This window comes from Klebsiella sp. JN_Kp126, assembly GCF_033843325.1.
GTDB classification, from domain to species: domain Bacteria; phylum Pseudomonadota; class Gammaproteobacteria; order Enterobacterales; family Enterobacteriaceae; genus Klebsiella; species Klebsiella michiganensis.
Genome location: NZ_JAWXQV010000099.1, coordinates 1 through 49,053, shown reverse-complemented (window position 1 = coordinate 49,053; position 49,053 = coordinate 1). Strand labels below are relative to the sequence as shown.

Below are 49,053 nucleotides of genomic sequence, written 5' to 3'. Positions count from 1 at the left end.
GGATAACAAGCGCACTGCGAAGGTTAACGGCACCAAAGACGAGCAGCTGGATTCGTTAAACCTTGGCGGCATGTTTGAAGCGTGGTTCTAGAAGCCGATGGATCCAACAACGAAGAGGCTGGCGTGCGCCAGCCTCTTCGCGCGTTCAGCTATCTCAATGCACCGTCAGGCGCAGGGCCAGGTCCTGCGGGTAGGGATCAAAGTAGTTCTGCGCCTGCAGATAGCGATCCGGGTATTCGGCCAGATAGTGCTTAAGCAGCGTTAACGGCGCAAGGATAGGCAGCAGCCCGGAGCGATAGTTAAGGATCACCTCCCGCAGCTCGCCGCGCTGGCGGCTGTTTAGCTGGTTACGAAAGTAGCCCTGAATATGCATCAGCACGTTGGTGTGGTTTTTACGCGAGGCGGGCTGTTTCAGGATCGTCATCAGTTTTTCGCGGTAGATCGCAAAGAAAGCCTCCAGATCCTGCCATTCGTGGAGCGAGGCAACGAACGGGCCAATCTCGCGGTATCCCGCCTGATGGTGGGCCAGCAGCTGCAGTTTATAGCGGCTATGGAAATCCAGCAGCGCGCGGCGCGTCAGGCCATTTTTGTGCAGACAGTTAAGCTCGTGCAGGGCGAAGACCCGTTCGACAAAATTCTCACGCAGCACCGGATCGTGCAGGCGGCCATCTTCTTCCACCGGCAGCCACGGATATTTCTCCATCAGCGCGGCGGTAAACAACCCTGTGCCTTCTTTTCGCCCGCGATTGCCCTTTTCATCGTACAGCCGCACGCGCTCCATGCCGCAGCTGGGCGATTTGGCGCAGACGATAAATCCCGATAGCTCGCCCAGGGTCGAGAGGTGGGCGCTGGCGAAATCGGCCATCTTCTCCGTCACGTCGTCGTGCGGTGCATGCGTGAAGCGCATGCGGATTTCCCCTTCGGTCGTTTGCACTAGCCGCAGCGCCGGGCGCGGGACGGGGAGGCCGATAGCCATCTCCGGGCAGACGGGTTTAAACGCCACCCACTGCGCCAGCTCGTCCATCACAAAGCCCATGCGCTTATGCCCGCCGTCGAATCGTACGGCAGAACCGGTCAAACATCCGCTGATCCCAATGACAGGTTGTGTGTTCATGGCGTAGTCCTCTTTTATTGTGCGGTTCGGGTGAAGAAAAGGGTCACGGTGGCGACGGTAATGCCGAATTTCTTCATCTCGGTTTTGTTGAACAGGTGCGCGTCGTCCTGCAGGAACATCCAGTCGTCGAAGTGCAGTAGCCAGGTGCTACCGCTGGCCGTCACGTTCATGCTGTAGCGCCAGTGAAAAGCGTTGCCCGCCGCCTGGCCGGTCGCCACGCCGGCAATGTCGCCCGCGGTGCCTTCATAACGGTGGTCGCCGGCGCGGCGAATGCGCCATACCCGCTGCTGCTTTTCGCCATCATCGTAAATAAAGCGTTCGTGGAGCGTCAGCGTGTCGCCAACAACGTCGCCGTCAATGGCGACATGGAAGCGGCGCAGCTGCTTGCCGTTGCGATCCTGAACCATCCCCCAGGCTTCCGTTTTGCCCTGAAAGTAGTGGAAAATGTCCAGCGCCGGCTGCTGCTGCCGGTAGTCGGTCACTTCGGCGCTGCAGCCCGCCAGCGCCAGCATCAGCAGCGCGAGGCCAAGGGTCAGAATGCGTTTCATGATGTTCGCTCCGCGGTAAGCTGCACAACGCTGATGGTGCGGGCGTTAAACCCGGCTTCGCAGTAGCCGAAGTAGTAGAGCCACATGCGGCGGAAGCGATCGTCAAAGCCGAGCTTCTCAATATCCTGCCAGGCGTGGATAAATCTCTGCCGCCAGTGGGCCAGGGTACGGGCGTAGTCCGGCCCCATATCGAACAGATCGCGCACCACAAAATCGGTGTGCCGCGTCATCAGCTCGTTCATCGCCGTGATGCTGGGCAAAAATCCGCCGGGGAAGATGTAGCGCTGAATAAAATCCACGTTTTTGCTGTAGCTGCGATAGCGCTGATCCTGGATGGTAATTGCCTGGATCGCCATTCTGCCGCCCGGGCGCAGCCGCGCCTGGCAGGTGCGAAAAAAAGCCGGCAGATAGCGTTGCCCCACGGCTTCAATCATCTCCACCGACAGCAGCTTGTCGTACTGGCCGGTCAGATCGCGGTAATCGCAGAGCAGTACCTCGACGCGATCCTGCAGCCCGGCGCGGGCAATTCGCGCGTTGGCCCACTGGAACTGTTCCTGCGACAGGGTGGTGGTGGTGACCCGGCAGCCGTAGTGGCGGGCGGCGTATTCGGCCATCGCCCCCCAGCCGGTGCCAATCTCCAGGAGATGATCGCCGGGCGTAAGCGCCAGACGCTCGCACAGGCGCGCCATTTTGGCCCGCTGGGCCTGGGTGAGATCCTGGCCGTCGTCGGTAAACAGCGCGCTGGAGTAAAGCAGCTCGTCGTCAAGGAAGTGGGCGTAAAAGTCGTTGCCCAGATCGTAATGGGCGGCGATATTCGCCTTCGCCTGCGCGCGCGAGTTGCGGCGCGTCCAGTGGCGCAGCCGCTCGACGGGCTTGCCCAGCAGCCGGAAGCCGCGCTCCAGCCGACCCAGTACCTGGCCGTTACGCGCCAGGATCTGCAGCAGCGGCGTCAACTGCTGGCTCTCCCATTCGCCGTCCATCCAGGCCTCCGCGGCGGCGAGGCTGCCGCCGGTCAGTAAACGCCGGTAGACGCCCGAGGAGAGCACGTGCACCTCGGCGCGCAGCGCGGCGGCGGGGTCGCCAAAATGAAAAGTTTGCGCCCCTTCGCGTACGGTGAGCGCCCCTTCGCGAATGCCGCTCAACAGACGAAAGAGTAACCAGCGCGCGATACGCACGTTGCGCGGGATATCGGGTTCAAGCGCAAAGACTGGATCGGTCATGAGCGTTCACTCCTGCTGACAGGGTGGTTGTACAGCGGCACGCGCTTGAGCCACAGCCGCAGCGCCTGCCAGTAGATTGCGAGGACGGTTTTCAGCGTCATCAGCGGAATGCGCAGCAGCAGCCCGCGCAGGCTGGCCCGCGTTAAAGGCGCGCGGCTCAGGGCCAGCGTGGCGTCGAAGACTTTCGCGGCCTGATGGTTCTCGATATGCATGTGCAGCGTTTTACCGGGACTGTTAAAGCGCCAGAGGTAGACCATATCCATCGGGTTAAACGGCGAGACGTGAAAGGCTTTCGCCAGCGGACGCGCCCGTTGACCGTCTACCGCGTAGTAATGGCGCTCATTCCACGGCGTATTGCGCACTTCGGCCAGCACCCAGCGCAGGGTACCGGCGCCGTCGTAGCAGTAGTAAAAGTTGACCGGGTTAAAATGAAAGCCCAGGTAGCGCAGTTGGGTCAGCAGCATGACGCGGCCATCCGGGCGCGCGCCGGTCAGGTTTTCCAGCCGGTTCAGAACCTGCGCTTTCAGCGGCGTGCCCAGCGGATAATCCGCATCGTAAAAAGAGGCGGCAGCAAAGCGATTGCGGCGGATACCCGCTTCGCCGAGCCGATCCAGCTCATCCAGATCGAGCCAGGCCATAAAGATGCGATAGCGAAAGTGGTGCGCTTTCGGCTGAAGACGGCGGTGGCGTAATACGCCCTGATAGAGGCAGCTGTTCATGTCAGAGGTTCTCCGCCGCGATGATGCCGTTGACCACATCGAGGGCGCTGCGCACGCCATCTTCATGAAAACCGTTGTACCAGTACGCGCCGCAGAACCAGCTTCGCTGGCGGCCGTTAATCTCCTCGCGCCGCATCTGGGCGGACCAGCTTTGGGGATTAAATAGCGGGTGTTCATAGACCATACGCTTCCAGACGAAGCGCGGGTCCACCGGCGTTGGCGGATTGAGGGTGACGCAGAACAGCGGGGCGTCGGCAGACAGGCCCTGGAGAATATTCATGTTATAGGTGACGCAGGCGCTGGCCTGATCCTGTTCGCTCAGGCGATAGTTCCAGCTGGCCCAGGCGCGCTTGCGCACCGGCAGCCAGCGGGGATCGCTGTGCAGGACCACCTCGTTTCGCTGCCAGCCGATATCCCCCAGTATTTCGCGTTCGGCGAGCGTCGGGTCCGCCAGCATGGCCAGCGCTTCGGCAGAGTGGCAGGCGAAGATCGCCTGATCGAAGTGCTGCTCCCCCGATGCCAGCTGGAGCGTGACGCCATCCTGATGACGGATCACGTTCTGCACCGGCGCATTGAGGCGCAGGCGCAGGCGATCGCCGGACCGGGCAAGCAGGGCGCGCACGTATTCGCGCGAGCCGCCGGGCACCACGTACCACTGCGGGCGCTGGCGGATATCCAGCAGGCCGTGATTATCAAAGAAGCGCAGGAACAGCGCCAGCGGGAAGCGGCGCATCTCCTGCAGCGACGAAGACCAGATAGCGGCCCCCATCGGCAGGATATAGTGGCGTGCGAAAAAGGGGCTAAAACGGTGCCGCTCAAGGAAGGTCTGCAGCGTGGCGCCCGGGTCGAACGCCCCCGCCAGCGCCTGCTTCGCCAGGTGATTAAAGCGGACGATCTCCGTCAGCAACCCCCAGAAGGCCGGCTTTAGCAGATTGCGCCGTTGGGCGAAAAGCGAGCTCAGGCTGTGGCCGTTATACTCCAGCCCGCTTTGCGGATTGTGGACCGAAAAGCTCATCTGCGTTTTTTGACCGCTCAGCCCCAGCTCGTTAAGCAGGCCCATAAAGCGCGGATAGGTGCGATCGTTATACACGATGAATCCGGTATCGATGGCCCAGGTACCCTGCGGCGTGGCGATATCCACCGTGGCGGTATGCCCCCCCGGCGTGGACGCCGCTTCGAACAGGGTCACTTCGTGTTGCCCGGCAAGGCGCCAGGCACAGGTCAGCCCGGCAATGCCGCTGCCAATAATCGCGATTTTCATGGGCGCACCATCCTGCGCAATAGCCTGCGCTGAAGTCCTTCAGGAAGCCCGGCCAGCAGGCGCAGAAGCAGGCAAAAGCCCGTCGGGAAGGCGATACGATCGTGCCCTTTCGCCAGACCGCGGCGAATCGCTTTAACCGCCTGCTCTACGCTCACCTGGCCGGGCATAGAAAAATCGTTTTTACGCGTCAGCGGAGTGTCAACAAACCCAGGCGAAACGACCGTGACGGCGATCTCTCTTGGCTCCCAGTCCAGGCGCAGACTGTTGGCAAACCAGGTCAGCGCCGCTTTCGAGGCGCCATAGGCTTCGGCCCGAGGAAAGGGTAGCCAGTGCGCCATCGAGCTCACCAGCACCACGCGATTCCCGGCTGACAGCTGCGACTGAATCGCCGCCAGGCAGTTCACCGGCCCGAGAAAGTTAGTGGTGATGACCCTTTCAACCAGCCCGGCATCCACCGTTCCGTGTTCGAGATATTCGCAGGTCCCGGCGCAGAGAATGATCAGATCGGCGCGGCAGTCAGCGAGCGTCTGGCGACAGGCATCCCTGTCCGTCATATCGAAAGAGCGGACGCTGATGTGGGGACTGTGCTGCTGTAGCGCCGACAGACGCGACGGATCGCGGCCGCAGGCGATAACCCGGTGGCCGTCCGCAGCGAAGGACCTGGCGAGCCCGGCGCCAATGCCGGAGCTGGCGCCGGTGATGAGCACCGTCATCATGACCGCACCCTCCGTTTAGCGCCGCGCACCGCCCAGCCCAGCAGGGGAAGGTGTTCGTACAGCATCTCCCCGGCGTCGTAGTAGTCACGCTGGTGAATAATTCGTTCGTCTTCAACGGTGACCACCGAGCAGCCCGCAAGCTGTAGCGCCTTACCCCCGGCAAGTCTCGGATGCGACCAGTGCATGGTCCAGGCGACGGCAAAACGTTGACCTTCGCAGAGCGGGGCATCGAGGGTGAAACGGCAATGATCGACGTTGGCCAGCAGGTGCGAAAGATAACCCTGGATCGCGGACAGCCCCTGGTGTTGGCCAAAAGGATCGATCAGCACCGCATTCGTGTGGTACAGCGCGGCCAGCGCCGAAGGCGGCTGGGTATCCAGCGTGGCGTAGTACGTACTAAAACGGCTAATGATGGATGGCGAGGGACTCATAGGTCACTTCCTGAGTAAACAATATGGCATAGTTAAAACTTACACAATTAATATTATTTGTCCAAGTTTTGACTAAAATATTTTTTATTTTCATTGATTATCAGTTGGTTAATAACATGTCTTTGAAGCATGATTTTGTGGGTGTTGGAGAGAAAAGAAGAGTCAGCGGGCTTGTGCGGAAAAAGAAGAGGGGCAATTCTGAGGGACCTGCTCGTTGCGCCACGGAGCGGTGGCGCACGCAATTACAGCGCAACAATCTCCAGAGAGACAACCTGCTGCTGCCAACGTTCAACCTGTTTCTGCCGGGCTGGAGAGAGTTTACCGGTCGTCACCAGTAGCCATTTGCGATCCGGCAGGATCTCCGGCGCCAGGGTCGCGGGGGGAGAGGGAAGGATGTCGATGCGGTGGCCCTGACCGGTGCGTTTGAGCGCTTCGAGCCAGATTTCGCAGGCGTCCGTCAGGTGCCAGCCGGTGATCAGATAGTTATCGCCGGGCGCCTTTTTGTCCCCTTCGAGGCAAAAAGAGGTGTAGGCGATAATGATGCCGTCGAGGATTTCGCGCAGCGTCATGATGGCCGGTACGTTGGCGGAAACCTGGCTACGCAGCGGGCGCAGTACTTCGGTGACCAGCTCGGGGCGGGGGGATTCACGACCGGCGTCGTAAATCAGCTGGCGCAGGGATTCGATTTTCCCCTCTTTAAGCCGCTGGAGCATGCTCTCCTGCAAGGTGATCCAGTTATTCGTCCGCCGTGCGCCAGGGCGCGCCAGCAGGGGCTTTACCTGGCTGACAGGTACCCCTTTTTTTACCCAGTCGAGGATTTTAAGCGCCTGCTGGATATCGTCATCGTTATACAGGCGATGGCCGCCATCGGTACGCTGTGGTTTAAGCAGGCCGTAGCGACGCTGCCAGGCGCGGAGCGTCGTCGCGTTTATGCCGCAAAGCTGCGCAAATTCTCCGATGGAGTAGGTCATAAGGGACACCTGATAATCAACAATACTCTCAATAATATACTACGAATAGCGGCGGGTTGAGTGCATTCCACGCGTTTGCAAACCGTTAGCCTCGCCGGAAATTAGTGAAAAGAAAAAGGAGAGAACAAATAAATCGCCACCATCCCTGAGAGGCTGACGATCGTGCTGATGATGAATCGGGTTCTGAACGGCTGCTTTTGCGTTTTGTGGCGGAACAGCTGTTGGCCGGCTATCGCGCCAGCCCAGCCGCCCAGCACCCCGAACGCCAGCAATGTGGCTTCCGGTACTCTGCGCCAGGCCCTGCGCGCCGCCATTTTATCCACGCCGTAGATCGCCAGGGTCAGCGCGTTGACCAGCAGGATCCAGGTAGCAAAGGGCCAGGCGGTAAAAATGCTGCCGACCGCTGCGAAAATCAGGAGCAAATAACAACATCGATTGAGATTTATCATATGAGCCGCGGTTATTTTTAGCGTGTATCGAAGCCGCATTATACGCATTACCCGCGGCGAGAAAAATCCGCTACCCGCTTCGGATGGCGTCAGCTTATTGCGTCATTTGCCGGCTGGTGTACAACGTCATCCCGACCGCGGCAAGAAGCAGTATGCCGCTTAAGCCAAACGCGCTTTGCCACCCCAGGCGGTCAAATACCAAACCGCCCGTCGTCGAACCCAGCGCGATCGACAGCTGAATAACGGCAACCATCAGACCGCCTCCCGCTTCGGCGTCGTCGGGCAGCGTCCGCGCGATCCATGTCCACCAGCCGGTTGGCGCCGCGGTCGCCAGCATCCCCCACAGGCTTAACAGCACGGCAACGGTCCAGGCGTGGTGTCCTACCAGAAGCAACGTGCCGGCGAGGAGGGCCATCAATAAAGGGATGGTCATTAAGGTCTGATAAAACCGGGCGTTGAGGAGTGTTGAAACGCCCAGGGTGCCGATAAAACCCGCGACGCCGATAGCGAGCAAAATCAGGGACAGGCCAGAGGCGCTGACGCCGGTCACCGCTTCCAGAAACGGCCGCACGTAGGTAAATAAGGCAAACTGCCCCATAAAGAAGAGTCCGCAGGCCAGCAGACCGATCGCGACGATGGAATGTCTGAGCAGGCGAAGCACGGAGCCGCGCGGCCGGCTCGCTTTATCGCTTTCCATCGCAGGCAGGCTGAAGCATTGCCAGATGAACGCGATTATCGTCAGCGGCACGAGGCAGAAAAAGGCGCCGCGCCAGCCGACGGTGGCCCCCAGATAGCTGCCAAGCGGCGCGGCCACGACGGTCGCCAGCGCGTTGCCGCCGTTGAAAATCGCCAGCGCCCGGGGAACCTGGTGCGCGGGGACCAGCCTGATGGCGGTGGCCGCCGACATCGACCAGAATCCCCCGATAACGATGCCAATCAGGGCTCTTCCCGCCATATAGATCGCATAGCTGTGGGCCAGCGCGACAATCATTCCCGAGACCGCCATCAGAACCGTCAGCCCCAGCAGAAGGTGTTTACGATTCAGACTTCCGGCAAGGTTAGAGATAGTCAGGCTGGTCAGCACCGCCAGGGCGCCGGAAATCGCAATGCCCTGGCCTGCCAGCCCCTCGGTGATGTTTAACTCTCCGGCGATCGGCGTCAGCAGGCTGACCGGCAGAAACTCGGAAGCGATGAGGACAAAAACGCACAGCGTCATGGCAAAGACGCCGCCCCAATGGGCGTGCGGTTGAGGGTGTGGTGTACGACGACTCAGTGTGGACATGATAGGGGTATCTCTGTATTTTTCCGGCCAGATTCGGGTGCGGCCGGAGCGGTCGCTATTCATTGAATAACGACTAAAGCGTGGGTAAACGTCATGCGCGGGCGAGGGCAAGCCGCCCGCGACGATCGGGCGGCTTCCGGCCGTTATCTCAGGTTGGTTTTGAAAAACTGTTCAAATCTGGCAAACGGGATTTTACCGGCCGCATTGTCATAGAGATCGACATGGTTCGCGCCGGGGACAATCACCAGCTCTTTCTCTTTGCTGCCGATGGCCTTAAAGGCGTCTTCGGCAAAATAGCGTGAGTGGGCTTTTTCTCCGGTCACGATCAGCGTCGGGATAGTGACTTCACTGGCATAGCTCAGCAGCGGCATATTCATAAACGACAGCGGCATGGTTGCATTCCACGCGCCGGTTGAGTTCACGGAGCGGGCGTGGAAACCGCGCGGCATCCGATAATAGTCAAAAAACTCTTTCAAAACCGGGTTCGGGTTGGCCGGTAAGGTTTCCGGCAGAATACGATCGCCTGCGCTGACGTGACCTTTCTGATCGACATAAATATCATGCCCGCCCGGCGCGAAGGTGCCGCTTTCCGCATCCTTCCAGCGCTGCGCGTTCAGATACTGCAAGACGGCGCGGCGATCGGCGGTAGTATAGCGGTCTTTACCGTCGCCAACGCCGTGGCCCATCGCGCGGCTCATGTCGTACATGACGCTGGTGGCCACCGCTTTCACCCGGGTATCCATCGCGGCGTCGTTCAGCGCCATGCCGCCCCAGCCGCAGATGCCGAGCAGGCCAATTCGGTTGCGGTCCACCTCGTTTTGCAATCCTAAGAAATCCACCGCCGCGCTGAAATCCTCGGTGTTGATATCCGGAGAGGCGACGTTACGCGGATGGCCGCCGCTTTCCCCCGTATAAGAAGGATCGAAGGCGAGGGTGACAAAACCCTGTTCCGCCAGGGTCTGCGCATACAGACCGCTGGACTGCTCTTTCACCGCGCCGAAGGGGCCGCTGACTGCAATCGCCGCCAGCTTGCGCTCGCCGCGATCTTTCGGAATGTAGAGATCGCCGACCAGGGTGATCCCATAGCGGTTCTGGAAGGTCACCTTACGGTGAGTGACTTTCGCGCTTTCCGCGAAGGTTTTGTCCCATTTTTCGACCAGCGAAACGGGCGCGTTTGGATTGGTTGTCCCGGCATAGCTCATGGTGGTGACTCCACTTAGTGACGCGCATAGCAGCATGGCAGGCATGGCGGCCGTCAATTTTCTGGTAAACGCTTTCATTAATCATTCCCCTAAAACAGGTTCCAGATACAGGTTTCATACGGACAACGCTGCTGTGCTTTGTTGCAATGCGCTGATTATAGTTAGCAGTCAGAGTGCTGATTAGCGGGTGAAAAGTGCTAAGATTCATATCATATTGTTATAAATTACGGCGCAGGCGCGGGAGGAATCATGGCAAAACGGGAAAACTATAACGATCTGTACCTGTTTATGCTGGTGGTGCGGGAGGGCAGTTTTACCGCCGCGGCGCAGCGGCTTGGGTTGGCGCAATCCGGCGTCAGCCGTGCGGTACGTGAACTTGAAGAAAGGCTGGGGGTACAGCTTCTGGTGCGTACCACCCGTAAACTCTCGCTCACCCAGGCCGGCGAGCAGCTCTATCGAACCGTTGAATCCGGCTTTGATGCGTTAGATTCGGGGCTTTCCACTCTGGCGTATTATCGCAACACCCCCACCGGTACCGTCCGCATCAATGCCAGCCAGCACGCCATTGATAAAGTGCTTCTGCCAAAGCTTTCGGTGTTCAAACAACGCTATCCCGATATCCGGCTGGAACTCATCAGTGAAAGCCGGTTTGTCGATATTATCGCGGAGCGATTTGATGCCGGGGTGCGTCTGGGGCCGGAAGTCGGCGGCGGTATGGTCGCGGTGCGCATTTCACCCGATATGGAGATGGTCGTTGTCGGCACGCCCGAGCATTTTCGCCGCTACGGTTTTCCGCAAACGCCGGCGGACCTGGTGGTTCATCCCTGTATCGCGTACCAGTTTGGCGACGGGACTATTTATGCCTGGGAACTCAATCAGGACGGTAAAAAAATCACCCACCGGCCGCAGGGACAGTGGGCCTTTGCCGACAGCTATATGGAAGCGAAGGCCGCCCGGCTGGGGTTGGGGCTGGCCTATGTCCCGCAGGAACTGGTTGCCGATGACTTAGAGCGAGGCGCGCTTATCAGAGTCCTGCAGCGTTACAGCCAGCGGCTGGAAGGCTCTTTTCTCTATTATCCCCATCGTAATGTGTCGCCCGCGCTGCGGGCGGTGATAGACACGCTGAGAATCTGAGCAAGCAGGACCCAGAGTGGGGCGCGGATCGTTGACTGGGTTTAAGGCAGTAACCGCAAGCATTTATCAATCATTGTGGTTTTGCGCGGGGATGAGTGCCTTAATCCCGTTTTTCACAATAAGCTTTCTAACCACTCGGTAAACACCCGCACTTTGCGTGAGAGATGGCGGTGCGGATACAGAAGTGACAATTTGCGATCGGGGGTAGGGTTGTCAGGTAAGACTTCCACTAACAGGCCGCGATCGAGATAAGGCTGTAAAAAAACGTTCATTCCCTGGACTAATCCCAGCCCTGCCAGGCCTGCCGATAAATAGGTTTCAGAGTTATCGATGACCAGCTTGCCGGGAAGCGTCATTTCAACTGTTCCTTCTGGCGTAGAAAACGTCCACGGCATAATTTGTCGGCTGCTGCTGTTAATCCAGTTGATGGCCTGATGCTGCTGTAGATCCTCCAGCGTTTGCGGCACACCGTGGCTGGCAATATAGGACGGGCTGGCGCAGGTCGTCATTTTAATATTGCCTAACTTACGGGCGATATAGTCCCCGTCGTCCAGTTCCCCCACCCGCAGTAAGCAATCAAGACCATCGCGCAGCATATCCCGGCGGAGGTCTGAGCTACTGAGGATGATTTCGACGCCAGGGTGCTGGCGATAAAAATCAGGCAGATGGGGGACGACCAATAACGTCGCAAAAGCGACGGGCATATCCACGTGAAGCTGGCCGTGTAATATGCTATCGCTCCCAAACGACTCCAGCAGCGCATCTGCCTGGGCCAGTAAAGGTTTACTCTGCCGATAAAACGCTTCGCCGTCAGGCGTCAGGTTGATGCGCCGCGTTGTTCGCTGCATCAAACGCGTGCCGCAGTGCTGCTCAAGCAGCTGCAATGCCTTAGTGACGGCAGGACGATGAATCTGCAGGTTCTCCGCTGCCTGAGTAAAGCTACCGGACTCGACAATTTCAATAAAAATGCGAATCGATTCAAAGAGGTTTATTTGCATAGCGGGCTTCTTTTGCCGGGATCGGGATATCACATTGTTACTGATTTTATAATAGTGATGCACTTTTTTGGCTATTTTTCTAAATAATATAACGTCCTACACTCCTTCCATCATGAAACTGAACCGCTCCATAGCGCTATTGTGAAGGATATTACTCCATGAAAAATAACCGAATCTGCCAGATCCTGAATATAGAAAAACCTGTTATTCAGGGGCCGTTATCGTGGTTGACCGATGCCCGTTTAGTCGCCGCTGTCAGCAATGCCGGCGGGCTTGGTGTGCTGGGGCCGAATGCCGGTTTAACCGCTGAGACCGCGGTGTCCACGCCTGAAGAAACCGCCGAAAAAATGCGTGAAGAGATCCGCAAAACCAAACGGCTGACCGAAAAACCTTTCGGCGTGAACCTGATCCCCGCGGCTGAAAACGATATCTGGACCCCGCCTATTTTGCAGGTGATAAAAGAAGAGGGTGTCAGGGCCGTGGTGTATACCGGCTACGGTGAAGGAGCGCTCATACCGGCGCTGTTCAACGAATTAAAAGAGGCGGGCATTGCTATCATCTATCGCGATATTAACCCGACGCCTGAAAATACCAGCCTTGCTGAAGAAGCGGGTGCCGATATCATCGTCGCGACCGGCTTTGATGAGGGAGGAACATTGCCGGGGACCGCGCTGGGAACCTTTTCTATCGTGCCGCTGATCGCCGATGCGGTGAAGCGTGTTCCGGTGATGGCCGCGGGCGGTATTACCGACAAGCGCACCGCCAGAGCGGCGCACGCGCTCGGCGCTGAAGGGATATTTGCCGGTTCGGTTTTTATCGCGACGGAAGAAAGCAGAGTGCCGCGGTCGGTCAAAAATAAAATTATTGCCGCCAGTGGCCTGGATTTACTGCTTTTCCGCACGCTGCCCCATTACTATCGCTCTCTGCCGGGCAGACTGGCCGAAAAACTGGTGGCGATGGATAAAGCCGGCGCCAGCAACGAGGCGCTCGGTGAAGCAATGGGGGGATTACGCGGCCTGCGCGTCGGCATGCTGGAAGGCAATGCCGATGAGGGCTATATCGCGCTCGGCACGGGTATCGGCAGCATCCGCAGCGTCAAAAGCGTAGCGGAAGTGGTCGACGCGTTAACCGTGAGTTAGCGCTCCTCAAGAGATGCAGGCTGTTCAGCTAAATCATCCGCTTGTTAGCGTGCCCAGCCTGGGCCCTGGATTCATTCGCGTTACCAGCTCGCCAGCTGGCGAACATCGTGGCGTGAAAATAAAGCTTGCTATCAATCGCCATCTGTGTGATCAATAGCAAGTTGATTTACTACACAGATGCGGTAATAAACGGTTTAGCGAAGCAGTTCTCATCTCAAGCGTTATCCACAGATAATCCTTCTTTAGACTCTCCTTATCGTGATTAATTAAGCTCTGTGACGCGAATAATGTTAAAGTTTTTTGAACCTGCGACAACGATGACGGTCTAAACCCGAGTAGACAGGCTCAGAAGCTGGCGCAAACGGTGATAGTGAAGGAAAGTCCTTGTATCTCCCGTTTAGCGTGAAAAGTGCATAAGAGATAGCGTTATCCCAAAGCACACGATTATTTTATTGAAATCTACCGAACATTACGTGCCCTCGGGCAAACTAAGAAATTAACAACATTAAAAAATCGCTGGTGCAATAATAGAGTTCAGTCTGAAGTGCGCTTCAGATGTTTCTATAAGAAGTAATGACAATGATGTCATTGTTATTCTCAACCATTCAGAGCAGCGTTTTTACGCTGTGACAGAAAAGCCGGGAAGGCGTTTTCTGTGAAATATGGCTAAATGTCCCTGCGGTAGAGAATGTTGTAGCAAAAAGAGGCTAACATCATGATTGACCACATTCATTTCAGATGCCCATGCTGTCATGGGTCACAGTACAGAACATCCACCTACGATGTTTCTGAAAAAAATCCGTTTGGCGCGAAATGCATTTTTTGTAAATCCGCAATGATTACATTTGATAACATCGCACCGCATATTTCCAGAAACTCGGCATCGCTGGCGTTACGGAAGTAAGAAAAGGCCCCGAAAAGGGCCTTTGATATCTGCAAATACCCTAAATAATTCGAGTTGCTTAAAGGCGGCCAGGGCGTGAGCTTCAAGAAGCATAGATAACGCCTTATCCCGGCGGCCCGTAAGGGCGAGGCTCATGGATGAACCGAGTAAACACATAAGCCGCTTGAAGTATGACGGGTATAGTAAGCATTATTACCATTTTGATCGGGCTGCCTGCGGGCAGCTTTTTAGTTTGTTTAAATTTAAATCACGCCGTACTTTTCTTCTCTTTGCCGATGTGCGTCAATGCGCAGCTACGCAATTCTTACGGAAATCTTGTTGCGTTCTATAATTCTTAAACCAGAACTAATCAGGTATTTCTATGCATATCCTACCGCCCGTCCGCCCGGAAGAGAGTATCCAGCGCTTAACGGCGCTCCTGACGCCAATTGCTGAAAAAATGGTCGTTGTGCCGCGGAAACGCATGACCTGGACGCATAAAAATCAACCGCAGTTGTTCCTTTTCCTTGACGGCGAGCTCTCCATACTCCGGGCCTCGGACGGTCTGTTGATTGTCACGGTTTACCACCCACACCTGTTTGGTATTGCCGAGATGATCCAGCCGGTACGCGGCCATCAGCTGCGTGCGGAAACCGAATCGACAATACTGCGCGTTGATGCGCAAAAAGCGATGGAAGCCTTTCGCCAGCACGGCGTTTGGGAAGACGTCGCCTCACTGTTGTCGTACCACACGGCTTATCTTTTCTATCGCGACGCGCTCGTCGTACAGCAGCGAACCTACGCCGTTATCCGCAATCATTTGCAGGAAATGGGCCAGCTACCCGAAGAGACCCGGATGCGGGTCTCTATCCTGGATTATATCCAGGAACGTACGCACTTATCTCGCAGCAGTGTATTAAACGTGTTGTCGGCGTTAAAAAGTGGTAATTATATTGCTTTTAAACGGGGAGGGTATTTGACGGGGGTGAATAAATTACCCGAGCGTTTTTAGCGCTGGCAGTTTGTCCAAAATTAAATAATAAAACGATTATCAGCGCGACGCTAATATTCTATTGTAGACCCACTTAACTTTTGACGATGACATTTATTCGACAACGGGTCGACAATGGGATGATTATGAAGAAGACGCTTATTACGTTAATTATTGCTCATACTTTTACGGCGACTGCCGCTTTTGCTGCTGCGGATACAGGGACCTGGTACGCGGGGTCTAAATTTGGCTGGTCGCACTACGGCGACTCCAGCACCGATCGGCAAGTCGATGTTGACCGTGATAACGTCGGCGGCGGTGTGTTTACCGGCTATCAGATTAACCCCTGGCTGGCGGTTGAAGGTGGATATGACTATTTAGGGAATATGGGCATCAATGGTCGCCATGGCGCAGCCGGTTCGCAAATGAAAAGTCAGGGGCTACAGCTTTCGTTGAAGGCCAGCTACAGCCTGACCAGCGACTGGGATCTGTACGGCCGGGCCGGCCTGATGGGCTACCGTGCGGAATCCGATGTGAATGGAAAAAATCGATTTGATACGGGCGTGCGTCCGGTGCTGGCTTTCGGTACCGAATATGCCTTTAATGACAGATGGTCGGGGCGCCTGGAGTACCAGTGGGTCAACAATGTGGGTAACGAAAACCAAATTGGCGTGAGCAGCGATGTGAGCTCCCTGATGGCCGGCATTAGCTACCGCTTTGGGCAATAAACGCATCGTACGGGAAGAGTCTCCTTTGAATAAAAGGGGCTCTTTATCTGCTAATGGTATACCTATGGTCATAATTACAGTATATAACTGGTAGCCACAGGACCCGATAAAGTGTGATCGTGATCAACATTGATAATCGCCAATGCCTTTAAATATGATACAGGGAAAATAAATGTAATATATTAATGGTGATTTTATGGCAATTAAGGATTTTTTTAAACAGACCACACCTGGACGCCGTCGTTATGGCGTAGCGTTATTTGTCGGGGTAGTGGCAGGGATTATGTCGGCATTTGTTAAATGGGGCGCTGAAGTTCCTTTACCGCCGCGTACTTTCTCCGGTGGCAGAGATGAATTTAACCCACCTTATCTTTTCTTACGCGACTATCTGGGCATTGACCCGACGCATACGGTTTATACTTTTTCCGAACACATCATCAATCCGGTGATGGTTACGCATATTATATTCTCATTGGTATTTGCCGTTGGCTATTGTGTCGTCGCGGAGGTCTTTCCGAAAGTTAAATTATGGCAGGGGGTATGGGCCGGGATTGTCGCAACTATCGCCGTACACTGGATTTCCTTTCCGTTACTGGGCCTGACCCCCTCTTTATTGAATATTCCTGCCGATGAATATATTTCGGAACTGGTGGGGCATATTTTTTGGTTCTGGGCCATTGAGATGATTCGTCGCGATCTTCGCAACCGCATCACCCACGAACCGGACGCTGAAGTGCCTCTTGACGCGCCGTTCAGATAATTAATCCCCACAGAGCCCGCGATCTCGCGGGTTGTGTGGGGCGGGACGTAGAGATCAGGACAGAGATGAAGGCATTATATTCAGCGCGAAGTTGAGGATCTTCTCGCCATCAAATGAGGCATAGGGCAAGCTTTCAATCACGGCAATTTCTTGTGGTAAATGCAGTGCGCTAATAAATTGTTCAACCTTATACTGGATATGCGGTGCAACCAGTACGCCATCATAGGCAGGCGCGACGCTAAAGAAATTTTCAACCCCAACGGCGCTGATTAATAAATCTAATTGCCGATCGTCAGCAATTTTTTGCATTTTGCGGGCAATAATCCCTGCCGTTTCGCCAAACAGACAGCATATTAATAGTTTTTTCACGATTTAACCCTCGGTGAGATAGCGAAGCTACACTATTCCTCCTTTACTCACGAAAATGCGCGATGTATCAATATTTGAGGTTAATTTCTGCGGATATTTTTATTATGACGGAGAGCATCACAGATGCGAAAAACGTATGCCTCTGTGATGCTGTGAATGGCAGGGATGACTCTCAGGCTACCTTTTTTTACGTGAAATCAGGAAGCGATCGCCGGCTCGCGTGAGCTTCGTTCCATTTGTACAGTACTCGATAGCAAAATTAAAAAACTCATCAGAGTCGAGCTCGAAATCCAGTTCGAGTTTAATGGCGTCGCCGGACTGCAGAAGCTGCTTTGCCTGTTCCAGATTGCTGGCTTTTACTGTTCCCATCTCTTCACCTCGTTTTAGCGCTGGTGGCGTCCGGGGGCTATCCTACAGGCTTTGTTTTACGATCGCGTGACACGGCTTATTATTTGCGCTTTCTGCCGTTCGCCAGGCGTTGCCATCGCTATGGATAAGCCGATAGCGATGGTCCGGGGTTCAATCTCAGTCGACGTTATTGAAGTAGTCCCGCGCCGCCGCCTCAACGTTCTTTGCCTCAATGCCCGTTTTCTCGGTGATTGAGGCAATAAACGGTTTGAACTTCTCCGTCATCACATGACCTCCGTCCCAATGAGCGACATAAAAACGGCACTGATAACGATAAAAGTGGAGAGTTTTGTCTCCTAACGTGTAATACATATGAATCTCCGGTTCAGTATGTCGGGTGGACAACAACAAGCGATGAGCAAAGCACGCATCAACGGATTCTATCCTCCTCCCAATTTGCGGAAATTTCCAGCATGCCGTACAAAACCATCTGGAATACGTAGGGAGAGGCATTCTCCAGCCCCGTGCTATGCAACGCCTTACGCAAAATTCAGCGCAACTTCAACGGCTTCACGCCAATCTCCGACAGGCGACTTGAAAAACTCAGATGAACTATCGATACTGTATAAAAACACAGTATTATAACGGGTGAATCTATTATGTTGTTCTATAAACCGGTTGAGTTGCGTCAGATCGTGTCGATTCCGCTGTTTAGCGACCTTGTCCCATGCGGTTTTCCCAGCCCTGCGCAGGATTATATTGAGAAGGGGATCGATCTCAATGAGCTTTGTATCAGCCATCCCGCGGCAACCTATTTTGTTATGGCGACAGGCACCTCAATGGTGGATGCCGGCATTTATGAAGGTACGCTGCTGGTGGTGGATCGCGGCCTGAAAGCGAAACATGGGGATATCATCATTGCCTCAGTCGACGGTGAATACACGGTTAAGCGTCTTTGTACGCACCCCATCATGCAGCTCTTGCCGATGAACCCGGATTTTCCGCCAATTGTGCTGCGCAACGACGGTGAAGCGCTGGAGATTTTTGGCGTTGTCACTTTCAGCATCAACAGGCTCCGCTGATGTTTGCCCTGGTCGATGTGAATTCATTTTACGCCAGCTGTGAAATAGCCTTTCGCCCTGACTTACGCGGGCATCCGGTGGTGGTGTTAAGCAATAACGATGGCTGCGTCATCGCCAGAAACCACGAGGCGAAACTGCTGGAAATTCCAATGGGCGCGCCGTATTTCAAAGTGAAATCACAGTTTGAACGTCATCAGGTAGCGGTGTTTAGCAGCAACTATGCCCTTTATGGCGATATGTCCCATCGCGTCATGACGATTCTCGAAGAACTGGCGCCCGCGGTGTATCAATATTCCATTGATGAAGCGTTCGTAAATTTGACCGGGATCCATCGTTCTGAGGAGCTTGAGGCGTTTGGTCGCCACGTGCGTAGTACATTACTCCAGAGTACCGGCTTGACGGTAGGGGTCGGGATCGGGCCGACGAAAACCCTGGCCAAGCTGGCGAATTATGCGGCCAAAAGGTGGCCAAAATTCGAGGGCGTTGTTGATCTCTCATTGCCGGCCAGGCAGAGAAAACTGCTGGAGAAGGTTGCCGTCGGTGAAATCTGGGGAGTGGGGCGACGCATTGCGAAAAAGCTCAATGATATGGGGATTACGACGGCTCTTCAGCTGGCCGAGACGCCCGCTCCGCTGATCAGAAAACATTTCAGCGTTGTAATGGAGCGCACCGTGCGGGAGCTGAGAGGCGAGCCGTGTCTTGAACTGGAAGAGTATATGCCGACTAAACAGCAAATTATCTGCTCGCGTTCCTTTAGTCAGAAGGTGATTGAATACGGGGCGATGCGCGAAGCCGTCTGCAGCCATGCGGTCCGCGCCGCCGAGAAGCTGCGCGCGGAGCACCAGTACTGCCGCTATGTTTCGGTCTTTGTGAAGACCAGTCCGTTCGCCGGTCATGAAGTTTATTACAGCAAAGACGCCGGCACGAAAATCCACATCCCGACGCAGGATAGCCGGGATATCGTCGCTGCGGCGCTAAAATGCCTGGATACTATCTGGCGGGAGGGATGCCGATATCAAAAGTGCGGCGTGATGCTGGGCGATTTCTTTAGCCAGGGGGTGGCGCAGTTAGGCCTGTTTGACGACTATCAGCCGCGAGCGAATAGCGAACAGCTGATGACGGTGCTTGATTTAGTTAACCGACGTGAAAAAGGCCAGCTCTGGTTTGCCGGGCAGGGAATCGAGCGCAGCTGGGAGATGAAACGGCATATGCTGTCGCCAGCCTACACCACCCGATTCAGCGATTTGCTGCGGGTGAAACTGTAGGCTGGTATGAAAGGGAGTGGTTATCCGGAGCGGCGCTCCGGACGACAAACCGTCAAACATATCGCGCAGCGCTTATTGCAGGCCCGCCAGTTCATCGGCGGTCAGCGCTAAAGTTTGCGTTGTTCCGCTTTCGGCAGACTGCGCTGCGGCTTCCAGTACCGCCATGACGGCGAGCGCTTCTAAGGGCGATACCGGGTTGCTGATTTTGCCGGTCAGCGCATCGCGGACGTGAATATAGTACTGCCGCTGATCGCCTCGTGGCGCGCTGATTTCACTGGCGCGCAGGTTGGCATCAAACACCACCAGGCTATCGTCGTCTTCGCCCCAGCTTTCGCTGCCCGGGACCACGCCCGCCAGCAGCTGGCTCTCCTGCTGGTCAGCGCGTTGTTTGACGACGCTACCTTTATCACCATGGACGGTAAAGCGGGATACGCCGCCCGCGACCAGCATGCTGCAGTGCAGAACCACTTTGTGCTGCGGATAGTTCAGCACCACGTGCGCCCAGTCGTTGATTTCCGCGCCTTCACGCAGGGTGGCGATATTTCCCTGCACCGACTGCGGCAGGCCGAACAGCTGCAGCGTCTGGTCGATCAGATGTGGACCTAAATCAAACCACAGGCCGCTGCCCGGTACGTTCTGCTCCCGCCAGCGGACGCGCACTTCCGGGCGGAATCGGTCGAAATGGGATTCAAAATGTTTAACTTTGCCGATGAGCCCCTGTTCGATAACCTGCTTCACGCCCAGATAATCGCTGTCCCAGCGGCGGTTATGGAATACCGACAGTACACGCTGTTTCTCTTCCGCGAGGGCAATCAGTTCACGAGCCTCCTGCATATCGAGGGTAAAGGGTTTGTCGACGACGACGTGCTTGCCGGCGTGTAAAGCCAGACGGGCAAGCGGAGCATGGGTTGCGTTAGGAGAGGCGATAACCACCAGATCGACATCCGGATGCTGGATGGCCTCTTCAGGCGATGCGATGACGGTGACGTCTGGCAGGTCACGTTTCACTTTCTCTTCATCACGCGAGGCGACAATCGCCAGATTCAGGCCGTCGACGGACTGGATCAGCGGGGCGTGAAAAGTTTTGCCGACGAAGCCGTAGCCAATCAGGGCAATATTAATGTTCTTACCGGTAGTCATAAGCATCTCCGCGTTATTAAGCATCAGCGATATGGAGCTGTATTGAGTCGTTATCCTTCAGTTCGTCCCAGGGGCGATCGAGGAAGAGCTGATGGATGTCGGCGAGTCCGGCAACCAGCCAGGGTTCGCAGTGATTCAGTTTCATATGATCGGCCACCAGCCAATGTTCCGCGCTGGCCGCCAGCATGGCGCGCTTGACTTCAGCATCCGCCTCCTGACTGGCGCTGAGGCCGAGGTCGGCGTGGAGCGCGCAGGTGCCGAGAACAGCGATATCCGCCCGATAGCGTTCCAGCAGCGAAACCGTAGCGCTACCGGCAAACAGGCGCTGCTGCATATCCCATTTCCCCCCCAGCAAAATAAGCTGAATATCCGCACGGGTGCTGAAGTGCTGGGCAATATCTAAAGAGGGGGTGATGACCGTCATTGGACCCTGTATCTGGGTGGCGACGGCCAGCACGGTGCTCCCGGCGTCAAGAAACAGCGTGGATCCGCCGGGGATCTTCTCCGCCACCATTTTACCTAAGCGCTTCTTGGTATCCGGTAGCAGGGTGTTCCTGTTCTGCCGATTCACGGCGGAGAGATTGAGCGCGATAGCGCCGCCGTGGTTTTTCTGGGCGAGCCCCTGTTTTTCGAGGTCGCTAAGATCGCGGCGCAGCGTATCTGCAGAAATCTGCAGTCTGTCTACCAGCTCACTGATCGTGATCTGGCCTTTTTCACTAAGGATCTCAATGAGATATTTTTGCCTGGCCGTTTTATGCATCGTTTGAACCCGCAAAATGCTGCAATAACTTGCATAATACAGCATTTTGCGGAAAAAGAAATCTTCACAACGCGCGGCCGCGGGGATGAGTTAATGAAGACTTTTATACGGGATGGCTCGATCAAGGGCTGAAATCACCGTTTGAATCCACGTGACGTCGAGGCGATAAGTCGGGATTGCAGAAAAAGACAAGCGATGAATAGTCTAAAATGATACCGAGAAATAACTTGAGTTAATGAGTGTGTTTATATCAAAATTCACTATCAGCAGCGATAGCGCTGGTTTTTGCTAGCGCTTCGTCGTGAGCTGGACTTGCTGGCGACGGTCCGGTTGGCAGAAATATAATTCATATGGATGGCATGACGTTTTCTCACTATTTCCGTTTGGGTTGAATGCTGAAAATATTAATCCCGGATGGGCACCTCGAAGTTAATTGGTGAGGGGAATGCCCGTCACGCCAGATAGCTATTTTACTTAAAGTTCGTTGAGTGCCCGTTCTCAGGTCAAAAAATAATGTTTATTTATATCGTGTTTTTTAAAACGACGATAGCTGTACTGTGCGTATCGTTAGCTATCTGGATAATACTTGATTTACTTTCGTCAGCAGGCTAAATCGATGTTGAATATTGTTATTAAAAATAATAACCAGTTCTTTAATTTGGGATTTCATTTTTTATTGCAAGCGCTCTTCCCGGAATACTCGTTCTCTACACAGGTCACCGCATCGCTTAACGAAGAGCTCGTGCGTGATGCAGACGTCGTCGTACTGGATTTATGCCGCGGAGAAGAGTTCGTATGTCATCCAGAGTTGTTAAATCGTAAACCGGGATTGCTGATCGGCGTGGTTGCCAGGCTAAATCATCGAGGGAGAGGCGCTTTGCCGCTCTGCTTGAAGGAGATAGTTTTTGTTGGGCGCGATGAGAAGCTCTCTCAGGTTATTGCGAAAATTAAACTTTCATGGGTTCTGACGCCTCCGTCAGCAAAAGAAAAGCTGGCGCTCCGGTGCGATAGTTGCCCGCAGAGGACGCTTTCCCCGCAGCAGAGAATCATCGCGGCGGCAATTTATCAGGGGTTAACGGTGAACACGATTGCCAGAAAGCTATCGCTTTGCAATAAAACGGTTTTTGCCCACAAGCGTCTTATTATGTCTAAATTTGATCTACGCAATGATTTAGACCTCGTACTATTGCTGCGTCATCTGGATAACGCACGCCGGGTTGCGAAAGATAATTCTTAACCTTGCAAACCGGCAAGATCGCTCTATTCTTATTTTGCTTACTAAAATGGAGGAAAAAGCAATGTGTACTAATTTGCATGACAACGCTCGTCAATACGCAGAAGAGAAAAAATGAACGGCTCCTGCTAGCCTGCCTTCCCGTCAGCCCAGCGTCTGGCGGCAGGTGATAATGCAGGCTAGACACCGTATTGCAAAGTTCATCAGCAACCCGCCGCCGGCGGGTTCTTTTTTTCAGCCCTCCCGCTTTTCGCCAGTGAATTCAGCAGCATGCCCTGATTAGCTCTTGCGTAACCGTCGCGTAAGGCTAGACTACGGAAATGTGCATGAGTTAACGGAGGTCCAGTGGACGCCATTAAGGGATCGGAACTGAACGTGCCGGATGCCGTTTTTGCATGGGTGTTCGACGGGCAGGGCGGCGTAAAGCCGTTGGTCGACAGTGACACCATTGATAAAGAGCATCCTTGTTGGCTGCATCTCAACTATACCCATGTGGATAGCGCGGAATGGCTGGCATCGACGCCGCTGCTGCCCAATAACGTGCGTGACGCGTTGGCCGGGGAGAGCACTCGTCCGCGAGTGACGAGGATTGGCGATGGGGCGTTAATCACGCTGCGCTGCATCAATGGCAGTACCGATGAGCGCCCGGACCAGCTGGTCGCGATGCGTCTTTATATGGATGAGCGCTTGATTGTCTCCACCCGGCAGCGCAAAGTCCTGGCGCTCGACGATGTACTCGGCGATTTGCGTGAGGGCAACGGTCCGGTTGACGGCGGCGGCTGGCTGGTGGAGGTCTGCGATGCGCTGACCGATCACGCCAGCGAGTTTATCGAGCAGCTTCACGACCGGATTATCGATCTGGAAGATGATTTATTGGATCAGCAGGTTCCGCCGCGCGGTTTCCTGGCGCTGTTGCGTAAACAGCTTATCGTCATGCGCCGCTATATGGCGCCGCAGCGCGATGTGTATGCCAGATTAGCCAGCGAGCGTCTGCCGTGGATGACGGACGATCATCGGCGCCGGATGCAGGACATTGCCGAACGTCTGGGGCGAGGTCTGGATGAGATTGATAGCTGCATCGCCCGCACGGCGATTATGAGCGATGAGATCGCGCAGATTATGCAGGAGTCGCTATCGCGAAGAACCTATACGATGTCGTTGATGGCCATGGTTTTTCTGCCCAGTACCTTTTTAACCGGTCTCTTTGGCGTCAACCTCGGCGGCATTCCCGGCAATAGCTGGCATATGGGTTTTGCCATTTTCTGCCTAATGTTAGTCGTTCTCATTGGGGGTGTTACATGGTGGTTGCATCGTAGTAAATGGCTGTAAAGAATCGTCTTTTGTCGCGATGATGATGGTGAAAACCCGGCAATGTTTGAGCGAAATCAATAAACCATCTACCCATTCAGGGCAATATCTCTCTCGCAGGTGAATGCAACGTCAAGCGATGGGCGTTGCGCTCCATATTGTCTTACTTCCTTTTTTGAATTACTGCATAGCACAATTGATTCGTACGACGCCGACTTTAATGAGTCGGCTTTTTTTTGCGCTCTGTTTCTCAGCTTCTACGCTTAACGGGTGTACCCGCCCACAACCGGGAGTCAATATGCGTAATGAACAGCTGAACTCAATTCCCATTCCGCCGGAACCCAACGATCCGGTACCGGTCCACGATCCCAAACCTCGCCCGCGCCCGTTACCCGACCCGCCGCCTGATGATGAGCCGATTAAATTGTCGCATCGGGAGCGGAGATCTGCGACGATACGCGCCAGCAGATTGTCCGCCCCTAAATGTAATGCGAGAAATAATTGTGACCGCTTTTTCAACTCTGAATGTTTTGCCCGCCGCCCAGCTAACTAACCTGAATGAACTGGGGTATCTTTCGATGACCCCGGTTCAGGCCGCGGCTTTGCCGGCGATTCTTGCGGGTAAAGATGTCCGCGTGCAGGCAAAAACCGGCAGCGGTAAAACGGCGGCATTCGGCCTCGGGCTACTTCAGCACGTTGACGCCTCGCTGTTCCAGACGCAGTCGCTGGTGCTGTGCCCAACCCGCGAGCTGGCGGATCAGGTCGCCGGCGAGCTGCGTCGGCTGGCGCGCTTCATGGCGAATATCAAAATTTTAACCCTCTGCGGCGGCCAGCCCTTTGGCGCCCAGCGCGATTCGCTACAGCATGCGCCGCATATTATCGTTGCTACGCCGGGGCGGTTGCTCGATCACCTGCAAAAGGGCACCGTATCGTTAGATGCCCTACAAACGCTGGTGATGGACGAAGCGGACCGCATGCTGGATATGGGCTTTAGCGATGCCATTGATGAAGTGATCCGCTTTGCGCCGGCTTCGCGCCAGACGCTGCTGTTTTCCGCTACGTGGCCGGAAGCGATAGCGGCAATCAGCGGCCGCGTACAAAACAACCCGCAGACTATTGAAATTGACGCCGTTGATGCACTGCCGGCTATCGAGCAGCAGTTTTTTGAAACCTCGCAACACGGCAAAATCGCGCTGCTGCAAAAGCTGTTGAGCCAGCATCAGCCCGCCTCCTGCGTGGTGTTCTGCAACACCAAAAAAGATTGTCAGGCCGTCTGCGACTCGCTAAACGCCGCCGGGCAAAGCGCGCTGTCGCTGCATGGCGACCTTGAACAGCGCGATCGCGACCAGACGCTGGTGCGCTTTGCTAACGGGAGCGCGCGCGTGCTGGTGGCGACCGATGTTGCTGCGCGCGGGTTAGATATCAAGTCGCTTGAGCTGGTGGTGAACTATGAACTGGCCTGGGATCCAGAGGTTCACGTACACCGTATTGGTCGTACCGCCCGCGCCGGTGAAAGCGGCCTGGCGATTAGCCTCTGTGCGCCGGAAGAGGCGCAGCGTGCAAATATCCTTGCCGAAATGCTGCAAATGAAGCTCAACTGGATGAGTGGGCCGACGAATAGCAGCGTTGTGCCACTGCAGGCAGAGATGGCCACGCTATGCATTGATGGCGGCAAAAAAGCGAAGATGCGCGCGGGCGATGTGCTGGGGGCGTTGACCGGTGATATCGGTCTTGAGGGCGCAGATATCGGTAAAATCGCCGTTCATCCGGCGCATGTCTACGTTGCCGTGCGTCAGGGCGTCGCGCATAAAGCGTTTAAGCAGCTACAAAACGGGAAAATTAAAGGTAAAGCCTGCCGGGTTCGTTTGCTGAAATAAGCGCGGAAAAGGCGTCTCAGGCGCGTGCCTGAGACGCAAAGACGTTATTTTACTTCCACAACGTTCAGGCGCAGCTCATCCAGCTGCGCGTCATCTTCATCCGGCTGCCAGCCGGCCGGCTGCATCGGAATCTCTTCACGATCGAACGCCAGATCGCCGCCGTCAACGACCGCAGAGCCGTGCTGAATGCCTTTAAAGTCGAACAGGTTGACGTCGCTGAGATGGGAAGGCACCACGTTCTGCATCGCGCTAAACATCGTTTCGATGCGCCCTGGATAGCGTTTGTCCCAGTCACGCAGCATGTCGGCAATGACCTGGCGCTGGAGGTTGGGCTGCGAGCCGCACAGGTTGCACGGAATAATCGGAAAACCTTTCGCCTGGGAGAAACGCTCAATATCTTTTTCCCGGCAGTAGGCCAGCGGGCGAATCACGATATGTTTACCGTCATCGCTCATCAGCTTCGGCGGCATCCCTTTCATCTTCCCGCCGTAGAACATATTCAGAAACAGAGTCTGCAGGATGTCGTCGCGGTGGTGGCCGAGGGCGATTTTGGTCGCGCCCAGCTCAGAAGCGGTGCGGTAAAGAATGCCGCGGCGCAGACGTGAGCAGAGCGAGCAGGTGGTTTTACCTTCCGGGATTTTTTCTTTAACAATGCCGTAGGTATTTTCTTCAACAATCTTGTATTCAACGCCCAACTGCTCAAGATATTCTGGCAGGATATGTTCGGGGAAGCCCGGCTGTTTTTGATCGAGGTTGACCGCCACCAGGGAGAAGGAAATTGGCGCGCTTTTCTGCAAGTTGCGCAAAATCTCCAGCATGGTGTAGCTGTCTTTACCGCCGGAGAGGCAAACCATGATGCGGTCGCCTTCTTCAATCATATTAAAATCAGCGATCGCCTCGCCGACGTTACGGCGCAGGCGCTTCTGCAATTTGTCGATATTGTATTTTTCTTTCTTTGTAACTTGCTGATTATCAAGCATTATAAACGTTCTCTGAAACGAAAAGGCATGTAAGGGGCAAAGTTAACTTCACGGTGCAAGCCCGGCGTCAGGCATTGATAGCCGATCGCCGTTCATTTCATCCATCCCTGTACTGTCGACTTTGAACACCATTTATTGCGTTTTCATGCCCCATCTGGTTAACAATGGTTAGCACCGGCTTACAGCAGCCAGCAGGCAAAAGTATGTCGCGTATGGTACGGATTCCGACGACGAATGCCAGCGCGTTTTACGGCGGCTTTCCATCTGCTAACGATAGTGCGGCGAGTTTTGGCCTCAATCCCCCCTCCGGGCAGAAAGACAAACGTCGTTTTCAGGCTCGCCAGCGTCACACGCCCGGTGATGGAGTGTATCTGGTAAAAGGGTGCGAGAATTTATTGTTCGCGATAATCAAAAAGCGTTGGCAAGGTACCTCGATTTTTTTTAAAGCAGGGGCCTTGTTCCTGCTTTTGCCATAATCCGCCAGGATCACGATATAATTATTTGCATCCTGATAATTACACAGCGAAGGTATTTGGCGCAGGTGAATAACAGCGGTAAAGTTTGAGTAAAATAACCTGATGCAGACTGATTCCCTACAACGCCAGAGCAGTTAGATTTTTTCCTGATAATAATCTGAATATGTGCCTACTCAATGGGGTTTTTCCTTGCAAAACGAAGCGCTTATCCAGCCCACATTCTTATTTCTCGGATTATGAATAAGGCAATTACAAAAATTGACAGTTGCCTGATGTTTTTATGAGATTTAAACTTTCACTGCAACTTATGGATTAACTTTGATTATGGGAATAAAAATGAAAAAAAGTACCGTTGCAGTAATGATGATAGCGACTCTTTCAGGATCAGCTTATGCCGAGTCAATGCAGCTAAGCCCAAATTTTTCTGCGGAAAGTTTTACTGTATCGACGTCTGCAGGGATGCTGAGTGGGAAATCACAGGAGAGAGTTTATGACGCGGATACGGGGCGAAAGGTCAGTCAACTTGACTGGAAAATAAAGAATGTCGCCATTGTGAAAGGTGATATCTCATGGGATGCCTACTCCTTTTTGACGCTGACCGCCCGCGGCTGGACGTCGTTGGCTTCAGGTTCAGGACATATGGATGACTATGACTGGATGAACGATAACCAGTCCGGTTGGACAGATCATTCATCTCATCCCAGCACCAATGTCAATTATGCCAATGAATACGATCTCAGCGTGCAGGGCTGGCTTTTCCAGGACGACAATTATAAAGCGGGCGTAATTGCGGGTTATCAGGAAACGCGTTTCAGCTGGACGGCTACCGGAGGTTCTTACAATTATGATAACGGTGCGACGACTGGCAATTTTCCGACCGGTGAGCGTGGGATAGGATACAGCCAGAGATTCTCCATGCCCTATATCGGTCTCGCGGGTCAATATCGTATCAATGACTTTGAGTTTAATGCCTTGTTTAAATTCAGTGATTGGGTCAGAGCTCATGATAACGACGAACACTATATGCGTGAGTTGACCTTTCGCGAGAAATCAACTAATTCGCGTTATTATGGTACATCGGTTGATGCCGGGTATTACATCACGCCTCATGCCAAAGTTTTTACTGAATTCACCTATAGTAAATATGAAGAGGGTAAGGGAGGCACTCAGATTATTGATACCTATAGCGGTGAATCAGCTTCAATTGGGGGAGATGCTGCCGGCATTGCAAATAAAAACTATACCATCACAGCCGGACTTCAATATCGATTCTAAATCATTACCGCCCGTGGATATAGCAAGCAAAACTCGCTAATCCCGGAGCGCGCGATAATCAGTATGGAGTGTCTCCCGCTCTGAGGGCACTCCATTATCCACGGCCATATCACCCGAATGCTTCAGAGGATGGATTGTGGCAGCACAAAGGGATCGCCCGGGAATTGCTAAAAACCGAAGGTAAATGCAAGGCGCTTATCCTCGTGTGCCGGCATTTCATTTATCTCCTCGTATGCTCTACCTGTGGCGCAAAATCCGCCACGAACAAAGATACGCTTCACGAATGCATCAGGTAACCTTCAGGTAGGGGCGCGAAAAGATGAGTTTGTCCGGGCAAAGAGAAGGCAATTGAACCGAAAGGGAAATGGGCAGGCAATGATGATGCCTGCCGCCGGCAATTATTTAGCGCAATAGACGCGCGCTTCACGCGGAGTATAAATACCCAGGGTGACAAAACCCAGCAGGCCGTTGACAAAAGTCTGCTGCACTTCAGTACGGACTACTTTGTCGGCGCCGCCGCAGACTTTGGCAGCATCAATTTGCTTCGACTGGCCAATGCCGCTGACAAAGAAGTGGTGAGTGGTGACCTGCTGAGGTTGAACGGTGACGCCAGGATTTACCGAGAAGCTCTGCTGGGCGCAACCAGAAATAGCGGCTGCGGCGAAAACTACCATAATTAACTTTTTCATTTCATCCCTATAATTGTTGTAAAACATACCCATGTTCGGGCAAAGGTTTTATACAGCAAAATGAAAAAGACACAACGTACTAATTTTTATAGTACCAGGTAAATGATTCCCCTATCTGCGATGCTGCGGGTACGGCCCAGTGCTCAGATTGCGGAAAAAAAGCCCGCACAGCGGCGGGCAGAGTAGGTTTACCGCACGACCAGCACCGAACATTCCGCATGGCGGACAACGGCGGCGGCGTTAGAGCCCAGCAGATAGGTGGTGATATCGGGACGGTGCGAAGAGATAATCACCAGATCCGCGGGGAGAGACTTCGCCATAGCAAGGATTTTATCTTTTGGCGAACCCTCGGAAACGTGTAAATGGACACGGTCTTCCGGAATAGTAAACTTTTTCACAATCTCTTTCAGCCGCGATTCCGATTCGGCTTTGAGGTCATCCATCGCCGGCAGCTCTGCGGTGTAAGCCATTCCCAGCGAAGCGTAATAGGGAAGGGAGGGAATGACGGTCAGGAAATGCACCTCGGCATCATCGATTCTGGCTTCAGCTTCAACATGCTTGATAACGCGATCGGTTAATTCTGTATCGGAAATATCGATGGGCACAAGAATCATTCTGTTCATAAAACCTCCTGTTTAAGTAACCACTTAAAGTGTAGGCCATCCAGTTGATTATTGTACATTGAGCGCAATCACACTTTCGCCATCAGGCACGGCGGCGTTCAGTAAATTTACCTTTGATCACGCCGTCGTAAAAACGGCCTTTAGAAACCACCTGGAGAAAGTCGCGGAAAATGCGCGGCGGGACGCCGAGATACTGTAGGGTTTTGTTATCGCGAAAACGAATTTCAAGAATACCGGAGGACTCATCGTAGGCGATGGAATGGATACGGGATGATTTCACGGGATGATGGTGCATGGCGGGCGTCCTCTACGGCTACGGCGGTTCCTGGTAGCAATATAACATTCATCGGTCGATTATTTTAAAGCAATTGATATATTGTTTTGCTTTGAATGAAGTCGATGGCCGGGAGGGGAAGAGAAAGCCCGCCGTTGCCAGCGGGCCCGCAGATTAGAACTGGTAAACCAGGCCTAAAGCAACCACGTCATCGGTAGAGATGCCGTTGTTGGAATAGAAGCTATCGTCTTCGTCCAGCAGGTTGATTTTGTAATCAACGTAGGTGGACATATTACGGTTGAAGTAATAAGTCGCACCAATGTCAGCATATTTAACCAGATCTTTGTCACCATCGGTTTTGCTCAAATCTTTACCTTTAGACATCAGGAAAGAGACCGCCGGACGCAGACCAAAGTCGAACTGATACTGCGCAGTTACTTCAAAGTTCTGGGTTTTATTGGCGACGCCGTTGCCGTTACCGTATGGCGTCATGTTGCGGGTTTCGGAATACATGGTTGCCAGGTAAATATTGTTGGCATCGTATTTCAGGCCGGTAGTCCAGGCTTCCGCTTTATCGCCCTGTGCGGTAGTTCGGGTCATCTGATCGTTGGTACGGTCAGAAGAGGTGTAGGCGGCGGCAGCGCTGATACCCATACCGAAATCATAAGAAGTTGACAGACCAAAACCGTCGCCGTTGGCGTTACGTACGCTGCGATCGCCGTTGTTGGTGCCTTCGCCGCTGCCGGCGTTTTCATTTTTACCCTGATACTGCAGGGCGAAGTTCAGGCCGTTAACCAGACCGAAGAAGTCATTGTTACGGTAGGTCGCTACGCCGTTAGCGCGGCCGGTCATAAAGTTATCGGCCTGGGTGTAGGAGTCGCCGCCGAACTCTGGCAGCATATCGGTCCAGCCTTCTACGTCGTACAGTACGCCGTAGTTACGGCCATAGTCGAATGAACCGTAGTTAGCGAATTTCAGACCCGCAAACGCCAGACGGGTCCAGGACTGGTTGTCGGCGCCTTCGGTATTGTTCGCCTGAACGTTATATTCCCACTGACCGTAGCCGGTCAGCTGATCGTTAATCTGAGTTTCGCCTTTGAAGCCAAGACGGACGTAGGATTGATCGCCATCTTTAGATGAATCATCGGAGAAATAATGCAGACCATCTACCTTGCCATAGAGGTCCAGTTTATTTCCGTCTTTATTATAAATCTCAGCAGAGTGAGCAGCGCCAGCAGCTAACAATGCCGGGATAACGAGGGCCAGTACTTTTCTTTTCATTTAGACAATCCTTTAACGGTTTTTGTTTTAGCTTCCTCCTGGGAAGTGAACTCATGCTAAATGAGCAAATTAAGATATGGTAAATATCAATTGTTACGATATGAGTAAAATCTAAAATAAATAATTCAACTGAAATGGTGATAATTATAATGAATGATTTTGTGAAATACATACAAAATAAAAATTATACACGGTGATTTTAATATCGTATTATCCGCCCGTTATATGCCTTTTATTGTCATCTAAGAATTTATGTTGCCCTCCGTTCCTGAGAATGGTTTTTATTGAGCGGTAAAATGACAAGCCCGAATGAATATTCGGGCTTTTTTTATGGGTGGCTAAAAAAACGTCAGTAAATTAGCTTTCGGTTGCCGGTTTTTCCACCTTACCGGCCAGCTGGGCAAGGAAGTCATAGCGTTTTTGTAAATCCGCCGTCGCATCCTTCCACAGCTGTTCCGCGACTTCCGGCTGCTGCGCGTTAAGGCGGCGGAAGCGCTGCTCGTTCAGGAGCGTTTCTGCCAGCGCGTCTGACGGCGGACGGGAGTCCAGCGCCAGCGGAAGTTTACCTTCATCGGCGCGACGCGGGTCAAAGCGATACAGCGGCCAGAATCCGGTCGCGGTCAGCTGACGCATCTGATCGTGGCTCAGCGCCAGATCGTAACCGTGTTCTTCGCAAGGGCTGTAGGCAATAATCAGCGACGGGCCCGGATACGCTTCCGCTTCCTGAATCGCTTTTACCGTCTGGTTCAGCTGCGCGCCAAGGGAAATCTGCGCGACGTAAACGTGGCCGTACATCATCATGCTGACGCCGAGGTCTTTGCGCGCCTTGCGCTTACCGTGTTCGCCAAACTTGGTGACCGCCCCCAGCGGGGTGGCTTTTGATGCCTGGCCGCCGGTGTTGGAATAGCATTGGGTATCGAGCACCAGAATATTGACGTTTTCGGTCAGGCTCAGCACGTGGTCAAGACCGCCGAAGCCGATATCGTAGGCCCAGCCATCGCCACCGATTAGCCAGATCGATTTCTCGACCAGCGCGTCGGCGTCGGTTAGCAGCTCTTTCGCGTCGGCTTCATTTGCCAGAACCTTACGCAGCTCGGCCACCTGTTCGCGGCGTACTTCAGGCGTTACTTCCGCGTGCAGCGCGTCGTTAAGCGCGGGCGGAAGTTTATCGGCGAACTGCGACAGCAGACGCATTACGCGCTGACGGTGCTGATCGACGGTGAGGCGGAAACCGAGACCAAACTCGGCGTTATCCTCGAACAGCGAGTTAGCCCACGCCGGCCCGCGGCCGTGGGCATCGGTGGTGTAGGGCGTGGAAGGCAGGTTGCCGCCGTAAATCGATGAACAACCGGTGGCGTTGGCAATCAGCATCCGGTCGCCGTAGAGCTGAGTCAGCAGCTTGATATACGGCGTTTCGCCGCAGCCGGAGCAGGCGCCGGAGTATTCGAACAGCGGGCTGATCAGCTGCGAGGTGCGGATATCGATACGCTCCAGCTTGCTGCGGTCCATTTCCGGCAGATTGAGGAAGTAGTCATAGTTCACTTTCTCTTCTTCAACATGTTCAAGGCGCGACATCATATTGATGGCCTTGATTTCCGGATTCTGCCTGTCTTTGGCCGGGCAAACCTCGACGCAGAGATTACAGCCGGTACAATCTTCAGGCGCGACCTGCAGAACGTACTTCTGGCCGCGCATATCGCGGGATTTAACGTCCAGAGAATGCAGGCTGGCCGGGGCATTTTCCATCGCGTCCGGGGAGACCACTTTCGCGCGGATTGCCGAGTGCGGGCAGGCGGCCACGCAGTGGTTACACTGGGTGCAAAGTTCTTCCTTCCAGATAGGGATCTCTTCGGCGATATTGCGTTTTTCCCAGCGGGTGGTGCCCATCGGCCAGGTACCGTCCGGCGGCAGGGCGGAGACCGGAAGCGCATCGCCGAGCCCGGCCAGCATGGCGGCGGTCACGGTTTTGACGAAATCCGGCGCGGCGTCGGAGACGACCGGCGGGCGGTTCGGGCTGTTGGCATCGACCTGCTGCAGCGGCACTTCCGCCAGCGACTCGCGGGCCAGGGCCAGCGCCTGCCAGTTGCGTTCGACCAGCTCCTGACCTTTGCTGCTGTAGCTTTTAGCAATCGCGCCCTGCAGCTCCGCCAGCGCGCTATCGCCCGGCAGGATCTGCGTCAGATGGAAAAAGGCCATCTGCATGACGGTGTTGATACGCGCTCCAAGGCTACACTCGCGGGCGATTTTTGCCGCGTTAACGATATAAAACCGCGCTTTTTTCTGATTCAGCGTGGCCTGGACTTCCTGCGGCAGACGCGACCAGACCTCTTCGGCGCCGTAAGGCGTGTTGAGCAGGAAAATACCGCCGGGCTTCAGGCGTTCAACCATCTGATACTTGTCGATAAACTGCAGCTGGTGGCAGCCGACGAAATCCGCCTGTGAAATCAGATAGGAAGAACGAATCGGCTTCTCGCTAACGCGCAGATGGGAAACCGTCAGGCCGCCGGCCTTTTTCGAATCATAGACGAAATAGCCCTGCGAGAACCAGGGCGTCGAGTTACCGATAATCTTGATATTGTTTTTGGTGGCCGAGACGCTGCCGTCGCTGCCGAGCCCGTAAAACAGGGCTTCCAGCTTCGCCTCCGACGGCAGCGTGTTTTCTACCAGCGGCAGCGAAAGATTGGTGACGTCATCGTAGATGCCGACGGTAAAGCGCGGCTTGGGTTTAGCGGCGCTCAGTTCGTTGAATATCGCCAGGACGCACTCCGGCCCGAACTCTTTTGAAGAGAGACCGTAGCGGCCGCCAATGGTACGCGGCAGGGTTTCTCGCTCGCCGCGGTTGAAGGCTTCCGCCAGCGCGGTCATCACGTCGAGATACAGCGGCTCAGCCTGGGCGCCCGGTTCCTTGGTGCGGTCAAGCACCGCTACGGCGCGGGCGCTTACCGGCAGCGCTTCCAGCAGGTGGGCTGCGGAGAAGGGGCGGTAAAGACGAACTTTCAGTACACCGACTTTTTCACCGCGGCTCAGCAGTTCATCAACCACTTCCTCACAGGTGCCGATTGCGGAGCCCATAATCACGATAACGCGCTCGGCTTGTGGATGGCCGTAGAACTCAAACGGTTTGTACTGACGCCCGGTGGCGGCGGCAAAATCGTTCATCGCCGTTTCAACGTGCGCGTAAACCGCGTCGTACCACGGGTTAGTTGCTTCACGTGACTGGAAGTAGGTATCCGGATTCGCTGAGGTGCCGCGGATTACCGGATGTTCGGGGTTCAGGGCGCGCTGGCGATGTTCATCGATTTTATCCTGCGGCAGCAGGCTGAGAAGGGTATCGTCCGCCAGCGGGGCGATTTTGTTGATTTCGTGCGAGGTGCGGAAACCATCAAAGAAATGAATAAATGGCACCCGGCTTTGCAGCGTGGCGATATGCGAAATCAGCGCAAAGTCCTGGGCTTCCTGGACGCTGCTGGCGCAGAGCATCGCGCAGCCGGTCTGACGCACGGCCATGACGTCCGAGTGATCGCCGAATATGGAGAGCGCGTGGGTTGCCACGGTGCGGGCGGCGACGTGCAGAACAAACGGCATCAGCTGGCCGGCCAGTTTGTACAGTGTCGGGATCATCAGCAGTAAACCCTGCGATGAAGTAAAAGAGGTCGAGAGGGCGCCGGTTTGCAGCGCGCCGTGTACGGCGCCGATTGCCCCGGCTTCCGACTGCATTTCGACGACGCGGGGAACATCGCCCCAGACGTTTTTCAGCCCGTTGCCCGCCCAGGCGTCCGCCTGCTCCGCCATCGTGGAGCTGGGCGTGATCGGGTAGATGGCGATAACTTCACTGGTGCGAAACGCGACTGAAGCAACCGCGCCATTACCGTCGATAGTGATCATATCAATACTCACATTGCTAAATTTTTGATAAAAAAAGTTTTTATGCCCATTGATACACGCTGAGCACTCGCTGAGCTCTTCTGCGAAACCGCTATCGGCGCGATTCCACCGGTAGCGGAAAGTTCGTATCTCACCTGCCTGGTAACGGGGTTGCGTTACCTGCATCGCTACGGGCAGGGGGACCGGGTTTGTGAATCACTGTTTAAGTATAGACCCCAGAGGAACATGATTTTTTGATCTCCAGTAGCGACAAAATCCATAGTTCAGATAAATTAATTCAAGGTATTACATAGGTGCCTACGTATGAACGACACCCTACACCAAAATCAGTGGCGTCATTTTTCCATAAGTAGCAGTGTGGCGAATTTCGCCAGTCAAAGCCTCCTGACCGACAACACTGTCTTAATTACCTGTAGGTAATTTATTCGAGTTTTGCTATATTTTAGATACCTGATGGTAAATGGCGTTAGAATCATTGCGATGGATAAATACGAAATCAGACGACAGCGCTTGCTCTATATCCGTGATAATTTATGCGGCGGTAAGGCTGTTGATGTGGCCCGAACCCTTGGACGGGAGCCTTCTTACGTCTCAAGGATGCTCTACCCCGAAGGCAAAAAGCAAAAGAAAAGGATAGCTGACGAGATGGTCGAACTTATTGAATCTTCGTTCAATCTGCCCCGTGGATGGATGGACGGTATCACCGGTAATATTGATATCGAGCGAGAACCGGTAGAGGATTCGCCGCAGATGCCATATGTCATTGAGGTTCTGGATGCCCAGGCCAGCGCAGGGCCGGGCTGCATTGTCTCCAGTGAGGTTGATGAAACGGTGAATAGCATCACCTATGACTCTGCCGGCGCGCTGCGGCTTTTTGGTAACCGGCCCGCAGAGCATATCAAGGTGATCACGGTCTCCGGCGATAGCATGTCCGGCACCATTGAGACCGGTGACTACATTTTTGTCGATGTCTCGAAAGACTACTTTGAAGGTGACGGCATTTATGTCTTTTCTTTTAAAGGCGCGGTGCTGGTGAAACGTCTTCAGTTCACGGCGGATGGGCTGCTCGTTCACTCGGATAACAGCAAATATGCGGACTGGACGATTGGCGAAAGCCATGAACAGTATCTGAAGATCATTGGTCGCGTGATTTATAGCCACAGCGTTAAACGCTTTGTTTAAAGGCGTTCATTGCCGCGCAGCTTCGCCATCCTGTTTCTGTCATAAACCCTGAGCTCAGCCATAAGCATTACCCGGGTATGCCACCTGTACGCCGGGCATACCTGCGGCTTCTCACCCCTCAATCCTGTGACCCGCTGTTCAACACTACCCGCCTCGGACCTTTTCAGCTGTTTTTACGCGGCATACCACTTTTTTTTCAAAAATATTTTCAATATTTTCAATTGGTTAATGTGTTTTTGTCATAAAGTATACCTATGGGTATTTATTTTTAAATAACCCTGAGGTATTCTTCTGTCATCAGCTTGATAGGCAGCACTATCCGGATGATGAAATACAACGATTCATAACTGAATCTACGTGGCTGAAAAGCCAGCGCCATGGCGCAGTGCGCTTTGGGGTGAAGCCATTGGCAAGGATCCGATTGCCGAAGGCATTCCGCCAAAGCCCATTAAAGGAGACCGCAATGTCCCGTAAAACCGCGTTTAATGGCTCCGCTGCGGGCCGACGTCGCGCGCAGCGCTCCCACTTACAAAATCCGCAAACGCTCAGTTCAGATCTTATCCATCGGCCCACTCCGTCCCGCGCTCAGATTCAGGCAAAAGGGAAGCACCATACGCCTGAACGTATTGAGGACGCATTGCCGATTAAATTTGTGGCACAGGATATTTTTTGGCAGCGCGAGGAATATAAACGGCAAATTGAGCGAGCGACCATCATTTATCAGCAAGAATTTGCACACCAGTATGCGCAGCCAGGAACCTGGCTCTTCCAGAGGGCAATTTATGCGCTTGGTTTGCAAAAAAGAAAGAAAGTAACGGCGAGGTAACGCCTTAGTGCCAGGAAAAATGACCCTGCGCTTCGTTATTTACCATCATAACTCATAGTGAAAGAAGGGAGGGTATATGTCCGATCCTGTTTCCGGTACGTCGATAATTGTTGCTGGTGGATTAATGGGCGCTGGTATGTTTGGCCTGGTGACAGGTATTGATTATGGCGTTGTTTTTGGGGCTTTTGCCGGCGCGGTATTTTATGTTGCGACGGCGGTTAATATCACGCGTTTTAGACTCGCTGCCTATTTTATGACTTCTTTTATTGTCGGTGTTCTGGGCTCCGGGTTAATTGGTACGAAGCTGGCTATCTGGACCGGATACAATGAACGACCTTTAGACGCGTTAGGCGCCGTGCTGATATCCGCGCTGATTATTAAGATACTCACGTTCCTGAATAATCAAGAACTAACCGACCTCTACAAAATACTAACCCGCAACAATAGTGGGCGCCCGAATGGGAAATGAACTTCCCGCGCTGCTTAATGCCGTTCTCTGCGCTTTGATCACCCTAACCTTAATGTTTTATCGGCGCGCCCGGTACAGGAGGTATCGACCATGGATATCGTATACGGCTTATTTGCTGGTAATCACCTATGCCAGCATACCGTTTCGTTATCTCTTCGGCTTGTATACGTCGACCCACTGGTTGGTTGTTACCGTGAATTTTTTTGTCTTTATTGCCGTGTTCCTGGTGAGGGGGAATATTGCGCATTTAATCGATAAATGAGGAATAAATGAATAAAGATGAGATTTTTAATGCCATTCTGGAAAAGGAGGGCGGTTATGTAAATCATCCTGATGATAAAGGAGGTCCGACAAACTGGGGGATTACTCAAGTCACCGCACGGGCTCATGGTTATGATGGCGATATGCAAAAACTGACGCGCCAACAGGCGCTGGATATTCTCAACGCTGACTACTGGATTGCGCCCCGGTTCGATCATGTTGCTGAAATATCTACCGCGATCGCTGAAAAACTGTGTGACGCCGGGGTCAATATGGGGCCTGTTCTGCCGGGTAAGTGGCTTCAACGCTGGTTAAACGCTTTTAATCATCGTGGAGTACTTTATCCGGATCTTATAACCGATGGTGTTATTGGCCCCAGGACCTTAAATGCCTTGAGCCATTATGTTATTCGAAGAGGCAGTGAAGGGGAGCTTGTACTGCTCCGGGCATTAAACTGTAGCCAGGGGCAGTATTATCTGGAGTTAGCAGAAAAAAGTGAGGCTAATAAATCATTTATATATGGTTGGTTAAGGGCTCGGATAGCTATGTAATTTTCTGTTTTATTAATCTAATTTGTTCAGTAACTGAAATCTGGAGAAAGTGAATATGTATACATCTAATGATTTAACCCTCTCAATGTTTTACTCATCTGCCATTGCTGAGGAAACTGGTAATAAAGTCGCAACGCTCACCGTTCAAACCATGGGGCCATCAGCGGAAATTTTACAAATCAGTAAGTTGCACTGCATTACTGATGAAAATAAAGCGAAACGTTATAGTATTGGCGAGCAGTTTATTGCTAATGGCTCCGACTCTCTTCTCGCCGCTATTGAAACCTGGTGGCGTGATAATTCTGCGGCTCTCATTGAAGAGTTAATGATTGAAGTTATGGATTTTATTTTGAGTAATGTTAACCAAAATGCAACCTGGATCGGCCAGTATGGTATGAAAATTTTTGAAAATGAGCCGGTGGCAAAACGTATCCCTGATAGCGTATTACAGAACGGCAGCCACACAAATTCCTGAAAAGTGATGTGGTGTTAAAGCGTAATCACTATGGCGCAACAATAAGTCATAATTAAACAAGCTATTCGCATTGATAAAATGCATTCAAATATTTAAATATCAATAATGGAGATATTATTATGGGTTTTGCTCTGCCTAATGGCTCAACCGTTTTTGTTGGTTCCGGTCTTGGTTCTCCCGTATCTGTGAGTACGGTTTCCAATGCTGAAGGTGCGGTATTTACCGTTGCTGAAAATCATAACCTTAAGGTTGATGATGTCGTGCTGATTTCTTCGGGTTGGGGTGTAATCGATGGTTTAGTTGCCAGAATCACCGCACAAACAACAAATAGCGTAACCATTTCGGTCATTAACTCCAGCGACCGGAATTTTTTCCCGGCTCATGCCGGTGGCGGGAAATTACAGAAAATCACGGAGTGGATTGAGATTCCACAGATTACGGAAGTCGCGCAGTCGGGTGGTGAACAGCAGTATGCACAGGTACAGTTTCTGGCAGACGATCGCCAGCGTAATATTGGCACCTTTAAGGCGGCTAAAAGCCAAACCTTTACCTTAGCGCATGATGCTTCTTTACCGATCTATAAAGTATTGGGCATGGCGGATCGCTACGGCCAGGTGTTACCGCTACGCATGTTTGTGCCTAATGCGAAGGAGTATCGCTATTGGTCCGGCGTTCCGTCATTTGATCCGCAACCAGTGACCGCGGTGAATAGCGTTGAAACTGTACAAGTCGCGTTTTCCATTCACTCTCGGGATATTACTTTCTATAAATCGGAAGATTAATCGTTCTCCTTATCTGTGGAACATAAATTAAATTCAACTGGGCTCCTGCGGGAGCCTTTTTTAAGGGTATTTATGAGCGCTATTTTCAAATTACAACCTAACCCTGTTTTTAAAGCTGATGTTGCTATTCCTCGTGCCGGTGAAGAAGACGGAGTGCTGAATTTTACGTTTAAGCATCGGCCAATAAAAGAACTGGCAGAGCTAGAAGATATTGACGAAAAAACGGTCTGTGATTTCTTACTGGAGATCGTCGACGGCTGGGCATTATCTGAACCCTGTACGCGAGAAAATATGGGCGTGCTGGTAGATAACTATCCGGGGGCCGTTAAAGCAATAATGGCTACTTATTATCAGGAGCTGACGGGAAATCGCGAAAAAAACTGATTGCGGTTGCCTCTGCATTCTATACGCCTGAACCATCAGCGGATGAGCTAAGCGCATTCGGTCTGACAGCCGAAGACTATGACGATATTGTCATCAACGTCTGGCCCGATATCTGGCCTGCGTTTGTGGTCTTTCGCACGGCCAGCACGCAGTGGCGCACCAGTCCAGGAGGGGTTATCGGTCTGGACTACAGTGTCCTCGCATGGCTCATGAGGGTTTATGATATAGCTGATGAGGTAACCGCAATAAACGATATTCAGGTAATGGAACGGGTGGCCTTGAATATCCTGAATAAACTACAGAACTAGCCTGGGTTTTAGCAGAAGTATGTTCACATTATTAATCAATGTAAACCAGATAAGTAGTTGGTTTATTCTTTCAGGAGATAATCAATGGCGGGTGATACAACAATAACACTGCGCATGAATAACAGTGAACTGGAAAAAAGCAATCAGCTTCTGGATAAATATCAACAGAAAGTAACTGTCGCCAGCCGTAAAAGTGAAGAGTTTAATAAGACTTTTCGTGCTGCAACAGATATCCAGAAAAAGCATACGGATGGCCTGAAAAGGTTAATACAGACGTTACCCCTTCCTCCAGCCAGAATGGGATCCATACTTCAGGATATGATAAAGAAATCTGAGGATGAGACCTACAATATAACGTCAGGCTCTAAAAGTTACTGGGATTCACTGGCAGGAATATGTAGCCCTCCAAAAGAAGAACTGGGTAATACGCCAAAAGTTTTTCGCCCAGGCGCAAATATGGAAGAGCGTTCTGACGATGATACGGAAAAAGGGGGGAAGAGCGATTGGCTCGGCGGTTTAATGGCAGGAGCCAAAGAGGCGTGGGATAAATTCCTTAAGGATGGAGAAAACGTTCATGGCAAGCTTAAGGATTTAGCTAAAGACGCTTTTAGCTCAATGGGAAACTCGCTGGTGGAATATATAACCACAGGAAAGGCGAATTTTAGTGATTTCCTGATGACCTTTCTGAAAGGGACGCTGAAGATGCTTAGCCAATTATTGTTGGTAAAAGCCATGCAGGCTTCCTTTAACGCGATGTCGAATTCCGGCATTGGCTGGGTAGCATCCATCGGTAAAGTTTTCACGGGCCACTCCGATGGCGGCTATACCGGCGACGGGGGTAAATATGAGCCGAGAGGGATTGTTCATGGCGGCGAATTTGTTTTTACCAAAGAGGCGACCTCGGCGATAGGGATTGGCAACCTTTACGCCATGATGCGCGGTGCGCAGGGGTATGCGGGCGGCGGCTATGTGGGAACGGCATCAATGCTGGGACTGGGTTCTTCAGGCGCAGGGCCACTGACCATTCAGACCTCAGTACTTATTCAGAATCAGGGCTCAGAACCGCAGGCGGCCGACAATAACGGCGCGTTAAATCGCGCCTGGCAGCAGACGATAGACCGTTCCGTTCGCGCTGGCGTGGCAAATGAATTGAGGCCTGGTGGCCTTATCTGGAATGCAAACCACGCACGTTAATTTTTTGATTCCCGGAGAAGATATGGCAATAGAAACCTTTACCTGGCGAACGCAAATACAAGCGGGTTTGCAGGGGGATTTTAATTTCACCGTTCGCGAGGCTCGTTTTGGCGACGGATATCAGCAGATCGTCGGCGATGGTCTACATTTTGAAAAACAAAGCTGGCCAGTGACCTTGACCGGAGAAAAGGAAGAGATATTAGCCGTGCTTGAATTTATGCGGCGTCATGTAACGAAGTCGTTTATCTGGGATAACCCTGCGGGGGAATCCGGGCTTTATCGTGTTAGCGCCGATTCACTAAAACTTTCGCCATTATCGAGTCAGATAATGACGGTAACCGCCACATTTAACCAGGCATATGCACCATGATTACAGCTGATTATCAAAAACTTGAACCCGGGAGTGAAATACGTTTACTGGAAATTGATGGCAGCGTCTTTGGCATGGATGATGTCTTATATTTCCACGGGCACAGTATCGCCCATAGCGAAGCTGAAATCCAGGCTGCTGGAGGGGACGAAACGCGTTTGCCTGCAAAATCCATTTGGTGGCAGGGCAATGAATATATGCCATGGCCTTGTATTATTGACGGGATTGAATCTTCTACCAGCGGTCGGGACGCGCAACCATCGCTGAAGGTGGCAAATATTGATGCTTCGATTACCGCGCTGTGCTTGTATTACGATGACCTGGTTCAGGCGAAAGTCACCATTCACGATACGCTGGCAAAATATCTCGACGCACGTAATTTCCCTGAAGGTAATGCGAGAGCCGACCCCACGCAGGAAAAACGAAAAGTCTTCTTTATTGATGCCAAAAGTGAGGAGACCAATGAAGCGATTGAGTTCACGCTTGCCAGTCCAATGGATTTGCAAGGAATAATGATCCCAACGCGTCAGCTGCATTCTATCTGTACCTGGTGTATCAGGAATAAATACCGCAGCGGCGATGGTTGTGATTATACAGGCCAGCGATATTTTGATAACAATAATACACCTGTTACCGATCCGGCGCTGGATGTTTGTAACGGCACTTTGTCGGCCTGTAAATTACGCTTTGGCGAAGACAATGAGCTGCCTTTTGGTGGTTTTCCCGGCACGTCTTTAATTCGGAGCTAACATGCGCCAGAAAGTTATCAGGGCTATTCAGGTGCATGCTCAGGAGCAATATCCTCGAGAATGCTGCGGTGCGATTGCCCAAAGGGGGCGGGTAGAGCGCTATTTCCCCTGTCGTAATATTGCCGATGACCCCCAGGAGCATTTTGTTCTTGCGCCAGAGGATTTTGCACGGGTAGAGGATTGGGGCACCGTAACGGGGATCGTCCACAGTCACCCCGACGCGACGACCCAGCCAAGCGAGCTGGATAAGGCTCAGTGTGACGCGATGTTGTTACCCTGGCATATTTTCAGCTGGCCGGAAGGCGATTTTCGTACCATTTATCCGCGAGGAGAATTGCCGCTGCTGGAACGTCCGTTCGTGCTTGGCCATTATGATTGCTGGGGACTGGTAATGAGCTATTTTCGCCAGCAGCATAATGTTGAGTTGACGGATTATCGTGTGGATTATCCGTGGTGGGAAGATGGCTACCCTGATAACTTTTATCATGATTGTTGGTATCAATGTGGCTTTCGCGAGTTTGATGGCCCGCCGCAGCCGGGAGATATGATTATCATGCAGGTACAGGCAAATAAGTGGAATCATGCGGGTATTCTCCTTGAGGGAAATATGCTGCTGCATCACCTGTATGGTCATTTAAGCCAGCGAGTGCCGTATGGGGGATACTGGCAGGAAAGAACGGTGAAAGTTTTGCGCTATCATATTAATGATAATGCGTTGACTAATGAAAAAATCTGAAAGACGTTGGGATTTTAAATCACCCGATATGAAATGCGTTAGCAAGTGAATGTGATTCAACATCAGAGGGCTGGACTTGCTCTCGAGTCAACTCAGCGTACGATATTATCAATGGCGGAATAGATACTTATGATTTATTCATAATGTCTGCTGCAGATGGAGTATTTATGCAAGAACATATGGTCAGAATAGAGTTGGGCGGTATTCTTGGTAAGAAATTTGGCAAATCTCATTGTCGGATGGTGGCAACGGCATCTGAAGCGATAAGGGCTTTATGTTGTACTATCAATGGATTTGAAAAATTCATGAACAACAGCAAAGCTATGGGATTAACCTATGCTGTTTTTAAAGGAAAGAAAAATATTAGCGAGGATGATATTCCTTTCCCCATCAACGATAAAGTAATACGAATTGTTCCTGTCGTTATTGGTAGTAAAAAAGCTGGCGTGCTACAGACGATATTAGGTGTTGCATTGATCGCGGTCGCTTCAATCGCCACTATGGGCACTGGAGGGATATTCGCCGCGATTGCTGCCGGCTCCGGGTGGGGAAGTGCCGCAATGCTGGGGGCCTCAATGGTACTTGGCGGCGTTCTTCAGATGCTCTCTCCTCAGGTTCCAGGTTTAGCCAGTCAACAATCTCCTGAAAATAAAGCCTCCTACGCATTTGGCGGGGTCACGAACACCACCGCTCAGGGATATCCGGTACCGTTGTTATACGGCAAGCGGCTTATCGGCGGGGCAATTATTTCAGCGGGAATTTATGTAGAAGACCAGCAGTAAAATATCCGGCTTCTCTCATTTCAGACCACCTTTGAGGTGGTTTTTTTATGGACAAAATATCTATGACACAGCATCTCATTAAAGGTTGTAAGGGCGGGAGTTCAAGCCCGCGTACCCCAACGGAACAGCCTGATGATTTACAGTCTGTTGCGAAAGCAAAAATTCTCATTGCGCTGGGCGAGGGTGAATTTGCCGGTGCGCTTACCGCAAAAGATATTTACCTTGATGGTACGCCGCTGGAAAATTCCGACGGCTCGCAAAATTTTAGCGGCGTCGCCTGGGAGTTTCGACCGGGAACTCAGGCACAGAATTACATCCAGGGGATCCCCGGTTCAGAAAATGAAATTAACGTAGGAGTGGAAGTCTCCAGCAAAACGGCCTGGTCCCGCTCTTTTAGTAATACCCAGCTTTCCGCCGTCCGCCTGCGCTTAAAATGGCCATCTTTACTGAAACAGGAAGATAATGGCGATCTGGTAGGGAACGCCGTCAGCTATGCCGTTGATTTGCAAACCGATGGTGGTAGCTGGCAGACGGTGCTGGAGAGTGCGGTAAGCGGAAAGACCACTTCCGGCTATGAACGATGCCACCGCATTGATCTCCCCCGGGCGACGACGGGTTGGGTTTTGCGCCTGCGTAAGGTCACGGAAGACGCAAATACCTCAAAAACTGGCGATGTTATGATGCTGCAAAGTTATGCTGAGGTGCTTGATGCAAAACTACGCTATCCCAACACTGCCCTGCTTTACGTTGAATTTGACTCTCGTCAGTTTAATGGCTCTATTCCAAAAATTGCCTGCAGTCCTCGCGGGCGGGTGATCCGCGTTCCTGATAACTATGACCCGGAAACCCGCCAATATTCAGGCATCTGGACCGGAGCATTCAAATGGGCGTGGACGGATAACCCGGCCTGGATTTTTTATGATCTGATCGTCAGCGATCGTTTTGGCCTGGGGAATCGTCTTACCTCAGAAAATATTGATAAATGGACGTTGTATCAGGTAGCACGATATTGCGATGAACCCGTCCCCGATGGTAAAGGTGGGGAGGGTACCGAGCCGCGCTATTTATGTAACGTCTATGTTCAGGATCGCAACGATGCCTATACGGTGTTACGCGATTTTGCGGCCATTTTCCGTGGCATGACCTGCTGGAGTGGCGATCGGGTGATTGCTCTGGCGGATATGCCTCGTGATATTGATTACACCTATACCAGGGCTAACGTCATCAATGGTCGTTTTCACTATGCCAGCAGCAGTAGCAAAACGCGCTATACCAACGCGCTCGTCTCATGGTCTGATCCAGAGAATGAGTATGCGGATGCGATGGAGCCGGTTTTTGAGCAGCCGCTTGTCGCCCGCTATGGATTTAATCAGCTAGAACTTACGGCGATTGGCTGTACCCGTCAGTCGGAGGCCAACCGTAAAGGGCGTTGGGGAATTCTGACCAACAATAAAGATCGCGTAGTGACTTTTTCAGTCGGACTGGACGGTAATATTCCACAACCCGGCTATATCATTGCGGTGGCGGACGAAATGCTGGCGGGAAAAGTCAACGGTGGCCGTACCCGCGAAGTGGATGGCTGCGTTATTACGCTCGATCGTAAAACGGAAGCGAAAGCCGGGGACCGTCTGTTATTGAACCTGCCATCGGGGGGGACGCAAGGCCGAACCATTGAGAGCGTCGATGGACACGTCGTCACCGTCACCGCTGAATATGCCGAAAGACCAGAACCGGAATGCGTATGGGCCATTGAGTCTGACTCTCTGAGGGTCCAGCAATATCGTGTTGTGGGTGTTAAAGATAATAACGATAGCACCTTTACAATTTCCGCAGCCGCTCACGATCCGGATAAATACGCCAGGATTGATTCCGGTGCGATTATTGATAGTCGGCCAATCAGCGTTATTCCTCCAGGGAAGCAAAGCGCGCCAGCTAATATCGTTGTTGAGTCTTATTCCGTGGTTAATCAGGGGATTAGCGTTGAAACGCTGCAGGTTCACTGGACGGCAGTACAGAATGCCATTGCTTATGAAGCACAGTGGCGCCGCAATGAAGGCAACTGGATAAACGTGCCCCGGAGTTCCGTTGCCTCGTTTGATGTCAGCGGAATTTATGCCGGCCGATACATCGTAAGGGTGCGCGCTATCAATGCCGCGGAAGTGTCGAGCGGCTGGGCATATTCGCAAGAGAAAACGCTGACCGGCAAAATCGGCCTGCCTTCGGCACCTGTTTCGCTGACCACAACATCCCTTCTGCATGGCGTTCAACTAAACTGGGCGTTCCCGGAGGGAAGTGGCGATACGCAAAAAACCGAGCTGCAGTACAGCCCAAATCCAACCGGCAACGGCGCGATGGCGCTTTCTGACGTAACGTATCCGGGAAACTCGTATCAGCAGATGGGCCTGCAGATTGCGGCGACGTTCTGGTACCGGGCACGCATTGTCGATCGCCTTGGTAACGAAAGTCCGTGGACCGTCTGGGTGCAGGGGATGGCCAGCGACGATATCGGGGAGTATTACGACAAGCTGACCGACGCAATTAAGGACACCGAAGCCTGGCAAGAATCTCAGCGGGATATGGAGGAAACCCACAAAACGCTGACGGAAACCGCTGATGCCATCCGTGAAGAGGTCGAGCAGCAGGTTAACGAAATAAACCAGAGCATTAATGAGACCGCCGGGGGGATCCGTAAGCAGGTTGATGGGCAGATAGCGACGGTCAATAAGTCGATAACAGAGAATATTGACCTCGTTAATCAGACCCTCAATGACACCATCTCGACAGTAAACAAAAGCATCAACGATGCTGTGAGTGATATTAATACTTCCGTCGACCAGCAGATAGCAGATGTCAATAAAGCCCTGACTGCGGGGGACTCGGCGTTAAAATCCCAGCTGCAGACGGTTGAAAACGGCCTGAAACAGTCCATTGCTCAGGCAAATACGGGCTGGGATAAAGCGGTAAAACAGGAGACCGCTGACCGCATTGCGGACGTCAACGCGAAAGCGGCGCAGGCGGCAGACCAGTTGCTCAATGAAAAAAATGAGCGGGTGGCCGCCATCGAGTCAACTCAACAAATAATACAGGATATTAATAACTCCCTGGCCACGCAGATGGCTCAGATTTCGGCGGGTACCGGGGAGCAGTTCGACAGTCAAGCTATCTGGTACTTCGATAACGATCGTGAAGGATGGACATCCAACGGAGGCATACCTTCAGTTATTGAAAATGGCTGGCTGAGGCCGACAAATCATGCGACCGATGCTTATATCACATCTCCTGTAATCAGTATTAGTGGCAGGGCTTATCGCTTTCTGAAGTTGCGATTGAAGAAAACGGGCACACCTGTGTGGAGTGGCCAGGTTCGTTGGCGTTATGAAGGGCAGACGTTCAATGACAGCCGCATGCTGACCGTGGCGGAGCCGGACTATGATAGTAGCGGCAGGGCTGTCCTCAGTATTCAGGATATCCCTTGGGGAAGTGCCGATGGTAAACCGGTGATCCAGTTCCGGCTTGATTTAACATTGGATCAATCTGATGAGAACTTCATTACCATTGACTGGATTGCCGTTGGCCGACCGACTCCGGGAGCCAGTACGGCAGCATTGCGCGAAGAAGCAACAACCCGTGCTAATGCAGATGCGGTAGAAGCGACAAAGAGAACTACGCTGGCCGCGCAGATACGCGGGACGAGTGAGAGTAATGATCTGGCTGACCTGAGTTCCGGTCTGTTGTTTCAGGAGATGAACGCGCGTATCACCGCTGATAAAGCAGAGGTGACGGCCAGAGAATCGCTGCAGGCGCAGTTCAACGACAATAAATCCTCGGTGGTGGAGGAACTGAGCTCCCTGACGACAGCGCAGAGCGCGCAGGCCAGCAAAATTAGCGGTCTGGAAACCAGTCTGGGTAAAAAAGCCGACGCAACCGCGCTCCAGACGCTGACGCAAAAGGTCGAACAGCAGGGCACCACGTTAACCAGCCAAGGAAATACGCTGACCTCGCTGTCTAACCGCGTCGGGAAAACGGAATCGGGCGTGGCCGCAAACAGCAACGCCATCACAGGTCTGCAGTCTACTGTCAGTCAGCAGGAAGATAAGCTCACCAGCCAGGGTTTGTCTCTAACAAAGTTGACGAACGATCTGTCAGCAACAAATGCCAACGTCAGCAAGAAAGCGGATGCAAGCGCGCTGCAGACGCTGCAGAACACGGTCACGCAGCAGGGGGGGACGCTGACCACTCAGGGCAGCGCGATCGTCTCGCTGGAAAACTCACTGAATGCGCTGGATGTGGGTGGGGCGAACCAGATCCCCGATTCCGGCAGTCTGATCAGATATGGCAACGTGAGTACGGATAAATATAACGGAAACGGCGTGATGGCCTTCACGCTGAAAGCCGGAGCAGCATACCGTGACCTTATCAGTATCAACCTGTCCGCGCCGGTGGACGGAACCGAGTACGTTCTGAGTTTTTACGCGAAGGCGGCGATAAACGGGCAGAAGGTCCGGAGCCATTTCTATAGCCCGAACAGCACGAAAAAGGCGGTGAGCAGCCAGGGGAACACGTTTACCAATT

General features: G+C 52.9%; 52 protein-coding genes and 1 pseudogene. 30 read left to right on the top strand and 23 right to left on the bottom strand.

The features are described from left to right. The coding region (locus SIK97_RS28260) for a maltoporin (protein ID WP_074194650.1) at positions 1–91 on the top strand (91 nt) is incomplete at its 5' end. 63 nt (positions 92–154) lie between these two features. Here SIK97_RS28260 and SIK97_RS28255 read toward each other — a convergent pair. The 11 genes from SIK97_RS28255 to SIK97_RS28205 all read right to left on the bottom strand — a co-directional run bounded on the left by SIK97_RS28255 (position 155) and on the right by SIK97_RS28205 (position 9,991). Next, entirely contained in the window at positions 155–1,114 is a 960-nt protein-coding gene (locus SIK97_RS28255) for a YbgA family protein (RefSeq protein WP_014229093.1), read from the bottom strand. A gap of 14 nt (positions 1,115–1,128) precedes the next feature. Beyond that, a complete protein-coding gene (locus SIK97_RS28250) occupies positions 1,129–1,662 on the bottom strand; it encodes a DUF3833 domain-containing protein (RefSeq protein WP_032749369.1) in 534 nt (177 codons plus the stop codon). Then, entirely contained in the window at positions 1,659–2,882 is a 1,224-nt protein-coding gene (locus SIK97_RS28245; RefSeq protein ID WP_047723944.1) for an SAM-dependent methyltransferase, read from the bottom strand. Before SIK97_RS28245 ends, SIK97_RS28250 begins: the two co-directional genes overlap by 4 nt. After that, positions 2,879–3,601: a DUF1365 domain-containing protein gene (locus SIK97_RS28240; RefSeq protein WP_047723943.1), complete on the bottom strand. Its 723-nt coding sequence runs from the start codon at positions 3,599–3,601 to the stop codon at positions 2,879–2,881. Before SIK97_RS28240 ends, SIK97_RS28245 begins: the two co-directional genes overlap by 4 nt. A 1-nt stretch (position 3,602) precedes the next feature. Then, positions 3,603–4,862, bottom strand: a complete 1,260-nt coding sequence (locus tag SIK97_RS28235; RefSeq protein WP_241183224.1) for an NAD(P)/FAD-dependent oxidoreductase — start codon at positions 4,860–4,862, stop codon at positions 3,603–3,605. Next, on the bottom strand, positions 4,859–5,578 hold the full coding sequence (locus SIK97_RS28230) for an SDR family NAD(P)-dependent oxidoreductase (RefSeq protein WP_032749362.1): 720 nt from the start codon (positions 5,576–5,578) through the stop codon (positions 4,859–4,861). The genes SIK97_RS28235 and SIK97_RS28230 overlap by 4 nt, the downstream gene beginning before the upstream one ends. After that, on the bottom strand, positions 5,575–6,009 hold the full coding sequence (locus tag SIK97_RS28225; RefSeq protein ID WP_032749361.1) for a nuclear transport factor 2 family protein: 435 nt from the start codon (positions 6,007–6,009) through the stop codon (positions 5,575–5,577). Before SIK97_RS28225 ends, SIK97_RS28230 begins: the two co-directional genes overlap by 4 nt. Before the next feature lie 242 nt (positions 6,010–6,251). Further along, entirely contained in the window at positions 6,252–6,980 is a 729-nt protein-coding gene (locus tag SIK97_RS28220; RefSeq protein ID WP_048263682.1) for a MerR family transcriptional regulator, read from the bottom strand. 101 nt (positions 6,981–7,081) lie between these two features. Then, positions 7,082–7,426 (bottom strand): DUF1294 domain-containing protein, encoded by a 345-nt coding sequence (locus tag SIK97_RS28215; RefSeq protein ID WP_071957387.1) that lies wholly within the window; start codon positions 7,424–7,426, stop codon positions 7,082–7,084. 97 nt (positions 7,427–7,523) lie between these two features. After that, positions 7,524–8,711, bottom strand: coding sequence for an MFS transporter (locus tag SIK97_RS28210; RefSeq protein WP_192845386.1), 1,188 nt, complete (start codon positions 8,709–8,711; stop codon positions 7,524–7,526). 143 nt (positions 8,712–8,854) lie between these two features. Next, the gene (locus SIK97_RS28205; RefSeq protein WP_014229103.1) at positions 8,855–9,991 is read right to left on the bottom strand and encodes an alpha/beta hydrolase; all 1,137 of its coding nucleotides are present in this window, start codon (positions 9,989–9,991) and stop codon (positions 8,855–8,857) included. A gap of 171 nt (positions 9,992–10,162) precedes the next feature. Between SIK97_RS28205 and SIK97_RS28200 the strand changes: the two genes are divergently transcribed. Then, complete coding sequence (locus SIK97_RS28200) at positions 10,163–11,047, top strand: LysR family transcriptional regulator (RefSeq protein WP_014838299.1); 885 nt, start codon at positions 10,163–10,165, stop codon at positions 11,045–11,047. Positions 11,048–11,160: 113 nt separating this feature from the next. Here the strand turns inward: SIK97_RS28200 and SIK97_RS28195 are convergent, their stop codons facing one another. Then, positions 11,161–12,045 carry a LysR family transcriptional regulator gene (locus tag SIK97_RS28195; protein ID WP_004850284.1) on the bottom strand — a complete coding sequence of 295 codons (885 nt, stop codon included), beginning with the start codon at positions 12,043–12,045 and terminating at the stop codon, positions 11,161–11,163. A gap of 158 nt (positions 12,046–12,203) precedes the next feature. On the opposite strand from SIK97_RS28195, the gene SIK97_RS28190 reads away from it, so the two are divergent. The 5 genes from SIK97_RS28190 to SIK97_RS28170 all read left to right on the top strand — a co-directional run bounded on the left by SIK97_RS28190 (position 12,204) and on the right by SIK97_RS28170 (position 16,546). Further along, a complete protein-coding gene (locus SIK97_RS28190; RefSeq protein WP_032749356.1) occupies positions 12,204–13,184 on the top strand; it encodes an NAD(P)H-dependent flavin oxidoreductase in 981 nt (326 codons plus the stop codon). Positions 13,185–13,899: 715 nt separating this feature from the next. Next, positions 13,900–14,088, top strand: coding sequence for a cold-shock protein (locus tag SIK97_RS28185; protein WP_071532263.1), 189 nt, complete (start codon positions 13,900–13,902; stop codon positions 14,086–14,088). A gap of 361 nt (positions 14,089–14,449) precedes the next feature. Next, complete coding sequence (locus SIK97_RS28180) at positions 14,450–15,079, top strand: winged helix-turn-helix transcriptional regulator (RefSeq protein ID WP_014838304.1); 630 nt, start codon at positions 14,450–14,452, stop codon at positions 15,077–15,079. Positions 15,080–15,204: 125 nt separating this feature from the next. Beyond that, positions 15,205–15,786, top strand: coding sequence for an outer membrane beta-barrel protein (locus SIK97_RS28175; RefSeq protein ID WP_057173691.1), 582 nt, complete (start codon positions 15,205–15,207; stop codon positions 15,784–15,786). A 196-nt stretch (positions 15,787–15,982) separates the two neighbouring features. Beyond that, the gene (locus SIK97_RS28170) at positions 15,983–16,546 is read left to right on the top strand and encodes a YagU family protein (RefSeq protein WP_014229112.1); all 564 of its coding nucleotides are present in this window, start codon (positions 15,983–15,985) and stop codon (positions 16,544–16,546) included. Between the two features lie 54 nt (positions 16,547–16,600). On the opposite strand, the gene SIK97_RS28165 is transcribed toward SIK97_RS28170, so the two are convergent. From SIK97_RS28165 to SIK97_RS28155, 3 genes are all read right to left on the bottom strand, one after another. Beyond that, positions 16,601–16,915, bottom strand: a complete 315-nt coding sequence (locus SIK97_RS28165; protein ID WP_047723940.1) for a PTS sugar transporter subunit IIB — start codon at positions 16,913–16,915, stop codon at positions 16,601–16,603. A 177-nt stretch (positions 16,916–17,092) separates the two neighbouring features. Next, complete coding sequence (locus SIK97_RS28160; RefSeq protein WP_004850297.1) at positions 17,093–17,284, bottom strand: hypothetical protein; 192 nt, start codon at positions 17,282–17,284, stop codon at positions 17,093–17,095. A gap of 156 nt (positions 17,285–17,440) precedes the next feature. Then, a complete protein-coding gene (locus tag SIK97_RS28155) occupies positions 17,441–17,635 on the bottom strand; it encodes a hypothetical protein (RefSeq protein WP_014229113.1) in 195 nt (64 codons plus the stop codon). 287 nt (positions 17,636–17,922) lie between these two features. On the opposite strand from SIK97_RS28155, the gene umuD reads away from it, so the two are divergent. Together umuD and umuC are read left to right on the top strand one after the other, a co-directional pair. After that, complete coding sequence (gene umuD, locus SIK97_RS28150; RefSeq protein ID WP_004850301.1) at positions 17,923–18,345, top strand: translesion error-prone DNA polymerase V autoproteolytic subunit; 423 nt, start codon at positions 17,923–17,925, stop codon at positions 18,343–18,345. After that, a complete protein-coding gene (gene umuC / locus SIK97_RS28145) occupies positions 18,345–19,610 on the top strand; it encodes a translesion error-prone DNA polymerase V subunit UmuC (protein WP_025107982.1) in 1,266 nt (421 codons plus the stop codon). Before umuD ends, umuC begins: the two co-directional genes overlap by 1 nt. Positions 19,611–19,682: 72 nt before the next feature. Here the strand turns inward: umuC and SIK97_RS28140 are convergent, their stop codons facing one another. After that, the gene (locus SIK97_RS28140; protein WP_170912124.1) at positions 19,683–20,774 is read right to left on the bottom strand and encodes an oxidoreductase; all 1,092 of its coding nucleotides are present in this window, start codon (positions 20,772–20,774) and stop codon (positions 19,683–19,685) included. After that, on the bottom strand, positions 20,767–21,510 hold the full coding sequence (locus SIK97_RS28135; RefSeq protein WP_032749353.1) for a DeoR/GlpR family DNA-binding transcription regulator: 744 nt from the start codon (positions 21,508–21,510) through the stop codon (positions 20,767–20,769). The genes SIK97_RS28140 and SIK97_RS28135 overlap by 8 nt, the downstream gene beginning before the upstream one ends. 616 nt (positions 21,511–22,126) lie before the next feature. On the opposite strand from SIK97_RS28135, the gene SIK97_RS28130 reads away from it, so the two are divergent. The 4 genes and pseudogenes from SIK97_RS28130 to dbpA all read left to right on the top strand — a co-directional run bounded on the left by SIK97_RS28130 (position 22,127) and on the right by dbpA (position 25,929). Next, positions 22,127–22,747: a helix-turn-helix transcriptional regulator gene (locus SIK97_RS28130; protein ID WP_025107979.1), complete on the top strand. Its 621-nt coding sequence runs from the start codon at positions 22,127–22,129 to the stop codon at positions 22,745–22,747. A gap of 342 nt (positions 22,748–23,089) precedes the next feature. Beyond that, positions 23,090–24,073, top strand: coding sequence for a zinc transporter ZntB (gene zntB, locus SIK97_RS28125; protein ID WP_004850311.1), 984 nt, complete (start codon positions 23,090–23,092; stop codon positions 24,071–24,073). 277 nt (positions 24,074–24,350) lie between these two features. Continuing rightward, positions 24,351–24,515, top strand: a pseudogene (locus SIK97_RS28120) (hypothetical protein); the annotation flags it as partial. Between the two features lie 40 nt (positions 24,516–24,555). Beyond that, positions 24,556–25,929: an ATP-dependent RNA helicase DbpA gene (gene dbpA / locus SIK97_RS28115; protein WP_014229118.1), complete on the top strand. Its 1,374-nt coding sequence runs from the start codon at positions 24,556–24,558 to the stop codon at positions 25,927–25,929. A gap of 44 nt (positions 25,930–25,973) precedes the next feature. On the opposite strand, the gene ttcA is transcribed toward dbpA, so the two are convergent. Next, a complete protein-coding gene (ttcA, locus tag SIK97_RS28110) occupies positions 25,974–26,909 on the bottom strand; it encodes a tRNA 2-thiocytidine(32) synthetase TtcA (RefSeq protein ID WP_025107977.1) in 936 nt (311 codons plus the stop codon). Positions 26,910–27,112: 203 nt separating this feature from the next. On the opposite strand from ttcA, the gene SIK97_RS28105 reads away from it, so the two are divergent. After that, positions 27,113–27,385, top strand: coding sequence for a hypothetical protein (locus SIK97_RS28105; RefSeq protein WP_057173689.1), 273 nt, complete (start codon positions 27,113–27,115; stop codon positions 27,383–27,385). Between the two features lie 336 nt (positions 27,386–27,721). Next, positions 27,722–28,660 (top strand): omptin family outer membrane protease, encoded by a 939-nt coding sequence (locus SIK97_RS28100; RefSeq protein WP_025107976.1) that lies wholly within the window; start codon positions 27,722–27,724, stop codon positions 28,658–28,660. Between the two features lie 398 nt (positions 28,661–29,058). Here SIK97_RS28100 and SIK97_RS28095 read toward each other — a convergent pair whose 3' ends face one another. The 5 genes from SIK97_RS28095 to nifJ form a co-directional block, all read right to left on the bottom strand. After that, positions 29,059–29,349 carry a Bor family protein gene (locus SIK97_RS28095; RefSeq protein WP_014229121.1) on the bottom strand — a complete coding sequence of 97 codons (291 nt, stop codon included), beginning with the start codon at positions 29,347–29,349 and terminating at the stop codon, positions 29,059–29,061. Positions 29,350–29,537: 188 nt separating this feature from the next. Further along, positions 29,538–29,972, bottom strand: coding sequence for a universal stress protein UspF (uspF, locus tag SIK97_RS28090; RefSeq protein ID WP_004101601.1), 435 nt, complete (start codon positions 29,970–29,972; stop codon positions 29,538–29,540). Between the two features lie 82 nt (positions 29,973–30,054). Then, a complete protein-coding gene (locus SIK97_RS28085) occupies positions 30,055–30,267 on the bottom strand; it encodes a KTSC domain-containing protein (RefSeq protein ID WP_004850325.1) in 213 nt (70 codons plus the stop codon). Between the two features lie 153 nt (positions 30,268–30,420). Next, the gene (gene ompC, locus SIK97_RS28080) at positions 30,421–31,527 is read right to left on the bottom strand and encodes a porin OmpC (protein ID WP_009652979.1); all 1,107 of its coding nucleotides are present in this window, start codon (positions 31,525–31,527) and stop codon (positions 30,421–30,423) included. 357 nt (positions 31,528–31,884) lie between these two features. Beyond that, positions 31,885–35,412 carry a pyruvate:ferredoxin (flavodoxin) oxidoreductase gene (nifJ, locus tag SIK97_RS28075; RefSeq protein WP_032750138.1) on the bottom strand — a complete coding sequence of 1,176 codons (3,528 nt, stop codon included), beginning with the start codon at positions 35,410–35,412 and terminating at the stop codon, positions 31,885–31,887. A gap of 480 nt (positions 35,413–35,892) precedes the next feature. Between nifJ and SIK97_RS28070 the strand changes: the two genes are divergently transcribed. The 15 genes from SIK97_RS28070 to SIK97_RS28000 form a co-directional block, all read left to right on the top strand. Beyond that, positions 35,893–36,594 carry a helix-turn-helix transcriptional regulator gene (locus SIK97_RS28070; protein ID WP_046877232.1) on the top strand — a complete coding sequence of 234 codons (702 nt, stop codon included), beginning with the start codon at positions 35,893–35,895 and terminating at the stop codon, positions 36,592–36,594. Positions 36,595–37,057: 463 nt separating this feature from the next. Beyond that, positions 37,058–37,420, top strand: coding sequence for a hypothetical protein (locus SIK97_RS28065; protein WP_014229124.1), 363 nt, complete (start codon positions 37,058–37,060; stop codon positions 37,418–37,420). Between the two features lie 76 nt (positions 37,421–37,496). After that, the gene (locus tag SIK97_RS28060; protein WP_009653048.1) at positions 37,497–37,889 is read left to right on the top strand and encodes a phage holin family protein; all 393 of its coding nucleotides are present in this window, start codon (positions 37,497–37,499) and stop codon (positions 37,887–37,889) included. Continuing rightward, the gene (locus SIK97_RS28055; protein WP_032749344.1) at positions 37,879–38,151 is read left to right on the top strand and encodes a phage holin family protein; all 273 of its coding nucleotides are present in this window, start codon (positions 37,879–37,881) and stop codon (positions 38,149–38,151) included. Before SIK97_RS28060 ends, SIK97_RS28055 begins: the two co-directional genes overlap by 11 nt. 7 nt (positions 38,152–38,158) lie before the next feature. Further along, positions 38,159–38,701 (top strand): glycoside hydrolase family 108 protein, encoded by a 543-nt coding sequence (locus SIK97_RS28050; RefSeq protein WP_004850338.1) that lies wholly within the window; start codon positions 38,159–38,161, stop codon positions 38,699–38,701. 55 nt (positions 38,702–38,756) lie between these two features. Beyond that, entirely contained in the window at positions 38,757–39,176 is a 420-nt protein-coding gene (locus SIK97_RS28045) for a hypothetical protein (RefSeq protein WP_004850340.1), read from the top strand. Between the two features lie 119 nt (positions 39,177–39,295). After that, the gene (locus SIK97_RS28040; RefSeq protein ID WP_057173686.1) at positions 39,296–39,958 is read left to right on the top strand and encodes a phage tail protein; all 663 of its coding nucleotides are present in this window, start codon (positions 39,296–39,298) and stop codon (positions 39,956–39,958) included. A gap of 72 nt (positions 39,959–40,030) precedes the next feature. Then, positions 40,031–40,342, top strand: a complete 312-nt coding sequence (locus SIK97_RS28035; protein ID WP_004850345.1) for a phage tail assembly chaperone — start codon at positions 40,031–40,033, stop codon at positions 40,340–40,342. Continuing rightward, positions 40,339–40,650, top strand: a complete 312-nt coding sequence (locus tag SIK97_RS28030) for a DUF1799 domain-containing protein (RefSeq protein WP_032749343.1) — start codon at positions 40,339–40,341, stop codon at positions 40,648–40,650. Before SIK97_RS28035 ends, SIK97_RS28030 begins: the two co-directional genes overlap by 4 nt. Positions 40,651–40,734: 84 nt before the next feature. Continuing rightward, positions 40,735–41,844, top strand: a complete 1,110-nt coding sequence (locus SIK97_RS28025; RefSeq protein WP_032749342.1) for a phage tail tape measure protein — start codon at positions 40,735–40,737, stop codon at positions 41,842–41,844. A 22-nt stretch (positions 41,845–41,866) separates the two neighbouring features. Beyond that, positions 41,867–42,214 (top strand): phage tail protein, encoded by a 348-nt coding sequence (locus tag SIK97_RS28020; protein ID WP_032749341.1) that lies wholly within the window; start codon positions 41,867–41,869, stop codon positions 42,212–42,214. Next, positions 42,211–42,963, top strand: coding sequence for a phage minor tail protein L (locus SIK97_RS28015; protein WP_025107965.1), 753 nt, complete (start codon positions 42,211–42,213; stop codon positions 42,961–42,963). Before SIK97_RS28020 ends, SIK97_RS28015 begins: the two co-directional genes overlap by 4 nt. Position 42,964: 1 nt before the next feature. After that, complete coding sequence (locus SIK97_RS28010; RefSeq protein WP_032749340.1) at positions 42,965–43,699, top strand: C40 family peptidase; 735 nt, start codon at positions 42,965–42,967, stop codon at positions 43,697–43,699. A 167-nt stretch (positions 43,700–43,866) separates the two neighbouring features. Continuing rightward, complete coding sequence (locus tag SIK97_RS28005; protein ID WP_004850357.1) at positions 43,867–44,481, top strand: tail assembly protein; 615 nt, start codon at positions 43,867–43,869, stop codon at positions 44,479–44,481. Between the two features lie 62 nt (positions 44,482–44,543). Beyond that, a partial coding sequence (locus SIK97_RS28000) for a host specificity protein J (RefSeq protein ID WP_319610977.1) occupies positions 44,544–49,053 on the top strand: 4,510 nt, incomplete at its 3' end.

What these genes read in the sequence shown, in the direction of transcription:
- umuC (WP_025107982.1), top strand. Translation starts at nt 18,345, where the DNA reads ATGTTTGCCCTGGTCGATGTGAATTCATTTTACGCCAGCTGTGAAATA.
- ompC (WP_009652979.1), bottom strand. Translation starts at nt 31,527, where the DNA reads ATGAAAAGAAAAGTACTGGCCCTCGTTATCCCGGCATTGTTAGCTGCT.
- SIK97_RS28100 (WP_025107976.1), top strand. Translation starts at nt 27,722, where the DNA reads ATGAAAAAAAGTACCGTTGCAGTAATGATGATAGCGACTCTTTCAGGA.
- SIK97_RS28130 (WP_025107979.1), top strand. Translation starts at nt 22,127, where the DNA reads ATGTTGAATATTGTTATTAAAAATAATAACCAGTTCTTTAATTTGGGA.
- SIK97_RS28055 (WP_032749344.1), top strand. Translation starts at nt 37,879, where the DNA reads ATGGGAAATGAACTTCCCGCGCTGCTTAATGCCGTTCTCTGCGCTTTG.
- SIK97_RS28160 (WP_004850297.1), bottom strand. Translation starts at nt 17,284, where the DNA reads ATGGGAACAGTAAAAGCCAGCAATCTGGAACAGGCAAAGCAGCTTCTG.
- SIK97_RS28060 (WP_009653048.1), top strand. Translation starts at nt 37,497, where the DNA reads ATGTCCGATCCTGTTTCCGGTACGTCGATAATTGTTGCTGGTGGATTA.
- SIK97_RS28035 (WP_004850345.1), top strand. Translation starts at nt 40,031, where the DNA reads ATGAGCGCTATTTTCAAATTACAACCTAACCCTGTTTTTAAAGCTGAT.
- SIK97_RS28095 (WP_014229121.1), bottom strand. Translation starts at nt 29,349, where the DNA reads ATGAAAAAGTTAATTATGGTAGTTTTCGCCGCAGCCGCTATTTCTGGT.
- SIK97_RS28105 (WP_057173689.1), top strand. Translation starts at nt 27,113, where the DNA reads ATGTCGCGTATGGTACGGATTCCGACGACGAATGCCAGCGCGTTTTAC.
- SIK97_RS28040 (WP_057173686.1), top strand. Translation starts at nt 39,296, where the DNA reads ATGGGTTTTGCTCTGCCTAATGGCTCAACCGTTTTTGTTGGTTCCGGT.
- SIK97_RS28015 (WP_025107965.1), top strand. Translation starts at nt 42,211, where the DNA reads ATGATTACAGCTGATTATCAAAAACTTGAACCCGGGAGTGAAATACGT.
- SIK97_RS28135 (WP_032749353.1), bottom strand. Translation starts at nt 21,510, where the DNA reads ATGCATAAAACGGCCAGGCAAAAATATCTCATTGAGATCCTTAGTGAA.
- SIK97_RS28195 (WP_004850284.1), bottom strand. Translation starts at nt 12,045, where the DNA reads ATGCAAATAAACCTCTTTGAATCGATTCGCATTTTTATTGAAATTGTC.
- nifJ (WP_032750138.1), bottom strand. Translation starts at nt 35,412, where the DNA reads ATGATCACTATCGACGGTAATGGCGCGGTTGCTTCAGTCGCGTTTCGC.
- SIK97_RS28190 (WP_032749356.1), top strand. Translation starts at nt 12,204, where the DNA reads ATGAAAAATAACCGAATCTGCCAGATCCTGAATATAGAAAAACCTGTT.
- SIK97_RS28005 (WP_004850357.1), top strand. Translation starts at nt 43,867, where the DNA reads ATGCAAGAACATATGGTCAGAATAGAGTTGGGCGGTATTCTTGGTAAG.
- SIK97_RS28010 (WP_032749340.1), top strand. Translation starts at nt 42,965, where the DNA reads ATGCGCCAGAAAGTTATCAGGGCTATTCAGGTGCATGCTCAGGAGCAA.
- SIK97_RS28020 (WP_032749341.1), top strand. Translation starts at nt 41,867, where the DNA reads ATGGCAATAGAAACCTTTACCTGGCGAACGCAAATACAAGCGGGTTTG.
- SIK97_RS28140 (WP_170912124.1), bottom strand. Translation starts at nt 20,774, where the DNA reads ATGCTTAATAACGCGGAGATGCTTATGACTACCGGTAAGAACATTAAT.
- SIK97_RS28220 (WP_048263682.1), bottom strand. Translation starts at nt 6,980, where the DNA reads ATGACCTACTCCATCGGAGAATTTGCGCAGCTTTGCGGCATAAACGCG.
- SIK97_RS28085 (WP_004850325.1), bottom strand. Translation starts at nt 30,267, where the DNA reads ATGCACCATCATCCCGTGAAATCATCCCGTATCCATTCCATCGCCTAC.
- umuD (WP_004850301.1), top strand. Translation starts at nt 17,923, where the DNA reads ATGTTGTTCTATAAACCGGTTGAGTTGCGTCAGATCGTGTCGATTCCG.
- SIK97_RS28175 (WP_057173691.1), top strand. Translation starts at nt 15,205, where the DNA reads ATGAAGAAGACGCTTATTACGTTAATTATTGCTCATACTTTTACGGCG.
- SIK97_RS28210 (WP_192845386.1), bottom strand. Translation starts at nt 8,711, where the DNA reads ATGTCCACACTGAGTCGTCGTACACCACACCCTCAACCGCACGCCCAT.
- ttcA (WP_025107977.1), bottom strand. Translation starts at nt 26,909, where the DNA reads ATGCTTGATAATCAGCAAGTTACAAAGAAAGAAAAATACAATATCGAC.
- SIK97_RS28240 (WP_047723943.1), bottom strand. Translation starts at nt 3,601, where the DNA reads ATGAACAGCTGCCTCTATCAGGGCGTATTACGCCACCGCCGTCTTCAG.
- SIK97_RS28245 (WP_047723944.1), bottom strand. Translation starts at nt 2,882, where the DNA reads ATGACCGATCCAGTCTTTGCGCTTGAACCCGATATCCCGCGCAACGTG.
- SIK97_RS28025 (WP_032749342.1), top strand. Translation starts at nt 40,735, where the DNA reads ATGGCGGGTGATACAACAATAACACTGCGCATGAATAACAGTGAACTG.
- SIK97_RS28180 (WP_014838304.1), top strand. Translation starts at nt 14,450, where the DNA reads ATGCATATCCTACCGCCCGTCCGCCCGGAAGAGAGTATCCAGCGCTTA.
- SIK97_RS28225 (WP_032749361.1), bottom strand. Translation starts at nt 6,009, where the DNA reads ATGAGTCCCTCGCCATCCATCATTAGCCGTTTTAGTACGTACTACGCC.
- uspF (WP_004101601.1), bottom strand. Translation starts at nt 29,972, where the DNA reads ATGAACAGAATGATTCTTGTGCCCATCGATATTTCCGATACAGAATTA.
- SIK97_RS28170 (WP_014229112.1), top strand. Translation starts at nt 15,983, where the DNA reads ATGGCAATTAAGGATTTTTTTAAACAGACCACACCTGGACGCCGTCGT.
- SIK97_RS28045 (WP_004850340.1), top strand. Translation starts at nt 38,757, where the DNA reads ATGTATACATCTAATGATTTAACCCTCTCAATGTTTTACTCATCTGCC.
- SIK97_RS28070 (WP_046877232.1), top strand. Translation starts at nt 35,893, where the DNA reads ATGGATAAATACGAAATCAGACGACAGCGCTTGCTCTATATCCGTGAT.
- SIK97_RS28185 (WP_071532263.1), top strand. Translation starts at nt 13,900, where the DNA reads ATGATTGACCACATTCATTTCAGATGCCCATGCTGTCATGGGTCACAG.
- SIK97_RS28200 (WP_014838299.1), top strand. Translation starts at nt 10,163, where the DNA reads ATGGCAAAACGGGAAAACTATAACGATCTGTACCTGTTTATGCTGGTG.
- SIK97_RS28230 (WP_032749362.1), bottom strand. Translation starts at nt 5,578, where the DNA reads ATGATGACGGTGCTCATCACCGGCGCCAGCTCCGGCATTGGCGCCGGG.
- SIK97_RS28155 (WP_014229113.1), bottom strand. Translation starts at nt 17,635, where the DNA reads ATGTATTACACGTTAGGAGACAAAACTCTCCACTTTTATCGTTATCAG.
- SIK97_RS28255 (WP_014229093.1), bottom strand. Translation starts at nt 1,114, where the DNA reads ATGAACACACAACCTGTCATTGGGATCAGCGGATGTTTGACCGGTTCT.
- SIK97_RS28250 (WP_032749369.1), bottom strand. Translation starts at nt 1,662, where the DNA reads ATGAAACGCATTCTGACCCTTGGCCTCGCGCTGCTGATGCTGGCGCTG.
- SIK97_RS28065 (WP_014229124.1), top strand. Translation starts at nt 37,058, where the DNA reads ATGTCCCGTAAAACCGCGTTTAATGGCTCCGCTGCGGGCCGACGTCGC.
- SIK97_RS28050 (WP_004850338.1), top strand. Translation starts at nt 38,159, where the DNA reads ATGAATAAAGATGAGATTTTTAATGCCATTCTGGAAAAGGAGGGCGGT.
- SIK97_RS28235 (WP_241183224.1), bottom strand. Translation starts at nt 4,862, where the DNA reads ATGAAAATCGCGATTATTGGCAGCGGCATTGCCGGGCTGACCTGTGCC.
- SIK97_RS28205 (WP_014229103.1), bottom strand. Translation starts at nt 9,991, where the DNA reads ATGAAAGCGTTTACCAGAAAATTGACGGCCGCCATGCCTGCCATGCTG.